The 57671-nt window shown below is 70.2% G+C and carries 47 protein-coding genes (2 of these 47 cut by a window edge); 28 read left to right on the top strand and 19 right to left on the bottom strand.

Features of this window, described 5'->3' with window-relative positions; genetic code table 11:
* On the top strand, positions 1-361 hold the 3' portion of the coding sequence (locus IPK71_30000) for a hypothetical protein (protein MBK8217981.1). The gene continues 269 nt to the left of window position 1, outside the view; the window shows 361 of its 630 coding nt (coding positions 270-630); its start codon lies beyond the left edge, outside the window; the stop codon is at positions 359-361.
* 244 nt (positions 362-605) lie between these two features.
* Here IPK71_30000 and IPK71_30005 read toward each other — a convergent pair whose 3' ends face one another.
* On the bottom strand, positions 606-2348 hold the full coding sequence (locus IPK71_30005) for a PE-PGRS family protein (GenBank protein MBK8217982.1): 1743 nt from the start codon (positions 2346-2348) through the stop codon (positions 606-608).
* A gap of 197 nt (positions 2349-2545) precedes the next feature.
* Entirely contained in the window at positions 2546-2731 is a 186-nt protein-coding gene (locus IPK71_30010) for a hypothetical protein (protein MBK8217983.1), read from the bottom strand.
* 282 nt (positions 2732-3013) lie between these two features.
* On the opposite strand from IPK71_30010, the gene IPK71_30015 reads away from it, so the two are divergent.
* From IPK71_30015 to metC, 6 genes are all read left to right on the top strand, one after another.
* The gene (locus IPK71_30015) at positions 3014-4915 is read left to right on the top strand and encodes a sigma 54-interacting transcriptional regulator (GenBank protein MBK8217984.1); all 1902 of its coding nucleotides are present in this window, start codon (positions 3014-3016) and stop codon (positions 4913-4915) included.
* A gap of 11 nt (positions 4916-4926) precedes the next feature.
* Positions 4927-5550 carry a hypothetical protein gene (locus IPK71_30020; GenBank protein ID MBK8217985.1) on the top strand — a complete coding sequence of 208 codons (624 nt, stop codon included), beginning with the start codon at positions 4927-4929 and terminating at the stop codon, positions 5548-5550.
* 91 nt (positions 5551-5641) lie between these two features.
* Entirely contained in the window at positions 5642-6376 is a 735-nt protein-coding gene (locus tag IPK71_30025; GenBank protein ID MBK8217986.1) for a hypothetical protein, read from the top strand.
* 45 nt (positions 6377-6421) lie between these two features.
* Positions 6422-8539, top strand: coding sequence for a glycine--tRNA ligase subunit beta (locus IPK71_30030; GenBank protein ID MBK8217987.1), 2118 nt, complete (start codon positions 6422-6424; stop codon positions 8537-8539).
* A 118-nt stretch (positions 8540-8657) separates the two neighbouring features.
* On the top strand, positions 8658-11396 hold the full coding sequence (locus tag IPK71_30035) for a pyruvate, phosphate dikinase (GenBank protein MBK8217988.1): 2739 nt from the start codon (positions 8658-8660) through the stop codon (positions 11394-11396).
* Between the two features lie 13 nt (positions 11397-11409).
* Complete coding sequence (gene metC, locus IPK71_30040; GenBank protein MBK8217989.1) at positions 11410-12588, top strand: cystathionine beta-lyase; 1179 nt, start codon at positions 11410-11412, stop codon at positions 12586-12588.
* Between the two features lie 46 nt (positions 12589-12634).
* Here metC and hemL read toward each other — a convergent pair whose 3' ends face one another.
* The 5 genes from hemL to IPK71_30065 all read right to left on the bottom strand — a co-directional run bounded on the left by hemL (position 12635) and on the right by IPK71_30065 (position 20282).
* Entirely contained in the window at positions 12635-13918 is a 1284-nt protein-coding gene (gene hemL / locus IPK71_30045; GenBank protein MBK8217990.1) for a glutamate-1-semialdehyde 2,1-aminomutase, read from the bottom strand.
* 61 nt (positions 13919-13979) lie between these two features.
* Positions 13980-16367, bottom strand: coding sequence for a protein kinase (locus IPK71_30050; GenBank protein ID MBK8217991.1), 2388 nt, complete (start codon positions 16365-16367; stop codon positions 13980-13982).
* A 59-nt stretch (positions 16368-16426) separates the two neighbouring features.
* Positions 16427-18841 (bottom strand): hypothetical protein, encoded by a 2415-nt coding sequence (locus IPK71_30055; GenBank protein ID MBK8217992.1) that lies wholly within the window; start codon positions 18839-18841, stop codon positions 16427-16429.
* A 93-nt stretch (positions 18842-18934) separates the two neighbouring features.
* Positions 18935-19228 carry a hypothetical protein gene (locus IPK71_30060; protein MBK8217993.1) on the bottom strand — a complete coding sequence of 98 codons (294 nt, stop codon included), beginning with the start codon at positions 19226-19228 and terminating at the stop codon, positions 18935-18937.
* Positions 19229-19475: 247 nt separating this feature from the next.
* Positions 19476-20282, bottom strand: coding sequence for a hypothetical protein (locus tag IPK71_30065; protein ID MBK8217994.1), 807 nt, complete (start codon positions 20280-20282; stop codon positions 19476-19478).
* A 340-nt stretch (positions 20283-20622) separates the two neighbouring features.
* On the opposite strand from IPK71_30065, the gene IPK71_30070 reads away from it, so the two are divergent.
* The gene (locus tag IPK71_30070; GenBank protein MBK8217995.1) at positions 20623-21015 is read left to right on the top strand and encodes a hypothetical protein; all 393 of its coding nucleotides are present in this window, start codon (positions 20623-20625) and stop codon (positions 21013-21015) included.
* Positions 21016-21055: 40 nt separating this feature from the next.
* Here the strand turns inward: IPK71_30070 and IPK71_30075 are convergent, their stop codons facing one another.
* Positions 21056-21976, bottom strand: coding sequence for a hypothetical protein (locus IPK71_30075; protein ID MBK8217996.1), 921 nt, complete (start codon positions 21974-21976; stop codon positions 21056-21058).
* A 291-nt stretch (positions 21977-22267) separates the two neighbouring features.
* On the opposite strand from IPK71_30075, the gene IPK71_30080 reads away from it, so the two are divergent.
* The 4 genes from IPK71_30080 (at position 22268) to IPK71_30095 (ending at position 26960) form a co-directional block, all read left to right on the top strand.
* The gene (locus tag IPK71_30080; GenBank protein ID MBK8217997.1) at positions 22268-23551 is read left to right on the top strand and encodes a serine hydroxymethyltransferase; all 1284 of its coding nucleotides are present in this window, start codon (positions 22268-22270) and stop codon (positions 23549-23551) included.
* The gene (locus tag IPK71_30085; GenBank protein MBK8217998.1) at positions 23548-24582 is read left to right on the top strand and encodes a hypothetical protein; all 1035 of its coding nucleotides are present in this window, start codon (positions 23548-23550) and stop codon (positions 24580-24582) included. Before IPK71_30080 ends, IPK71_30085 begins: the two co-directional genes overlap by 4 nt.
* Positions 24537-25181: a hypothetical protein gene (locus IPK71_30090; GenBank protein MBK8217999.1), complete on the top strand. Its 645-nt coding sequence runs from the start codon at positions 24537-24539 to the stop codon at positions 25179-25181. The genes IPK71_30085 and IPK71_30090 overlap by 46 nt, the downstream gene beginning before the upstream one ends.
* Before the next feature lie 177 nt (positions 25182-25358).
* The gene (locus IPK71_30095) at positions 25359-26960 is read left to right on the top strand and encodes a PPC domain-containing protein (protein MBK8218000.1); all 1602 of its coding nucleotides are present in this window, start codon (positions 25359-25361) and stop codon (positions 26958-26960) included.
* Positions 26961-27092: 132 nt separating this feature from the next.
* On the opposite strand, the gene IPK71_30100 is transcribed toward IPK71_30095, so the two are convergent.
* From IPK71_30100 to IPK71_30110, 3 genes are read right to left on the bottom strand one after another with little or no spacing between them, the layout of a single operon-like run.
* Positions 27093-27470, bottom strand: coding sequence for a hypothetical protein (locus IPK71_30100; GenBank protein ID MBK8218001.1), 378 nt, complete (start codon positions 27468-27470; stop codon positions 27093-27095).
* Positions 27467-28414 carry an alpha/beta hydrolase gene (locus IPK71_30105; GenBank protein ID MBK8218002.1) on the bottom strand — a complete coding sequence of 316 codons (948 nt, stop codon included), beginning with the start codon at positions 28412-28414 and terminating at the stop codon, positions 27467-27469. The genes IPK71_30100 and IPK71_30105 overlap by 4 nt, the downstream gene beginning before the upstream one ends.
* A gap of 6 nt (positions 28415-28420) precedes the next feature.
* Positions 28421-29893 carry a DEAD/DEAH box helicase gene (locus tag IPK71_30110; protein MBK8218003.1) on the bottom strand — a complete coding sequence of 491 codons (1473 nt, stop codon included), beginning with the start codon at positions 29891-29893 and terminating at the stop codon, positions 28421-28423.
* A gap of 272 nt (positions 29894-30165) precedes the next feature.
* Between IPK71_30110 and IPK71_30115 the strand changes: the two genes are divergently transcribed.
* Positions 30166-31782 carry a hypothetical protein gene (locus IPK71_30115; GenBank protein ID MBK8218004.1) on the top strand — a complete coding sequence of 539 codons (1617 nt, stop codon included), beginning with the start codon at positions 30166-30168 and terminating at the stop codon, positions 31780-31782.
* A gap of 12 nt (positions 31783-31794) precedes the next feature.
* On the opposite strand, the gene IPK71_30120 is transcribed toward IPK71_30115, so the two are convergent.
* From IPK71_30120 to IPK71_30130, 3 genes are all read right to left on the bottom strand, one after another.
* Positions 31795-33444 carry a glycoside hydrolase family 44 protein gene (locus tag IPK71_30120; protein ID MBK8218005.1) on the bottom strand — a complete coding sequence of 550 codons (1650 nt, stop codon included), beginning with the start codon at positions 33442-33444 and terminating at the stop codon, positions 31795-31797.
* Between the two features lie 160 nt (positions 33445-33604).
* Positions 33605-34432: an alpha/beta hydrolase gene (locus IPK71_30125; protein ID MBK8218006.1), complete on the bottom strand. Its 828-nt coding sequence runs from the start codon at positions 34430-34432 to the stop codon at positions 33605-33607.
* Between the two features lie 110 nt (positions 34433-34542).
* Positions 34543-36096, bottom strand: a complete 1554-nt coding sequence (locus tag IPK71_30130; GenBank protein MBK8218007.1) for a TolC family protein — start codon at positions 36094-36096, stop codon at positions 34543-34545.
* A 396-nt stretch (positions 36097-36492) separates the two neighbouring features.
* Between IPK71_30130 and IPK71_30135 the strand changes: the two genes are divergently transcribed.
* Together IPK71_30135 and IPK71_30140 are read left to right on the top strand one after the other, a co-directional pair.
* Positions 36493-36876 (top strand): hypothetical protein, encoded by a 384-nt coding sequence (locus tag IPK71_30135; GenBank protein ID MBK8218008.1) that lies wholly within the window; start codon positions 36493-36495, stop codon positions 36874-36876.
* 42 nt (positions 36877-36918) lie between these two features.
* On the top strand, positions 36919-37698 hold the full coding sequence (locus IPK71_30140; GenBank protein ID MBK8218009.1) for a haloacid dehalogenase-like hydrolase: 780 nt from the start codon (positions 36919-36921) through the stop codon (positions 37696-37698).
* 6 nt (positions 37699-37704) lie between these two features.
* Here the strand turns inward: IPK71_30140 and IPK71_30145 are convergent, their stop codons facing one another.
* On the bottom strand, positions 37705-37869 hold the full coding sequence (locus IPK71_30145; protein ID MBK8218010.1) for a hypothetical protein: 165 nt from the start codon (positions 37867-37869) through the stop codon (positions 37705-37707).
* Positions 37870-37984: 115 nt separating this feature from the next.
* Between IPK71_30145 and IPK71_30150 the strand changes: the two genes are divergently transcribed.
* The 5 genes from IPK71_30150 (at position 37985) to cyaY (ending at position 41921) form a co-directional block, all read left to right on the top strand.
* Complete coding sequence (locus IPK71_30150; GenBank protein MBK8218011.1) at positions 37985-39127, top strand: acyl-CoA dehydrogenase family protein; 1143 nt, start codon at positions 37985-37987, stop codon at positions 39125-39127.
* A 2-nt stretch (positions 39128-39129) separates the two neighbouring features.
* Entirely contained in the window at positions 39130-39846 is a 717-nt protein-coding gene (locus IPK71_30155; GenBank protein ID MBK8218012.1) for a hypothetical protein, read from the top strand.
* A gap of 98 nt (positions 39847-39944) precedes the next feature.
* Positions 39945-41096, top strand: coding sequence for an acyl-CoA dehydrogenase family protein (locus IPK71_30160; protein ID MBK8218013.1), 1152 nt, complete (start codon positions 39945-39947; stop codon positions 41094-41096).
* Between the two features lie 94 nt (positions 41097-41190).
* The gene (apaG, locus tag IPK71_30165) at positions 41191-41574 is read left to right on the top strand and encodes a Co2+/Mg2+ efflux protein ApaG (protein ID MBK8218014.1); all 384 of its coding nucleotides are present in this window, start codon (positions 41191-41193) and stop codon (positions 41572-41574) included.
* A 23-nt stretch (positions 41575-41597) separates the two neighbouring features.
* On the top strand, positions 41598-41921 hold the full coding sequence (cyaY, locus tag IPK71_30170) for an iron donor protein CyaY (protein ID MBK8218015.1): 324 nt from the start codon (positions 41598-41600) through the stop codon (positions 41919-41921).
* Between the two features lie 22 nt (positions 41922-41943).
* Here cyaY and IPK71_30175 read toward each other — a convergent pair whose 3' ends face one another.
* Complete coding sequence (locus IPK71_30175) at positions 41944-42924, bottom strand: serine/threonine protein kinase (GenBank protein MBK8218016.1); 981 nt, start codon at positions 42922-42924, stop codon at positions 41944-41946.
* A gap of 135 nt (positions 42925-43059) precedes the next feature.
* A complete protein-coding gene (locus tag IPK71_30180) occupies positions 43060-48192 on the bottom strand; it encodes a hypothetical protein (protein MBK8218017.1) in 5133 nt (1710 codons plus the stop codon).
* Between the two features lie 198 nt (positions 48193-48390).
* Here IPK71_30180 and IPK71_30185 point away from each other — a divergent pair, with 198 nt between their 5' ends.
* Genes IPK71_30185 through IPK71_30215 form a run of 7 tightly spaced genes read left to right on the top strand, consistent with a single transcriptional unit; the run spans position 48391 to position 54003 of the window.
* Positions 48391-49047, top strand: coding sequence for a MerR family transcriptional regulator (locus IPK71_30185; GenBank protein ID MBK8218018.1), 657 nt, complete (start codon positions 48391-48393; stop codon positions 49045-49047).
* 8 nt (positions 49048-49055) lie between these two features.
* Positions 49056-50279: an IscS subfamily cysteine desulfurase gene (locus IPK71_30190; GenBank protein ID MBK8218019.1), complete on the top strand. Its 1224-nt coding sequence runs from the start codon at positions 49056-49058 to the stop codon at positions 50277-50279.
* Positions 50280-50317: 38 nt separating this feature from the next.
* Positions 50318-50710 (top strand): Fe-S cluster assembly scaffold IscU, encoded by a 393-nt coding sequence (gene iscU / locus IPK71_30195; GenBank protein ID MBK8218020.1) that lies wholly within the window; start codon positions 50318-50320, stop codon positions 50708-50710.
* 11 nt (positions 50711-50721) lie between these two features.
* Entirely contained in the window at positions 50722-51138 is a 417-nt protein-coding gene (locus IPK71_30200; protein ID MBK8218021.1) for an iron-sulfur cluster assembly accessory protein, read from the top strand.
* A gap of 45 nt (positions 51139-51183) precedes the next feature.
* Entirely contained in the window at positions 51184-51702 is a 519-nt protein-coding gene (hscB, locus tag IPK71_30205; GenBank protein MBK8218022.1) for a Fe-S protein assembly co-chaperone HscB, read from the top strand.
* Complete coding sequence (gene hscA / locus IPK71_30210; GenBank protein ID MBK8218023.1) at positions 51692-53599, top strand: Fe-S protein assembly chaperone HscA; 1908 nt, start codon at positions 51692-51694, stop codon at positions 53597-53599. The genes hscB and hscA overlap by 11 nt, the downstream gene beginning before the upstream one ends.
* Before the next feature lie 53 nt (positions 53600-53652).
* The gene (locus IPK71_30215) at positions 53653-54003 is read left to right on the top strand and encodes a 2Fe-2S iron-sulfur cluster binding domain-containing protein (GenBank protein MBK8218024.1); all 351 of its coding nucleotides are present in this window, start codon (positions 53653-53655) and stop codon (positions 54001-54003) included.
* A 65-nt stretch (positions 54004-54068) separates the two neighbouring features.
* Here IPK71_30215 and IPK71_30220 read toward each other — a convergent pair whose 3' ends face one another.
* Both IPK71_30220 and IPK71_30225 read right to left on the bottom strand, forming a co-directional pair.
* The gene (locus IPK71_30220; GenBank protein ID MBK8218025.1) at positions 54069-56060 is read right to left on the bottom strand and encodes a YgiQ family radical SAM protein; all 1992 of its coding nucleotides are present in this window, start codon (positions 56058-56060) and stop codon (positions 54069-54071) included.
* A gap of 94 nt (positions 56061-56154) precedes the next feature.
* The gene (locus tag IPK71_30225) at positions 56155-57132 is read right to left on the bottom strand and encodes a TerC/Alx family metal homeostasis membrane protein (GenBank protein MBK8218026.1); all 978 of its coding nucleotides are present in this window, start codon (positions 57130-57132) and stop codon (positions 56155-56157) included.
* Between the two features lie 91 nt (positions 57133-57223).
* Between IPK71_30225 and IPK71_30230 the strand changes: the two genes are divergently transcribed.
* A protein-coding gene (locus tag IPK71_30230; protein ID MBK8218027.1) for a LysR family transcriptional regulator crosses the window boundary here: on the top strand, positions 57224-57671 show its 5' portion. It continues 527 nt past the right edge of the window; 448 of the gene's 975 nt are visible here — the first part of the coding sequence; the start codon lies at positions 57224-57226; its stop codon lies off the right edge, out of view.

Raw genomic sequence — 57671 nt, forward strand, 5'->3', positions numbered from 1 at the left:
ACATACGGAGTCTCGGTGCCTCGAGGGAAGAATGTCGAGCAAAGGACTCGATCGGCTCGCGAGCCGTGGTTTCGCTCGCATTCGCGCGATCGACCTCGAGCTCTCCCCCGACGAACAGGACGGGCGCCCCTCCGTCCAAGATCAAACTCTCATGTGTTTTGGCGTCCGGACCGAAGGCGGCCGCTGGGAGTGGCGACCGAAATACGTGGAGCTCGTCTACGACACTGCGGAAAAGCGCCTCCGCGGTCACTTCGAGCTCGATCCGCCCATTCGCGCCGACGCCGTCAAATTGCTCACGGACTCCGCTCCTCGCCTCTTCGAGCACCCCGTCGACCGCGTGACCTACGAGGTCGTCGAGTAGTTGCGCTTCGACGCGTGTGTCGGGGGAGCTCCCCCTGGCCGCTCGGAGGCTTCGCGCGCGCGGGCTCCGTGACGGGCGCGGGGGCGCGAGGCCGAGAACGGCCTTTGGGGGAGCTCGCGGGCGCGCAGCCCGGAGGGCGAGCACCCGCGTGTGGGGGCATCCCTCTCGGCTTCTTTCGTCGTGTCGCCTCGGCTTGTCTCGTGTCGCTTGCGTCCGAGAGACGACCTCGCGTCTCTCGTGCCGATCAGTTGCCGACGACGAGGAGCTCTTTGGCGAGCCCGGCCGTGCCCTTGGTGCCCGCGGGGGCGCCCGTGCCGCCCGAGCCGCCGTCGCCGCCCGTGCCCGCCGTGCCGAGCGTGCCCGTGTTGGTGGCCTCGGTCACGACGGCCGTCGGAGCGCGCGCGATGCGCACCGAGTGCCCACCCGCGCCACCACCGCCGCCCGCGCCGGAGCCACCGCCGCCGCCGTTGCCACCGCGCCCACCGGTGCCAGCCACGGGGCCAGGAGAGCCCCCGCCCATGCCCGTGCCTCCGGGCTGGCCCGTCGCGCCGGTGCCACCCTTGCCGCCCGCGCCGCCGTTGCCGAGCGTGAACACGTTCGCCTCGACGACCGCCGTCGCGCCGCCGAGCAAGAGCCCGATGACCGAGCCGCCGCCGTCGCCGCCGCCGCCGCCAGGTCCACCCGCGCCGCCGCAGCCGCCCGAGCCACCGCCACCGGCGCCGTCGTCGTAGCAGATGGGCCACGAGCGCGCGGAGCTCCCGCCGCCACCGCCGCCGCCACCACCACCACCGTTGCCACCGGCCGGGCCCGCGGCGCCCTTGGCGGCCACGTAGAGCCCGGTGACGACCGTACCGAGCGAGGCCGCGCCGACGCCACCTTGCGCAGGCACAGAGCCGGCCGCGCCCGGGTTTCCGGGGCCGCCGGGCCCGCCGCTACCGGACGAGATGCACGACGTGCCACCGCCGCCGCCGCCGCCGCTCGCGCCGCCCGCCCCGGGAGAGCCTGGCGCCCCGTCGTTGCCGGAGCCGTTCGAGCCGTTTCCGCCACGCCCGCCGGGAGAGGAACAGGTCGGGGCCGCGCCGCCCTGGCCGAAGCTCGAGCAGTTCGAGCAGCCGTTGCCGCCGACGTTGCCGTTGGGCGCCGGGGTCGCGCTCGGAGGCACACCGTTCGTGCCACCCGCGCCGGGGTTCGCGTTGCCGAGCAAGAGCACGTTCTTGCGCAAAAAGAGCTGGCCCGTGCCCCCGCCGACACGCACGCCGTACACGCTCTGGCCGTTCTGCGCCTCGCCGATCTTCACGTCGATCGTGAGGTTCTCGACGTGCATCTCTTCTTTGATCTCTTGGATCAGGATGCCCGTGCCGGCGGTCGGGCCGGTCGTCGGCGCGACGATGGTGGTCGCGATGTCTTGGGTGCCGTTCTTGAGAGACCTACGGAACGGGAACGTGGGGTCGGCCTGGTTGAAGCCACCGTAGAGGCTCACACCCGAGGGGAGCTCGACGGGCTCGGTGTATTTCTCGGCCGAGAGGCACACGGGGCGCTTCTTCGTGCCGGCTCCGGCGACCACCACCGCGCGGGCGATCGTCTTGAAGGGCTTCTGGCGGGTGCCGTCTCCCGTGTCGTTGCCGATCGACGTGGACACGTAGACGCACTCGTTCACCATGCCGTCGGAGCCGTCGCAGTTCGCGTCGATGAAGGCGATGTCGAAGGCGTCCTCTTCGCTCTTCTTCGTGCAGGCGTACTCGCAGCCGCAGTTCGCGCCGTCGCCCTTGCCGTCGAGGTTGTAGAAGCCCGCGGGGCACTTGCCCGGCTCGCACGTCGTGGGCGGGCGGGGCGCGCCGTCGGGCGTCGTGCCGCCGTCGGCGTCGACGATGTCATCGGGGAGCGTGTCGTCCTCGGCGACGACCGAACCGGTCGCGCAGCCCACCACGGCGACCGCGAGGGCGACGAAGCCCACGAGGGGGAGAAGCGAAAGCGACGACGACTTCATACGAGCGGCTCCTCGAGGAACACGGCGACCTCGCAGGATCGATTCGTTCCCCTACCGAATGGACGTGACACACTCGGCGCTCCCCTGCCAAGGGGGCACGAACGCCGAGGCGCCGAAGAGACCCCACGAGCCCGCCCCCGCTGGTGGGAGGCGCGTGGTCGTAGGTACCCTCTTCGGCGACAAGGTAGGATGCCCGATCAGCCGGGCGGGACGGGCGCGGCGCTTCCCGAGCCGGGCGGGGCCGGCATGTCCGGAACGGCGCCGGCGTCACCGTCGATCGAGTCGGGGGTGAGCGGCGGCTTGTCGGGGCCGCACGCGACGACGATACCTGCTGCCAATCCGACGAGCGCCACGAGCGCCCAGGGCACGAGCTTCGTATTCATTCGAGCATTCTCCCGTGGCCGCGCGGCCTGCCGAACCGAGCCGGATCGCGCGCGAGCCGAAACCCCTTTTTACCTCTGCGGAATCCGTCGGTCAAAAACCGTGGCCTGCCTCGACGACACGACCACGTGCGTCGTCCGGGCGCGTCGTGAGGAGCGCGGCCCGTAGGTGCGCTCCCCGGAGCCCAGGCCGTCATTCCGGGGGCCGGGGCCGATTTCCGAGAAAGGTCGCGCCGGATGCGGCAACATGCGTGCGTCTCCCCATCGGCCCTTCTCGAAAGCCCCATGCCCATCCTCAAGTGGTTCCCCACCCAAGGCTCGCCCCGCACGTTCGTGATCTACAAGCCGATGACGACCATCGGCCGCGCGATGGGCAACGACATCGCGGTCCCGGTGGCCGGCCTCGCCGACGCGCACGCCCAGATCGTCTTCGACGGGCGGGACTTCAACCTCGACGAGATCGACAAGGTCGGTGAGATCCAGATCAACACCAAGAAGAAGCGCCGCGCGCGCCTCGTGCACGGCGACCGCCTCACGCTCGGCGCGGGCGAGTTCCTCTTCAGCATGTTCGACGAGCCGGTGAACGTGCGCATCCAGCAGCAGCCCGAGACGTCGCTCACCCAGCTCGAGCAGCCCCTCTCGATGCCCACCTCGGTGAACCACCTCGCCGGCGTGCGAAAGCTCCACGAGTTCAGCGAGAAGCTCATGACCATGAAGGACCTCGAGGAGCTGCTCGAGGCCATGCTCGACGCGGTCATCGAGGTCACGGGCGCCGAAAAGGGCCTCATTTTGCTCCTCGACGACGCCTACACCGGCGCCACCCCCGCGGGCGAGAGCAAGGCCCACGTGCGCGCCTCGCGCCACGTCAACAAGGAGACCATCACCGACCCGAGCGGCCAGGTCTCCGACAGCATCGTCCGCCGCGTCATCGAGACGGGCCGCCCGCTCATCGTCTCGGACGCCCTCACCGACGACCAGTTCGGCTCGAGCAAGAGCGTCGTGGCGCTCCGCCTCTCGAGCGTCATGTGTGCCCCGCTCGTGGCGCAAGGGCACGTCGTGGGCGCCCTCTACGTCGGCAACGACCGCGTGAAGGGCCTCTTCCAGAAGTCCCAGATCGATCTCCTCAGCATCTTCGCGGGCCAGGCGTCGCTCATCTTGCAGAACGCGATGCTCCTCTCGACGCTCCGCGCCGACAAGGAGAAGCTCGCCGCCGAGCTCAAGGACAAGCGCTTCGGCGAGATCATCGGCGTGTGCCCGTCGATGATGGAGGTCTTCCGCAAGCTCCAGAAGGTCGCGACGACCGACATCAGCGTCCTCATCACCGGCGAGACCGGCACGGGCAAGGAGCTCATCGCGCGCGAGGTGCACCGGCGCTCGAACCGCGCGAACGGCCCCTTCGTCGTCATCAACTGCGGCGCCATCCCCGAGAACCTCATCGAGAGCGAGCTCTTCGGCCACGTGAAGGGCGCGTTCACCGGCGCCATCGCGTCGAGGCCCGGGAAATTCCAGGCCGCCGATCGCGGCACCCTCTTCTTGGACGAGATCGGCGAGCTCCCGCTGAACCTCCAGGTGAAGCTCCTCCGCGCGCTCCAGGAGCGCGTCGTCTTCCGCGTCGGCGACTCGAAGCCCGAGAAGGTCGACATCCGCATCGTCGCGGCGACGAACCGCGTGCTCGAAGAAGAGATCCGCGCCGGCCGGTTCCGCGAGGACCTCTACTACCGCCTCAACGTCGTGAACCTCTTCCTCCCGGCGCTCCGCCAGCGCGGCGACGACGTGGTCATCATCGCCAAGGCCCTCCTCTCGAAGTACGCCGACGAGCTCAAGAGCTCGGTGCAGGGGTTTACGCCCCAGGCGCTCGCCGCCATCAAGAAAAACCCCTGGCCCGGCAACATCCGCCAGCTCGAAAACCGCATCAAGAAGGCCCTCGTCTTGTGCGACAAGGCCCTCCTCGGCGTCGAGGATCTCGAGCTCGATCAGGCGGGCGAGAGCCCCATCTTGCCGCTCGAGAAGGCCAAAGAAGAGTTCCAGCGCAAGTACGTGCTCGAGGTGCTCGAGCGCAACAACGGCAACCGCACCCAGACCGCGCGCGACCTCGGCGTCGATCCGCGGACGATCTTCCGGTACCTCGAGCGTGAGCACAACCCGATGCCGAGCGGCGCCGGAGGCTCCCCGGGCTCCGACAAGTAAGAGGGGCCGCGGTGATCTCGCTCGGCGCGCTCGTCTCGCAGCTCTTCTCGCGCGAGAAGAAACAGAAGGCCGAAGAGGCGCGTCGGGCGCTCGTCGAGCGCTTCGCGGGGCAGGCCCACAAGGCCCTCACCGAGGCGGCGGAGCGCACCGGGCTCACCGCCGGACCCGACTACGAGCCGAGCCTCACGGGGCTCCTCGGCGGCGCGACGGTGGAGGTCGGACTCGCCGAGACGGGCGACGAGGGCCTCATGATGCGTTTTTCGGCCAGCGCCGCGCAGAAGCGCCCCCTCGTGCTCACCCTCGCCCCTCGTCCACGTGGGCTCCTCGCGCTCGTCAAGAAGCCCAAGGCGCTCGGGATCCCCGAGCTCGACGAGACCTTCTCGTCCGACGCGAGCTCCGTCGACGAGGCGCGCGCCGTGCTCGGGGAGCGCTCGGTCACGATGCTGCTCTCGCTCCCGGACCGCATGCCCCTCTACTTCGACCTCCGCGACGGCAAGGCCACGCTCGACGTGAGCGGCGTCGAGCTCGACCCCGAGCGCATCGTCGCGATCCTCGCGTGGCTCGCGGAGGTCGTGACCGGCAAGGCCTCGGGCCCACCGTACCGCGCGCCCGCCAACGAGCAAGAAACGCCCTAACATCCAGCACTTGCGGCATGGCGACCGCGCCTCGCCCATCGACCCGAGCAAAGAGCTGTCGTGTGCGCCAGGGTCGTCTACGATCGACCGGGTGAAGGTCGATCCCAAACGGTTCTTCTCTCTCGTCACCGCCATCGCCGGGATCACCGCGTGCGCCAAGGAGCCGGCGCCCGAGACCCCGCCCCTCGCCCCGCTCGAGGTGCGCGTACCGCCACAGCCCGAGGCGCCCTCGGCGACGGTCGCCATCACCCAGCCTCCTCCCCAGCCCGCGCAAGAGGCGGCTTCGCCCCTGCCCGCCCCGGTGGCCGAGGTCGCTCAGGCCTCGGCGATCGACACCTTCGACCCGAACGCCAAGCACACGTGCTCGGAGCTGCGCTGCCCGGGAGGCCCCGCGGCCGAGGCGATGCGCGTGCTCATGCACGACTGCCGCAAGCTCGAGAAGGGCCTCCGCCCGGAGCATTTCCAGCGCTTCGTGCAGTGCATGCTGCGCCAGAACAACACGCGGAGCACCTGCGACCTAAGGCTCGTCAGCACCGACCCGGGCGACTGCCTCGAGCGCTGGTCCGACCCGAAGGTGCTCGACCCCAAGGCCACGGCGGCCTGCGCACCCGTCGTCCAAAAGTGCGCGGGGAGGCCCGCCCCCGTGCCACGGCAGAAGCCCATGGGAGGACCTGCGCCGGCGCCGAAGGTGCTCACCTCGGCCGAGTGCGCGGGCATCCTGTCGGTCACGAAGGACGGCGAGCGACCCCGGATGGTCGCGTGCATGACCGAGTACTGCGAAGAGGCCCCGCGCCTTTGCTACATGGATGTCGGCGGGCGGCTCTGAATTCCCGCACAGATCCCGCGAGGGGCGAAGTATAAGGGGCGCGTCATGCCCGAGACGGACACGCTTCTCCTCGAAATCGGCTGCGAAGAGCTCCCCTCCTCGTTCGTGGACGCCGCCCTCGCGGCCCTCCCCACGCTCGTGCGCGAGAGGCTCGCGGCGCTTCGTTTGCCCCACGGCGAGCTCCGCGCGCTCGGCACACCGCGGCGCCTCGCGGTGGTCGTGCCCGAGCTCGCCCTCGCCCAGGCCGATCTCGACGAAGAGGTCGTAGGCCCGCCCGAGGCCGCGGCCTTCAAGGACGGCGCCCCCACCAAGGCCGCCGAGGCGTTCGCCACGAAGCTCGGCGTCGAGGTCGCGTCGCTCGTCGTCAAAGACTTCACCGCCAGCGGCAAACAGAAGGCGGGCCGCTTCGTCACGGGTCGCCGCGTCGAGAAGGGGCGCCCCGCGAAGGACCTCCTCGGGCCCGTGCTCACCGAGATCTGCGAGAAGATCCCGTTCCGCAAGTCGATGCGCTGGGGCACCTCGGGGGACGCCGCCTTCGGCCGCCCCGTGCAGTGGCTCGTCGCGCTGCTCGGCGCCGACACGATCACGTTCTCGTTCGCCAACGTGGTCTCCGATCGCGTGTCGCGCGGGCACCGCTTCCTCTCCGAGGGCACCTTCTCGCTCGCCCACGCCTCGGACTACGAGGCCGCCCTCTCCGAGCGCCACGTGCTCGTCGACCGCAAGGCCCGCGAGGCCTTGATGATGGAACGTGTCGCCAAGGCCGCCGAGCTCGCCGGGGGCAAACACGACGCCGATCCGAGCCTCGTCCCCGAGAACGCGTCCCTCGTCGAGGAGCCGTTCGTCGTCACGGGCTCGTTCGACGAGCGCTTCCTCGCCCTCCCGGCCGACGTGATCCGCGCGGTCGCCCGCGGCCACCAGAAGTACTTCTGCGTCGAGACGGGCCCCGACACGCTCGTGCCTCGGTACGTCGCCGTCGTCAACACGGCGCTCGCCCCCGACGTCATCGCCAAAGGCATCGGCCGCGTCATGCGCGCGCGCCTCGCCGACGCGGAGTTTTTCTTCGGCGAGGACAAGAAGGCCAAGCTCGAGGACCGCATCGAGAAGCTCTCGGGCATCGTGTTCCACAACCGCCTCGGCACCGTGCGCGAGAAGGTCGCGCGCGTCGAGCGCCTCGCCGGTATCCTCGCGGATCATCTCGGGTTTTCGCCACCCGAGCGCGCCCGGGTGGCCCGCGCGGCGCACCTCTGCAAGTTCGACCTCGTGTCGCTCATGGTGGGCGAGTTCCCCGAGCTCCAAGGCTCGATGGGCCGCACGTACGCCCTCGCCGCGGGCGAAGAAGCGACCGTCGCCGACGCCATCCGCGATCACTACATGCCCCTCGGCGGCACGAGCCCCGTCCCGACCGACGGCGTCGCTGTCGTGGTCGCCCTCGCCGACAGGCTCGACTCGCTCACGGGCTGCTTCGCGGTCGGCCTCTCGCCCACGGGGGCGGCCGATCCCTTCGCGCTCCGCCGCGCCTGCATCGCCATCTTGCGCACCATCGTCGAGAACGCAGAGGCCCTCCCGGCCCTCGGCGCGCTCGATCTCGGCGCCGTGCTCCAAGACGCGTACCTCGGCCTCGAGGGCAAGAAGCTCGATCTCTCCTGCGACGAGACCACGAAGAAGGTCCTCGATTTCGCCATGGAGCGCCTCCGCGGGCTCATCGCCGGAGAGACGTCGACCCCCGTCGCCGACGCCGTCCTCGGAGACGACGCCGTGCTCTTCCCGGCCCGCGCGTTCGTCCGCGCGCGTGTGCTCTCGCGGGCCGTGGTCGGCGGCGAGCCCTGGCTCGAGAAGGCCCGCACCGTGGCGAAGCGCCTCTCCGGCATCGCGAAGGACGCAACCCCCGTGCTCCACGGCAAAGACGTGTTCACGAAAGAAGACGACGCCACCATCGTCGACGTCGTCGGCCGCATCGCCTCGGCCACGGGCGATCTCACCACCGAAGCGCGTGTCCGCGAGGGCATGTCCCACGCCGAGGACGTGGCCGAGCGCCTCGACGCGATCTTCGTGCGCACCCTCGTGAACGACCCGGCCGACGCCCTCACCCCGAAGCGCCTCGAGGTGCTCGCTTACGGGGCGCAGGCCATGCGGAAAATCGCAGACTTTTCGCGCCTTTCCTGAGCGCCTGCGGCCGCCGGGCCTCGATGTAGGCCCGTGTAGGCTCTTGCCGAATCGGAAACGCCGCCCGAGGGCGTTTCTTTCGGAGGCTCACGGCCGGCCGGCGCTAAAGTGACGCGCCATGGCACAGCACGTCTACTCGTTCGGGGATGGTCAGGCTGAAGGGGATCCGTCGCGCAAGGATCTGCTCGGTGGAAAGGGGGCGGGCCTCGCCGAGATGACTCGGATCGGGCTCCCGGTGCCGCCCGGCTTCACGCTCTCGACCGAGGTGTGCGCGAAGTACATCGCCGAGGGGAAGCTGCCCGCGGAGGTCACGAGCGAGCTCGACCTTGCGCTCACGAAGCTCGAGGCGAGCCTCGGCATGCGGTTCGGCGATCCGGCGAAGCCCCTGCTCGTGTCGGTGCGCTCCGGGGCCCGCGCGTCGATGCCCGGCATGATGGACACCATCCTGAACCTCGGCTTGAACGACGCGACCGCCGAGGGCCTCGCGAAGCTCACGGGCAACGCGCGCTTCGCGTTCGACGCCTACCGGCGCTTCGTAGCCATGTTCGCCGACGTGGCCCTCGGCATCAAACGCGAGGCCTTCGAGCACGCGCTCGACGAGGCGCGCGGCCGCGTCGCCAAGGCGCAAGGCATCGACACGACGCGCCTCAACGCCGAGGAGCTCAAACGCAAGGTGCCCGACTCGCAGCTCCCCGAGGAGGAGCTCCGCGCCCTCGTGGCGACGTTCAAGGGAATCGTTCGCGAGCGCTCCGGCAAGGAATTTCCCACCGATCCGAAGGAGCAGCTCCTCCTCGCGATCGGGAGCGTGTTCGGCTCGTGGCAGAACCACAGGGCCATCGTCTACCGCAAGATGCACGACATCCCCGATCACTGGGGCACGGCGTGCAACATCCAGGCGATGGTCTTCGGCAACCTCGGTGACTCGTCGGCCACGGGTGTCGCCTTCACGCGCGATCCCTCCACCGGAGAGAAGAAGCTCTACGGAGAGTGGCTCCCGAACGCCCAGGGCGAGGACGTGGTCGCCGGCATCCGCACGCCGCTCCCGCTCGACGGCTCGCCCGACTCGCTCGAGAGCGTCATGCCGAAGGCCCACGCCGAGCTCGTCGCGATCGCCGCGCGCCTCGAGACGCACTTCCGCGACATGCAGGACCTCGAGTTCACCATCCAGGACACGAAGCTCTACATGCTCCAGTGCCGCAACGGAAAGCGCACGAGCCGCGCCGCCGTGCGCACCGCGGTCGAGATGCACAAAGAGGGGCTCATCTCGAAGGACGAGGCCGTGCTCCGCGTCGCGCCTTCGTCGCTCGATCAGCTCCTCCACCCGACGCTCGATCCCAAGGCCGAAAAGAAGCTCATCGCCCAGGGTCTCCCCGCGAGCCCCGGAGCTGCGCAGGGCCACATCGTGTTCCACGCCGACGAGGCCGAGAAGCTCGCCGCGCAGGGCAAAGCCGTGATCCTCGTGCGCGTCGAGACGTCCCCCGAGGACATCCACGGCATGAAGGCGGCGCGCGGCATCCTGACGGCCCGCGGCGGCATGACGAGCCACGCGGCCGTCGTCGCCCGCGGCATGGGCAAGGCCTGCGTCGCGGGGTGCTCGGCCATCCAGGTGAGCTACGCGAACGCCACGATGAGCGTCTCGCAGTACGACGAGTCGGGTCGCATCACCGGCACGGTCAAGCTGAAGCGAGGCGACCTCATCACGCTCGACGGCGGCACGGGGCAAATCTTCGAGGGCGCGGTGCCCACGGTCCCCGCCGCGCTCGCGGGCGAGTTCGGCGAGCTCATGACGTGGGCCGACGCCTCGCGCACCACGAAGGTCCGAGCCAACGCCGACACCCCGCTCGACGCGAAGACCGCCCGGGCCTTCGGCGCCGAGGGCATCGGCCTCTGCCGCACCGAGCACATGTTCTTCGACGAGTCCCGCATCCGCGCGATGCGCGAGATGATCCTCGCCGACGACGTGCCCGCCCGCGAGAAGGCCCTCGAGAAGCTCCTCCCCGTCCAGAAGGAGGATTTCTTGGGTATTTTCAAGGAGATGGACGGTCTCCCCGTGACCATCCGCCTGCTCGATCCGCCGCTCCACGAGTTCCTCCCGCAGGACGAGCGCCAGATCGCCGAGCTCGCGTCGATCATGAACGTCCCGGCCCTCCGGCTCGAGCAGCGCATCAAGGACCTCCACGAGTATAACCCCATGCTCGGGCACCGCGGCTGCCGCCTCGCCATCACGTACCCCGAGATCTACGCGATGCAGGTGCGCGCGATCCTCACCGCGGCGAAGGAGGCCACGAAGGCCGGCGTCGTCTGCCACCCGGAGATCATGATCCCGCTCGCGATGACCCGCGAGGAGCTCACGCGGATGAAGGAGCTCGTCGAGAGGGTGGCCGGCGAGGTCTTCGCGGGCGAGGCCCCGATCCCGTACGCCTTCGGCACGATGATCGAGCTGCCGCGCGCGGCGCTCCGGGCGGCCGACCTGGCGAAGGAGGCCGAGTTCTTCTCGTTCGGAACGAACGACCTCACCCAGTGCACGATGGGCCTCTCGCGCGACGACGCGGGCAAGTTCCTGCCGGCGTACGTCGACACCGGCGTGCTCCCGAAGGACCCGTTCGTCTCGCTCGACCAGAGCGGCGTCGGTGAGCTCGTGAAGATCGCGTGCGAGCGCGGAAAGACGACGCGCCCCAAGATCAAGCTCGGCGTCTGCGGCGAGCACGGCGGCGATCCCGCGAGCGTCATGTTCTTCCACGGCGTGGGCCTCGACTACGTGAGCTGCTCGCCGTTCCGCGTGCCCATCGCCCGCCTCGCCGCCGCGCAGGCCGCGATCGAGTCCCGCTCGAACGTGGCGAAGAGCAGCACCACCTGAGCCATCGTCCTCGATGAAACGCGACACGCTCCTCACGCACGGCGGGCGCCACCCGGAGGCCTACCACGGCGCGGTCAACACCCCCGTCGTGCGGGCCTCCACGATCCTGTCGCCTTCGCTCGCCGCGTGGGACGCGAAGATCCGCGACATGGTCGCCGACGCCCCGGGGACGTACTACGGGCGCTTCGGCACGCCCACGCACCGCGACCTCGAGGAGGCGCTCACGGCCCTCGAGGGGGCGCACCGCACGTGGCTCTTCCCCTCGGGCTACGCGGCGTGCGCGGCGTCGATCTTGGCCACGGTGAGCGCCGGGGCCCACGTGCTCCTCCCGGACAGCGTGTACTTCCCCGTGCGAAAGCTCGCCTCGGGGCTGCTCGCCAAGATGGGTGTAGCGTGCACGTTCTACGATCCGCGGATCGCGGGCGGCATCGAGGAGCTCCTCCGGCCCGAGACGCGCTGCGTGTACCTCGAGTCTCCCGGCTCTCTCACGTTCGAGGTGCAAGACGTGCCGGCCATCACCGAGGTGTGCCGCGCGCGCGGGGTGCTCACGGCGATCGACAACACCTGGGCGACCCCGCTCCTCTTTCGTCCGATCGAGCACGGCGTCGACCTCTCGATCCAAGCGGCGACGAAGTACGTCGTGGGCCACTCCGACGCCATGCTCGGCTATGTCGCGTGCGCGTCGCGTGAGGCCTTCCAGGCGCTCCGAAGAGCGAGCGACGACCTCGGCTACTCGGTGTCGGCCGACGACGCCTTCCTCGCCGCGCGGGGCCTCCGCACCATGGCCGTGCGCCTCGAGCGGCAAGGTGCCACGGGGCTCGCCCTGGCGCGGGCGTTCGAGGCCGCCCCCGAGGTCGCCGCGGTCCTCCACCCGGCGCTCCCGAGGTTCCCCGATCATGCGCTCTGGAAGCGCGATTTTTCGGGCACGTCGGGCCTCTTCGGCGTCGTCTTCGAGCCCATGGCGCGCGAACGGTTCGCGGCCTTCGTCGACGCGCTCACCCACTTCGGCATCGGGGCCTCGTGGGGCGGGTACGAGAGCCTCGTGATGCCGATGAGCCCGAAGGGGCTACGGACCGCCACACCTTTCCCTTACGAGGGCCCGTGCCTCCGCGTGCACGCCGGCCTCGAGGATCCGGAAGACCTGCTCGCCGACGTCACCCGAGCGTTCACCGCGATGCGCGCCGCCGGCTGAGTCACGGCTCCGCGAGCGACGAGGCGCGCGCGGAGCCCTCGACATCTCAGCGGCTCGCGAGGAGCGCCGCTTGGGCCGCCGCGATCGTGGCGTCGATGTCGGCTTCTGTGTGCGCACCCGAGATGAACGCCGCCTCGTATTGCGCCGGGGGCCAGTAGACGCCGCGCGACAAAAGCTCGCCGTGGAAGCGGCCGAAGCGCTTCGTGTCGCTAGCCTTGGCGTCGTCCCACGAGCGGACAGGGCCCTTCGTGAAGAAGAGCGTGATCATCGAGCCGATGCGCTGCACACACGCGGGCGCCTCGGCCTTCGCGATCGCCGCGACGAGCCCCTTCTCGAGCCGCGCGCCCAAGGCCTCGAGCTTGTCGTAGAGCGCCGCGTCGAGCAGCTCGAGGGTCGCGAGGCCCGCGCTCACGGCCACCGGGTTCCCACTCAGGGTCCCGGCTTGGTAGACCGGGCCCACGGGGGCGACTTTTTCCATGATCTCGCGCCGCCCGCCGTACGCCGCGAGCGGCATGCCGCCGCCCACGATCTTTCCGAGGCAGGTCATGTCGGGGCGGAGACCCACGCGGCCTTGGTAGCCCCCGCGCGAGAGGCGCGAGCCCGTCATGACCTCGTCGAAGATCGACACGGCTCCGTGTTTCTTGCAGAGTGCAAGGATCGCCTCGAGGAAGCCGGGCTCCGGCGTGACGAGGCCCATGTTCCCGACGACCGGCTCCACGATGACCGCGGCGATCTCCTTGCCGCGCGCCGCGAAGAGCGCCTCGAGCCCCGCCGTGTCGTTGTAGGCACAGGTGAGCGTGTTCTTGGCCGTGCCCTCGGGCACGCCGGCCGAGTCGGGCACGCCGAACGTGGCCGCGCCCGAGCCCGCCTTGACGAGCAAGAAGTCGGCGTGGCCGTGGTAGCAGCCCTCGAACTTCACCACGAGCTCGCGGCCCGTGAAGCCTCGAGCGACGCGCAGCGCCGCCATGGTGGCCTCGGTCCCGCTCGACACGCAGCGCACCATCTCCATGCTCGGGTAGGTCGCGCAGAGGGCCTCGGCGAAGCGCACCTCGAGCTCGGTGGGCGCGCCGTAGCTCGTGCCCTTCGAGACCGCCTCGGTGATCGCCGCGAGCACCGCGGGGTGCGCGTGGCCCACGATCATCGGCCCCCAAGAGCCGATGTAATCCGTGTACTTTGCACCATCGGCCCCGTAGAGGTACGCCCCCTCGGCGCGCGAGACGAACACGGGGCTCCCGCCCACCGCGCGGAACGCACGCACCGGGCTGTTCACGCCTCCCGGGATCACCTTCACCGCACGATCGAAAAGCTCCACGCTCTTGGGGTCGGCCATCACGTCCTCCGTTTTCGGGTCCAGCGTGTACCACGCCCCGCGAGGGCCGAGAACCTCGCGCCTACTTCGGCACGGTGAACACGTAGGCCATGGTCTCGGGGCCGCCCACGTACGGCGTCGTCTTGACGCGCAGGAGCTGCCCACGCACGCACGCGCCGACCTTGGTGCCCTCGAAGGGCACGGTCAGCCCGACGGCGGTGACCGCCCCCGACGGCGCGAACGTGACGCTCGCGCTCCCCTTTCCGTTCGGCCCGTCCGGCGCCTTGCACGCGACGAGAACGCCGTTCGCCTGATCGAGCTTCTTCTGCGCGAGCGCGCGGTCGAACGCGCCAGGCGTGGCCGGCGTCGAGGGCTGAGGCGTGGGCTGGGGCGTGGGCGCCGTGCTCGGCGGCTTCGTGGGCACCGCCGCAGACGGCGAGGCAGGAGTGGGGGCGGCCGGAGACGGCTCGGGCGTCGCGGAGGGCGGAGCCTCGGCGGCGGCGCTCGAGGAGACGGACGGGGCCGGCGCAGACGTTGGCGACGACGAGGGCGATGGCGGGGGAGCGTCGGCCGAGGACGTCGAGGGGGCCGGCGGGGGGGCCACGGACGCCGAGGGCGGCGCGGGCGTAGGCGCTCCTCGCCCGAAGACGGCATAGAGACCGAGACCTCCGACGACGAGCACGACGACCGCCGCGGCGACCCCGAGCCCCACGTAGCTTCCCCGCGTGGTCGGCGCCGAGACGGGCGAGTCGTCCGGCGCGAAGACGGGGCGAGCAGGCGGCGCTCCGGGGACGGCCGACACACGCTCCCCGGGGATCGCCGACACACGCTCTCCCGGGATCGCCGACACACGCTCGTGCCCCATGCCCCCAGGATCGGGCGGCGACGGAGCGCCGTGCGGCACACTCGAGACGCGCCCGTCCGGGACGAACGACGGCCGCTCCCGCGGTGGGAGCGGCAGCTCGGCCATCACCACCGTCGACGAGAGCCCGGGGCCGGGTTTGGCGGGGACGGGAGGCGAAGGCGGGAGGGCCGAGATGCGCTCGTCGCCCGGGAGGCTCGGGCGTGTCGTCATCGCGAGCGTCACGAGCTGAGAGCGATCGCCCTTCGGCGGCGCGGGGGCGGGCGACGGGGGGGCCTTCTCCACGGCGATGGGCGCGGCGAGGGCCACCGTCGCGGCGAGCGGGTTCGGAGCCTTCCCGAGCGGGGACGCCGTGGACGCGAGCGGGTCCGCCAAGGACACGACCGGCCCCGCCGAGGCGCCGAGCGGAGACGCCGTGGACGCGAGCGGATCCGCCAACGACGCGACCGGAGCGACCGTCGACGCGAGCGGGTCGGCCGAAGGCACGACCGGAGGCGCAACGGCGACGCCCTGCCCCGAGGGGACAGGGACCGCGCTCGCCAGGTTCGCCGCGCCGAGGCGCTGGGTCGCCGGAGAGGGCTCTTCGGGGAGCACGTCGACCGTGGTGGGATCGTCCTGTGCGCCGCCATCGAGGGGCATGGTGGCGAGCAGCATCGTCTCCGGGCCGCGCCCCGCCTCGGCCGCGCCGCCGAGCCGCGAGGCCAACCGGAGCGCGGTCCAGAAATCTCGGACCGTGGGCCAGCGATCCCGCGGGCTCACCGCGAGCGCCCGCGCGAAGACGGACTCGACGTCGGGCGAGACGACCACCCCGACGCCCTTGGGGGACGGGCGCTTCACCGGATCGAGCGCGGCCATCGCGAAATCGCCGAGGTGCTCGCCGGTCATGACCGTCTTTCCCGAGAGCGCCTCGAGCACGACGAGCGCGAGGGCGTACACGTCGGTCGCGGGGCCGATCGGGCCGAGCGTGTCGTCGAACTGCTCGGGCGCGCCGTACGCCGGGGCGAAGATGCGGATCTTCCCCATGGTCTGCACACGAGGGCCGATCTCGAGGCGCGACTCGTCGAGCACCTTGGCGACGCCGAAATCGAGCACCTTGAGCTTCGTCCCCGAGGCCGTCTTCGTGAGGAAGAAATTCCCGGGGTTGAGATCGCGGTGGACGACCCCCTGCGACTGCGCGAACGACAGCGCGTCGACCGCCGTGTCGAAGAGCGGGACGACCTCCGAGAGCGGGCGCTGCCTCGGATCCCGCTCGAGCTCGGACGCGAGCGAGTGCCCGTCGAGCCACTCGAGGACCATGTACGGCACGAGGGCGCGCGTGACCGGAGACACCGTGGTGCCCGCCGCCATGGTGCGTGCAATGTACAAGTTCCCTTGCGAGAGCTTGTAGTGGAGCCGGCTCTCGTCGCGGAACCTCTGGACGAACGTCTCGATGAGCTGCGAGCTGAGCTGCGGGGGCAGCTTCATGCACTTGATGGCGATGGGCTCCGAGAGCCCGAGGTGGTGGCCCGCGTACACCACGCTGAACCCGCCCTCGCCGATGAAACGATCGACGCGGAACTGGCCATCGAGGACCTGACCTACGAGGCCGAACGGATCGGGCGGAGCCACGGACGGAGCTTACCCGAACCGCGGAGCGGCCGGGCAGCGCAAATCCGAGACCTTCGACGCTACTTTCCCGACACGGCGATCGTCACGAGGGTGGTCACCTTCTGAGCGCTCCCGCCGAACGCCGGGACCGTGGCACCCTTCAGGTGATCACGGACGCATTTGCCCGCCGGGGTCCGCGAGAACGGCTTCTCGAGCTCGACCTCCGACACGGCCCCCGAGGGCTCGAACGTCACGGTCGCCTTCCACTTTCCTCGCGGCCCGTTGAGCTTCCGGCACTCCGACTGCGTTCCAGGAACGGCGTCGAGCGCGGCCTTGGCCGAAGCCGCGTCGAACGCCGCGACGCCGGCAGGACCGGGAGGCGGGGCCGCGGACGGGACCTCGGACGGCGCCGCGGCGCTTTCACCCGAGGGCGACGCGGACGGCTGCGACGAAGGGACGACCGACGCCGAAGGGGGGGCCGACGCGACGGTCGTGGACGCCGATGGCACGGGCTCCGCGGCCGTGGGCTCGGGTTTCGACCGGCCTCCGACGACGACCACGATCCCGACGACCACCGCGAGCACGGCCACCCCTGCGGCTCCCAGGAGGAGCCCACGCGAGCTCTCCATCGGCGGCATGGGCGGCTCTTCGAGCATCGACGCGGTGGGAGGGCGCGCCGGAGAAGGCCCGAGGTCGACCGGAGGCGCCACGGCGACGACCGGAGGCGCCACGGCGGCGACCGGAGACATCTCCACCCCGACCGGAGGCGCCATGGCCGCGACCGGAGGCATCTCCATCCCGACCGGAGGCGCCACGGCGGCGACCGGAGGCATCTCCACCCCGACCGCGGGCGCCCCACCCTGCCCGGGCGCGGGCTCCGGAGAGGTGGGAGCGGGCTCCGCGGCCATTCCGAACGCACTCGGGGACAGGCCGGCGGCGCTCAGGGACACCTCGGGAGCACCCGGGGACATCTCGGGAGCGCTCAGGGACACCTCGGGAGCGCTCGGGGACATCTCGGGAGCACCCGGGGACATCTCGGGAGCCGGAGCGGCGGTCTCTGGGCCCGAAGGCGCGTTCCCTGGGCTCGGAGGCGCCAGGACGGCGGGGGTCGTGGAGGTCGTGCTCGCGAGGTGTGCGGCCGGCTCGTGCGGCGCGACCTCCGGAGCGGCCCGGCCGTCGGCGACCGCGGCCGACGCCGCGAAGAGCCCGCTCTGCGACGCCAACCCCATGGGAGCGCGGCGCTTTCCCGTCCCCGAGGAGACGGGCGGCGACGGCTCGGACGGCACGGCCTCCGAGGGCGGCACGAGATCACGGGGCACCGCAGGCGCCGCGAGCGGGCTCGGAGCCACGAGCGCGGGCGGAGGCTCCGACGGCCCCTTCAGGAACGTGAGCGGGGCCTCGATGCCGCGCCCAGGAGGCACGCTGCGGCGTACGGGCGGAGGCGGGTCGGAGGCACCTCGTGTGCGAAACGCCTCGGGCCCCGCCGATGCGCCGGGAGGTGGCGCCACGGCCACGCTCGCCTCGATCTTCGGCGGAGGCGCGCCGATGGGCCCGGAGCCTCCCGGGGACGAGGGCGGGGCCTTCGGTGATGCGGGCTGCGAGGCGGGCGGCTTCGTGTGCTCGACACCGCGGCGCCCCACGTGCACGTGAAACTGCGCGTCGACCGCCGCGAGGGCGTCGAAGAACGCCACCACGTCGGGGAAACGCTCCGAAGGGCGTGAGGCGACGGCGCGCTCGAGCACCTCGGCGAGCTTCGGCGGGAGATCGAGGCCGAGCTTCTTCGGGGTCGGCCGATCCGCGGCCTCGAGGCTCTTCTTCTTGCGGTGCGCGAGCGGCCCGGTCTTGCGTTTGAGGCGCGGGAGGAGCGCCTCCATGAACGTGAGCGCGAGCGCGAAGACGTCGGCCTCGGGCCCGATGGCGCCGAGGGACGAATCGACGACCTCCGGGGCCGCGTGACGAGGCTCGTACGGAGACGCCGCGGGCACCCGAGCGAGCGCGCGGGCGACCCCGAAGTCGACGATGCGGAGCACCGGGGACTTCTCGCGTTTGTCGAGGTGGAGCGCCGAGGGCCCCACGTCCCCGTGGACGATGCCGAGCTCGTGCGCCACGGTGAACGGGCGCCGGAGCGCCGACGCGAGCGACGCGACCTCGGCGAGCGGATAGGCGGCGGTGCGGAGGTCGAGCTCGGCGGCGAGCGTGGGCCCATCGACCCACTCGGTGACGACGTAAGGAACTTCCCCACGTGCGGTGTTCGCGACGCCATGAGCCACGAGGCTCGGGGTGCCGGCGCCGTTCGACGCGAGCCGCTCGACGTCACGCGCGCACGCGGCGGACGCTTCGGGGTCGAGCCCCGGGAACGCGCGAAGAACGCAGGGTTTCCCGCCATGCACGGCGCGGTACACCGAAGACCACGACGACTCCGAGAGGGCACGCTCGGCCCGGGCCCCGCCTTCGAGCGGGAGCCCGACGAGCCCGAGCGGATCCAGGCCTGCCATTGCCGCGAGCATACGCGAGTCGCACGTGCCGCGGGAGCTCGTCGCGCACGCCCCGTGAAATTTCGGACGGCCGCGATCCGAGCGAGCGGGCTGTTAGGGGCCGAGGCCCGGGTGCACCGGCTTCAGCGTCTGCCCTACCGTGCCGCACACGGTCGTGCGCGTCTGACCGTAGATGGCGGGGCCGCAAGCCTCGCGCGGGAGGTAGGTGGCCGAACAGCCGACGTGCCCCGTGAGCGTCCAGCCTTCCCGCTTGCAGCAGTACGCCGCGTAGCCCCGATCGAGCTTGGGATCGTCGTCGCACTGGACCGGCGGCGTCGCCATTTTTCCGGTCGTGGTGAGCGCCTTTCGGATCCGGATGTCGTCCCCGCGGGCGCGGAGCTCGGGCACCCCGACGGCCCACGTGATGCCGAAGACGATCCCGCCCGTGGCGAGGGACTTCCAGCCCGCGCTGGCAGATGGCCCAGCGCCGCAGCACGTACACGAGGATCCCCCCCGGGACGAGCAGCACGGCGAGCCCCCAGAGGAGCCCGTCGTGGAACGCCTCGGCGACGATGCGGAAGAGCCCGACGAGGAGGTACCCCGCGCCGATGGCGAGCATGAGCAAGACGACGAACGTCACCATCGGTCACGCGGCTCAGCGAAAGAGCCACACCTCTTCGCGTTCGCCCCCTGCGCCCGACCGCGTTCGCGACACGTACCGCGCGGGCCAGACCGACGTCCCGTGGGTGACACCGTTCACGGTGCGGGAGTAGCTCGCGACGCTGCCCGTGAAGGGGACCTCGTCGCCGCGCGCGTCGCACACGCGGGTGCCGTCGAAGACGACGGGGCCGAGCGTGCCGAGGCGCGTCCCGCGGTAGTCCATCACGCGCGTCGCCTGCCCGACGACACGGCGAACGTGCGTACGCGAGGCCTCGAGCCCCGGCACGCGGAGGAACGTGATGCTCTCTCCGGCCGAGGATTTCAGGGTGATCGGCCGATCGTCCTTGCGCAGATAGACCTTGTCGCCCACGAGCCTCGCGACGAGCTCGGTCGTCTCGGTGGGGAGGACACGCTCGGTCTCGGGGGCGAAATAGAACGTCTGCGCGAGGCGCATGTACGGGAGGTAGCGCCGCGGCTTTTCGTCCGTGCCGTTGCCCTTCTGGAACGCGAGGCCGACCTCCATGTCGAGGCGGGCCTCGTCGCCGAACCCGAAGTAGATCCACGGCGTGCCCTGCGTGGCCTCGTCGCCCGTGTAGTCGGGCACGGTGAGCCTCGTACGAATGCACGAGTAGCCCGCCGGGGTCATCTCGCGGAGGAACGCGCCCGTGTTGCCGCCGTTGTACCGCAGGGCCTCTTCGGCGCTCGAGGGCTCGTCCGCGGGGGCGTCGGCGCCCGCGTCGGCCGAGCAATGGCAGAGGACCAAGACGCCCAGAGCGACGGGGAGGAGCGAAAGCACGCGCACGCCCCGAGAGTACCGAAGCGCGAGGGCTCTGTCGTCAGGAGTGTGTTGTATCCAAACCTACGACATCGCTCTTTCACGCGGCCGGGCCCCTCACGCTTGCGCTTTTTCGCGGCCTGCACATGTTGCCCGCCAACCGAGGGAGGATCGTTGACCTACCGAGAGCCGCTCGACTCTGCCTACCGAACCATCGCGCGGCTCGAGGCCGCGCTCGCCGAGCGTGACGCCCGGATCTCGACGCTCGAGGCGCAGCGCGCGCGCCTCGCGGCGCCCACGACGCCCGAGGCGCTCGTGCCACGCGACCCCGTCACCGAGGCCTCCTCCACGAGCGCGCGGACGAACGGTGGAGGAGCGCACCCCACGCCACCCCGCGCACGCCCTCGTGTGGCTGGTCGCGGCAGGAGCCGTGGGCGCGTACGTGGCGCGGTTCGGAGCCGCGATGCCGACCTCCGTCGACGATTTCGTCCCGCTCGCCTCGGGGTGGCACGCGAGCCTCGCGGGCGCCGCCACGCTCCTCGGCCTCCGAGACGCCTCCCTCCGGCGCTCGGGTCGAAGCACGGCGCTGGACCGCGCGCTCCTCGTCGCGGCCGTGGTCGTCGGGGTCCCGTTCGCGCTCCCGGTCGCCCTCGTCGTCATCACGATCGGGAGCCCCGTGTTCGGCCTCTTGTGCGCCTTGGCCTCGGTGCTCGCCGCGCTCGGAGCGATCGTCCGATGGGTCGCGAAGGACGCGACGTGAAGGCCCCGGGCGCGGCCTCGCGCATCCACGCGGCGCGCGGCTACGGTCCGCCGTAGAACACGAGGCGGGCCGCGGCCGACAGGTAATTGACCTGGGACGAGGTGTGGTACGCCGCGTGGTACGCGAGCTCGGGCGAGAGCGACACGTGCCCGCCGAGCAGCGAAAAGAGGCGAAACTCGTAGAACGCGCTCACGCCGAGGATCGACTGGAAGCCCTCGACCGTGGGGTAGTTGCCGAGCGCCTGGACCTTGATCATGCCCGCGCCAAGGTCGGCCCCGAGGCCGAGGTTCGCGAGGGCCTTCACCTTGGGGAGCGCGAGCACGGCCGGGTACACGTCGATCCGGAAGCCGAAGCCGCTCGCGCGCGCCTCCCATTCACTGTTCTTGAACGAAGCTCCCCCGAAGAGGACACCGAAGCTCAAGTAGTCGGTCAGGGCGCCACCGACGACGAGCTGGAACGTGGAGCCGAGGAGCGCGGGGGTCTGCGAGTAAAAATCGGGGTTCCCGATCTTCTGCACGTCGTTCGGGTAGCCGCTCCCTGCGCCGACGCCCGCGCCGAGCGAGAGCCCGAGCATGAACCCCTTGCGGTACTGGTGAAAAACCTTACGCCGCTCGGGCGCCGACTCGTCGTTCGGGTCGAGCGTGGGAGGGGCCGGTGCGGGTGGGCTCGAGGGCTCGGCGGCGCGTGGAGCGGAGACGGCGACGTCGGCGCGGGTCACGGGCGGCAAGGCCGGCGCGGCGGGTGCCGTCGGTGCCGAAGGGGCCGTGGGCGCAGCGACGGGCTCGGGGGCGGACGGAGCGACCGGAGCCGAAGGGGCCTGCGCAGGGGCCGTGGACGGGGGAACGGACGGGGCCGTCGGCGCCGACGAAGCTGCCGGGGCCTGCGCGGTCGAGCCTGGGGGGGCCTCGTCGGCGCGAGCGACGCGAGACGCTGCGACGAGGCCGACCGCGAGCGTGAGCACGACCGACCCTCGAACGCGAAGCGCCCGACGACCCGAAGCTACGCTCGAAAACTCCCACCTTTTCATAGATATGCGCGAGGGGTGCACGTGCGCCCTGCATGCTGCCCCTTTCGTGGCCGGGTGTAAAGATGCCGAAGGCGGCGTCGGGATCTCGCCTCGACCAGACACATGCATTCTGCAAGTGTTGCCAACCCCCTCCTTTTTTGCAGTCGGAGGCCCGTTCCCGGGCCGAAAACTTGGCCTTTTTTGGGGTGACGGGGGGTGGGGACCTCGGGTAAAACGGCACGCCTCATGAGCGACCGCGACCCCTCCCTCTCCGCCCGCGACCCGGAAATGGCTCGGCTCATCGCCGACGAGAACCGCCGCGAGCACGAGAGCCTGCGGCTCATCGCGAGCGAGAACTACGCCTCGCGCGCCGTCATCGAGGCGACCGGCTCGGTGCTCACGAACAAGTACTCCGAGGGGTACGCGAAGAAGCGCTACTACGAAGGCCAAGAGGTCATCGACCAGGTCGAGGAGCTCGCGATCTCCCGCCTGAAAGAGCTCTTCGGGCGCACCGCCCACGGCGACGTGTCCGACATCCACGTGAACGTGCAGCCCTACTCGGGGAGCCCGGCGAACCTCGCCGTGTACCTCGCGTTCGCCAAGCCCGGCGACACCATCATGGGCCTCGCCCTCCCCGCCGGCGGGCACCTCACCCACGGCCACACGGTCAGCATCACCGGCAAGTTCTTCAAGAGCGTGCCCTACGGCGTCAAAAAAGACGACCACCGCATCGACATGGACGAGGTCCGCGCCCTCGCCAAAGAGCACCGCCCGAAGATCCTCTGGGCGGGCACCACGGCGTACCCACGCACCCTCGACTGGCAGGCGTTCCGCGCCATCGCCGACGAGGTCGGGGCCATCTTGGCGTGCGACATCGCGCACATCTCCGGGCTCGTGGCCGCGGGCGTGCACCCCTCGCCCATCGGCATCGCCGACGTGGTCACCTCCACCACCCACAAGACGTTCCGCGGCCCGCGCGGCGGCATGATCTTCTGCAAAAAAGCCCACGCCGACGCGATCGACAAGGCCGTGTTCCCCGGGCTCCAGGGCGGCCCGCACAACTCCGCCACGGCCGGCATCGCCGTCGCCGCCAAAGAGGCCCTCGACCCGTCCTTCGTCGACTACGCGAAGGCCGTCGTCGCCAACGCGAAGCACCTCGCCGGGCGCCTCGTCGAGCGCGGCTTCGGCGTCACCACCGGCGGCACCGACAACCACCTCATGCTCGTCGACATGACGTCGAAGGGCACCACCGGCAAGGTCGCGTCGAAGGCGCTCGACAAGGCCGGCATCGTCCTCAACTACAACGCGGTCCCGTTCGACCCTCGGAAGCCCTTCGATCCGTCGGGCATTCGCCTCGGCACGCCCGCGGTCACCTCGCGCGGCATGGGCACCTCCGAGATGGACAAGCTCGCCGCCTGGATGGACGAGGTCGCCAAGGCCCCGGGCGACGAGGCCCTGCTCGCGCGGGTCGCGGGCGAGGTCCGTGAGCTCTGCGGCGGCTTCCCCGCCCCCGGGATCCGCCTCTCATGACGGGGCACGCGCGCTCGGGGGGCCTCCGTCGCCGCCTCGCCGCCGGTCTCTTCACGCTCTTCGCGGTGACCCACGTGGGTCGCGAGGTGCACGGCGAGCCCTCCCTCGCGCCGCCCGCGTTCGTCCCCGTGCGCGCCGAGATGCCGCGCGAGCGTTCGGTCGCGCCCGAGCTCACCCCGGCCGACATGCTCGCCCCCGCGCCGACCGCGCCTGTCGACTACGAGAGCTGGCACGGCGTGTCGTTCGGCGCGTACTTGGCTCCCAAGGGGGAGTTCTGGGGCGACGACGGCGGCGTCGACGTGATCGTGCACTTCAACGCCGCCATGCTCGCGGGCCGCTCGTGGCAGCAGAGCCACGCGAACGCCGTCGTGGTAAGCGCGGCGTTCGGCGCCTTCGGCTCGGGCCCCTACCAAGAGGCGATGGCCGATCCGGGCCGCTTCGGCCGCATGCTCGCCGAGGTCGTCTCGACGCTCGCGTCGCAGCGCAAGCACCCGGGGCTCCACGTGCGCAAAGTGGGCATCGTCGCGTGGAGCGCGGGCTTCGGCGCCGTCGGCCGCGTGCTCTCCGTGCCGAAGTACTTCGCCCAAGTCGACAGCGTGATCCTGCTCGACGCGCTCCAGGCGGGCTACAAAGACCCGTCCAAAGGCACGTCGCAAGGTCCCGAGAACGTTTCACTTTCCGGCATCGATCCGTACGTCCGGTTCGCGCGCGAGGCCCTCACGGGCAAAAAGCAGCTCGTCGTCACGCACACGAGCATCGTGCCGCCCGAGTACGCGAGCACCACCGAGGCGGCCCTCGCGATCGTGGGTGCCGTGGGCGCGCACAAACGCGACGACTCCCACACCACCCAGGACGGCCTCGTGCGCACCTACCGCGTCGACGACGGCGATCTGCACGTGCACGGCTTCAAAGGCGCGGGACCGAACGATCACATGCGCCACCTCCACCGCGTGGGCGACGTGGTCCGCGAGTACCTCGTCCCGCGATGGCAGCGCCCCGGCTCGTCCCTCGTGGCGACGGCGCCACGGTGAGCTACGGCGCACAGCCCCCGCCCCACGTCCCGTACGCGCAGCCTCCGCGGCCGAGCGGCGGCTCGAGCACCTTGGTCATCGTGCTCGCCGTGGTGGGCGGGCTCCTCCTCGTGCTCGTCGTGCTCGGGGTGCTCGCGGTCTCGGGCGTCCGAAGGTACATCGCGCAGTCGAAGGCCGTCGAGGCGCACGCGAGCCTCGCGCGCATCGGCATGGAAGCGAAGCGCGTCGCCGAGACGGAGGAGCTCGGCGAGACGCCCCCCGCGCTCGAAGGCCCGGCCCTCGTGAAGCGGCGCCTCTGCGCCTCGGCCTCTCGCCCCGTGCCGCGTAGCCTCGCCGAGGTCACGGGCAAGAAGTACATGTCCTCCGGCGACGAGTGGCTGACCGACGCGCCGAAGAACGCGGGGTTCGCGTGCCTCGGGTTCTCCATGACCTCCCCGCAGTACTACCAGTACGCGTACACCCGCGCGGGCGAGGGCTTCCGCGCCGAGGCTCGCGGCGACCTCGACGGCGACGGCGTGACCTCGCTCTTCGTCGTCGACGGCCGCTTCCAAGGCAGCGAGCTCTCCGTGTCGCCGGTGCGGGCCGAACAGCAAGAGTGACGGGCGCGATGGACCTCCGGGGGCCCGGGATGAGGCCTCGAGGATCCAGCTCTTCCACAAAATCCTCAGCGTATTTCTGAGGTTTCGCCCGTGTAGGACAAGGGCCCACCTTGGCCCCGAGCTTGCACATGGGGTGGCGCGGCCGAGCGTGGCCGCGCTCGAACCGAGGTCCTTCCCATGCGCTTCCGTAAGCTCGCCGCTCTCCTCCCCGCTCTCGTCCTCTTCGCCTGTGGTGGCGCGTCCGACGAAGGCGACGAGCCCTCGAAGTCGGAGGACGACTTCACGAGCAACCAGGCCACCCTGCTCGACTTCGACTTCGACGGCGAGGTCGTGGCGACCGACGTGTTCTCGCCCGAGTCGCTCATCAACGACCAGATGCTCTACACGATCGGGCACCTGAACGGCTCGAACGCCGTGGGCCGCCTCGACCGCCTCGTGCTCTCGAACGTCCAGAAGACACCCGTCGACGGCGGCAAGACCAAGATCACCTACCACGCGAAGCTGCCGGTCGCGTGGGGCCAAAAAGAGACCTTCCCCCCGACCTACGAGCTGTCGCTCCCGCGCGACGCGAGCTTCGAGGGCCAAGAGGCGTTCACGAAGGCGTACATGCGCGCGTGCGTCGACTTCGGCGCGCACGACGTCGACGCCGGGAGCATGTGGTACTACTACCGCCCCGCGCGGAGCGGCTGCCAGCTCAAGGCCGAGGACATCGTCAAGACCACCGCCAAGGTGACCCCCTCGCTCGAGAACTCCACCGGCAAGTACCCCGAGTACACCAAGGTCTGGGAGGACGGCGAGCTCAACGTCGTCTCGATCTTCGGCAAATACGAGGACGGGAAGACCTCCGGCGACGCGGGCATCGACGCGTACAACACCTTCCTCCGCACGATGCGCGCGGCGCTCGGCGCGAACGTCGTCTCGACGCCCGCCGAGGTCCCCCAGAACCCGGGCGTCTCGCTCCCCGACGTGACCTTCTCGGCCACCCTCCCCGACGGCAAGAAGGTGAACGTCACCGCGCTCCTCGTGGACAACGTGCGGACCGCCGATCAGAAGTTCAACGAGCGCTACAACCAGCTCTCCACGAACGCCGACGTCATCGCTTACAACGGCCACGCGGGCCTCGGACAGAACGTGCGCGCCCTCGCCCAGAAGGGCACGTGGAAGGCGGGCAAGTACGTCATCGTGTTCATGAACGGCTGCGACACGTTCGCCTACGTCGACGGCTCGCTCGCCCAGACGCGCGCCCGCGTGAACCCGGACGACCCGACCGGCACGAAGTACATGGAGTTCGTGACGAACGCGCTCCCGGCGTTCTTCCACTCGATGTCGAACGCCACGTCGACGCTGGTGAAGGGCCTCATGCGGCACGACTCGCCCATGACGTACGAGCAGATCTTCGAGGGCATCGACGACTCGCAGGTCGTCGTGGTGACCGGCGAAGAGGACAACGTGTTCACGCCGAACGCCGCTCCCCCGCCCGCCACGTGGCAAGGCGTGAAGGCGCGCGTCGACGAGCTGAAGCGCGGCGTGACCCGCAGCTTCGACACGGGCGTCGTCCAACCCGGGCGCTACGAGTTCACGATCGCCGGCACCGGCGACGCGGACCTGTACGTCAAGGTGGGCAAGGAAGCGACGACCCGCATCTACGACTGCCGCCCCTTCAAGAGCGGCTCGAACGAGACGTGCACGGTCGAGGTGAAGGCCCCGGCGAACGTCAGCGTGCTCGTGCGTGGCTACGCGGCGACCTCGGCGTTCGACTACGAGGCGAAGAAGCTCTGAATCCGAGCCGAACGCGAGGCTGACCGCGCGGTCACGTCTCGCACGGAAACGCAGACGAGCCCTTCCCCGCGGCGTCCGTGGGGTGGGGCTCCGTCGTTTCGAGGGCGGCGCACGTCGCGCGCGCGAGCTTCGTCAGCTCTGGGAGCCCACGTCGCGCGGAGGCTCGCCGGTCTCGGGCGCGGCCTCGGGGATGCGCGTCGCGCCCTCCGCGGCGTTTGCGTCGGGGCTCGGCGGGGCCATGGCGTCGACGAGATCGAACGCGACGTCGGCCGTGGCGCGCACCGCCTCGTTGACGATGCGAATGGATCCGTACGTCGCCGTGAGGGAGACGTCGTGCACGAGGTGGACCGAGCGCGCGGGCACGGCGATGACGTCGGGGAGCGCCTCGAGGATGCCGAACGGGCGCGCGGCGGTCTCGCGGTGGACCTTCTCGACGGCGCGTGAGCCGTGGTGGACGACGTCGGTGACGAGGGTGAGGAGCCCACGGAGGCGGGTGCGAGCCAAGGTCATCGCGATTCTCTTTCCGGCGCATCGAACGCCTCGAGGAGGGCGGCATAGACGTCGCCGTGGTGCGGCAGGTCGGTGTGGGAGAGCCCATGGCACACGCGCACCGACGCGATGGGGCCGTGCGCGCCGGTGAACGACGCGCTCGACACGGGCACGATGGCGTCGCCGAAGAGCTCGGGGAAGCTGCCATCGCGCGTGAGGGTGCCCACGATCAGGTGGTGCCGCATGCCGTCGAGGAGCGGCACGGGGTGCTCGGCCGACGTGAGGCGGAGGGATGTCTTCGCGCGGTCCTCGGCGCGTAGATCGGCGTCGCCGAGATCCTTCACGCCGGCGCTGCGCAGCTCGGCGAGCTCGCCCACGAGGCGCGTGACGGGATCCGGGATGGCCTCGAGGAGCTTCGTCACGGCGCGCCCCACACGCTCGAGCGGCGCGCCACGATGCGGCGTGCCCACGTAGATGGCGCGCACGATCCGAGGGAGCCAAGGGCTCTCTCCGGCGCTCGCGGCGGTATGAAATGCCGCGCGCGCGACGAGGCCCCCCATGCTGTAGCCCACGATCGTGATCGTCGTGATGGGCACGGGGTAGGCCTCGACGAGGCCACGGAGGAGGCCGTCGAAGAGCGCGCCGTTCTCGGGGATCGAGAGGCCCGTGTTGTACCGCACGGTGAGCGAGGTGACCGCCCGGTCACGTTCGAGCAGCTCGGGATAACCGCTGGATGTTCCAGGGTAATTCCAGATCGTCTCGGTGCACATGAGGCCGTGCAGGAACACGACCACGTGCGCGCTCGGGGCCTCGACGGCCGCGGCGAGCGACGCCCGATCGACGGGCACGATCGCGCCCCCGCGCACGAGGGACATCTCGGTGCGGAGACCGTTTTCGGTCTTCGCGAGATAGTCCCCCACCGCGCCGTTCAGGATCGCGATCGCGAGCTCGAGCTTCTCCCCCACCCGAGCCTACCTTCCGCGAGGAGGTCCGACGCGCGGCCCCGACGGGCCACCGCCACCCTGGCGAGGCCGACCGCCGCCGCCACCTTGACCGCCGCCCGGCCCGCGGCCACCGAAGCCGCCACCGCCGCCGCCACGGCCACCCGAGCCGCCGCCCCGCGACTCTTGGCGCGGAGGACGAGGGGGCTCGGCCGAGGCCGTGCGCGCCGGGAGCTCGACGCGGAGCTCCGAGATGCGGCGCTTGATGAGCTTCTCGATGTCGGCGAGCAGCGGGCGCTCTTCGCCGTCGCAGAACGAGATGGCGCGGCCCGTGGCGCCCGCGCGGCCGGTCCGGCCGATGCGGTGCACGTAGCTCTCGGGCACGTTGGGGAGGTCGAAGTTGATGACGTGCGAGACGCCGTCGACGTCGATGCCGCGGGCGGCGAGGTCGGTCGCGACGAGCACGCGGGTCGTGCCGGCACGGAAGCCCTCGAGGGCGCGCTCGCGAGCGCCCTGGGACTTGTTTCCGTGGATCGCCATGGCGCCGATGCCGGCCTTGTCGAGCTGCTCGGAGAGCCTGTTGGCGCCGTGCTTCGTGCGCGTGAACACGATCGCGCGGGACACGTCGGACGCGCCGAGGAGGCGCTCGAGGAGCACACGTTTGTCGTCCCGGTGCACGAAGACGACCTGCTGATCGACGCCCTCGGCCGTGGTGACCTTCGGGGCGATCGAGACACGGAACGGATCCCGCAACATGGTGCGCGCGAGGTCCTCGATGGCGCCCGGGAACGTCGCCGAGAAGAAGAGCGTGCGGCGCTCCTTCGGGAGGAGGGAGTTCACGCGGCGGACGTCGTGCACGAAGCCCATGTCGAGCATGCGATCGGCCTCGTCGAGCACGTAGTCGTTCACGCCGGAGAGCGTGAGCTTGCCCTGCGCGACGAGGTCGAGGAGCCGCCCGGGGGTGGCGACGAGGATGTCGGGCTGCTCCGCGAGCGCGACCTCTTGCCGGAGCTGGCTCACGCCGCCGTAGATGACCACGTGGCGGAGGCCGAGGTTCCGACCGTAGGCCTCGATGCGCTCGCCGATCTGCGCCGCGAGCTCGCGCGTGGGCGTCAGGACGAGCACGCGGACCTTGCCGGTCTTGGGGAGCGCGGCATGTTTCTGGAGGAGCGGGAGGACGAACGCGGCCGTCTTCCCGGTGCCGGTCTGCGCGCACGCGAGGAGGTCGCGTCCCTCGAGCGCGGGCCGCACGACGGCCTCTTGGATGGGCGTGGGCTGCGTGTAGCCCTCGGCGAGCAAGGCCCGCACGAGGTCGACGGAGAGCCCGAGGGCGCTGAAGGGCGAGGCCGCGACGACGGCGAGCTCGTCGGCCGTGGCCGGCGCGAGCCTCGGGAGCACGGGGCGCTCGGGCAGCTTGGGGAGGTTCGGCAGGTGGGCGCGTTGCGCGGGGGCCGAGGTTCGCGGCGAGCCACCTTGGGGGCGCCGGCGAGGACGAAACGTCATGTCGTAGTGCTTTTTCACGCGGCGGGGCCGTGAGGCAAAAGTGCCAGGTCGCTCTCTCCGCGCCGCGTCGAAGCCGGAAACGACGTGACGCAAAGACCCGGAATTCATGAGAAAACCTCATGCCGAGCTGCGTCAACGAGGGAAGAGTTAGCTCGGTTTCGCCGAAAGAGCAAGGCGGCGCCCGAAAGTCCCCTGGATGAGCTGTCTGAACATTCGTTCGCCATGACGGATTCCGTTGATCGGCCGGGCGGTCTCGGGCACCCGATGAAGTCATGCCCCATCGCTCGGCGAAGGTCCTCGGGTTCGCGGCCTTTGCTCTGACCGCGTCGTGCTCGACCTGGGACGACCCCGGTCCCACCTCGCCCGAGGGCCCGGCCGAAGCGCCGCGGACCACGGCGAAACCGTCCGCCGAAGCCGCCGCTTCACCTTCGGCATCGGCGAGCGGCGGGCCCATCGTCCCCGTGCCTCCGGTGCCGTGGGCGAGGGAGAGCATCCATCCGGTGAGGTGGACCGTCCCTACCGACACGACCGGCCTGAACGAGTCGGTGCGCATCGACGAGAGCCGCGACGGTGGCGCCACGTGGACGACCGTCGGGTACGCGCCCATGGAGGAGCGGTACTTCCGTTACAAGGTGCCGTCCGAGGGCCCTCCCGTGACACGCGTGTCGATCGTGTTTCGCACCTTCGACGGTCGCGGCAACGAGATCGTCGTGCGACGAGACCAGGGCCCCGACGTGACGCTCACTCCGTCGAAGCGAAAGAGCTACACCTGGACCCGCGTCGCCGAGAACGCTCCCTTCGGCCCTCGGGACGGCGCGGGCGGCGTCGTGCACGCCGGGAAGATGTGGCTCATCGGCGGGTGGAACTCGAACCGCTTCCCGCTCTCGACGGGAAACGACGTGTGGAGCAGCGCCGACGGCGCGAGCTGGACGCTCGAGAAGCCCAACACGTTCGTCTCGCCATCCACCTTCGACCACGCGAACGACTGGGAGGGGCGCCACTTTGCCGGGTACCACACGTTCGGCGGCCGCATGTGGATCGTGGGCGGTGACCCGATCCAAGGTTACTACCAGACCGACGTGTGGAGCAGCGCGGATGGCAAAGCCTGGACGCGCACCGACGCCTACCAACCGAAGCTTCCCTACACGTCGGTCGACACGGATCCCTTGAGCGCGACCTTCGGTCAGACCCTCTACGACGACACGGTGCGCCCTCGCGAGGAGACGAGCTTCGGGAAGCGCACGCTGGCCCTCACGGGCGTCTTCCAAGGTGCGCTCTTCGTCATGGGCGGGCAGCGCATCGAGCAGTTCGTGAACGCGAGCGTCGGAGGCGCGGCGAAGGCCTTCGACGACGTCTGGCGCTCGACCGACGGCGCGAGCTTCGCGCAAGTCCCCACCGCGGGCGCGATCTTCTCACCTCGCGCGCTCGTGTCGGAGGTGGTGGAGCACGGCGGTCGGATGTGGGTCGTCGGAGGCGGCCTCTACGACGATCCGACCGCGGGGCGCCCCTCGCGCAGCTACTTCAACGACGTGTGGACGTCCCCGGACGGCGCGGCGTGGGAGAAGAGCCCCAGCGAGGCTCCGTTCGCGCCTCGCATTTGGCACAACGTGAAGGAGCTCGACGACCGGGTGTGGGTGCTCTGCGGGTACGACGGCGGGGAGCTCGGCCAAGGGCGCATCGCCGACAACCTCGGCGACGCCTGGTACACGAGCAACGGCACCGACTGGTACGACGCCTCTCCCCCACCCGACTTCGTCCCACGCCACGCGGCCACCACGTGGGTGCACGGAGGCTCGCTCTACGTGGGCGCGGGGAACGCGATGCGGGCCGAGCCCGATGGCTCGTCGACCTGGATCGCGGACGTGTGGAAGGTCACCCCAACCCCTTGATCCAAAAGGGGTTTACGACCCCCCGAGCTCGAGCACCGTGATCGAATAGGGCGGGAGCTTGAGCGCGGTCGCGTCGCCCGTCGCTTTCTCTTCGGTGAAGCCGCCCTTGCCCGCGTAGACGAACTTGCGCTTGATCGCCGCGCCGCCGCAGCCGCTCCACTCGAGGGTCGCGTCGATCTCTTTGTCGGCCTCGAAGTTGAGCACGATGGCGACCATGGCCTTCGTCTTCGGATCGCGCGAGACGAAGAGGCTCGTCCCGTGGAACGACTCGCTCTTCACGAGCTCGTCCAAGAAGCGCGCGCCCTTGCCGTCGTAGTTTCGGTACGCCAAAAAACCCTGGAACGCGGGCTGCTCTTTCTTGGGCGCTTGCCAGTAGAACGCCGAGTCGACGCCGAACTCGGCGAAGCGCCCGAACGTCTCGGCGATCGCCAGCGCCGACGAGACGTGGCCCTCGGCGCCGAAGTTCCACTCCCCCACCTGGAGCTTCGTGCCGGGGTAGGCCTCGGCGATGATCTCCTTCATGCGAGGGATGAGGTAGATGCGATCCTTGATGTACGACTCGTCGACGTAGCTCTTGTCCCAGAGGGCGCGCGTCGCGCGGAAGCGCTTCTGCACGGTGAACGGGTCCTCGCCGCCGGACATGTCGCGGTTCTGGATGTTCTCGCCTTGCGGGTAGAAGTGAACGTCGAGCACGTCGAGGTAGCGCTTTTTGTCCTTCTCGCCGGCCTCGCGCATCTTGCGGAGGTACCACGCGAGCAGCGGCTCGCCGCCGTGGGCCTTGCGATCGGGGGCCCAGAAGAAGCCCTCTTTTGCGTCCTTCGCGGAGTAGAAATACTCGGGCCAGCCCCACGCCGAGGGGCCCGCGATCTCGCCCTCCGGGTCGGCCTCGCGAACGGCCTTCGCGTAGGCGAGGCTCTTCTCGAGGAGCTCGTCGTAGGTGACGGGCCAGGGGTGCACGTCCCTGTGGGTGCTGTTCCAGAGGGCCGGCTCGTTGTCGAGGAGCCACTGCTTCACGCGGCGCTTTCCGGCCTTTTTGTCAGCCTCGAGCAGCCGCTTCACCCACGCACCCACCATCTCGGGGGTGCTCTTCACGTTCGCGCGGGCCGGGTCGGCCGAGAGCTCGACGCCGCTCGAGGTCTGGCCGTTGCCCTTGTCCTTCTTTTCGTCCTCGGGGTCGACCTTGGCTTGGTTCCCGTACTCGGCCACGGGGAACGAGTACGAGGTCGTGTCCTTCGCGACCCAGCCGAGCATGGGCACCGTGACGGCCGCGCTCCCGCCCGACTTCTCCGCCTTGTCGAGGAAGGTCTCGGTGCTGTCGATCTTCACGTTCTGGAAGAACCAGTCCGAGGCCGTGTTCCACGCGTTCCCGAGCTCCGGGTTGTAGCGCGTCGTCGTGTTGCCGCCCCACCTGTGCTGCGTGGCGCCGAGCTCCTTGGGGGCGTCGGCGAAGGCGATGCCGTAGATGCGCGGGCTGATGGGCGTCCCGGGCTCGGTGCACAGTACACGCATTTTCCCGGACGTCGTCGGCGAGACGCCGGGCGGGCGCGGGCCACCCTCGGCCACGGGGACGGGTGGGATCTTGGGACGGGTGGCGAAGTACGCGGCCCCGGATGCGACCACGACGAGCACGAACGCGATGCCGACGACCTTGGCTTTTTTCATTCCCGTGACGAACGAGCGTACCAAACGGCGCGTACGCTCGGGGAAGCTTCTTCGGCGCCGCGTAGAGCACACGAACGGGCCACGTTGACCCGTCGGTCACCCGAACATTCCGCGGGCGCGCGCCGCTTCGGCCGTTCGAGAGCTCGACCGCGCTCTCGCCTCAGCGGCCCGCGAGGAAGGGCCTCGCGACCTCGAGGAAGGTCTCGGGCGCGTCGACGTGGGCGAAGTGGGATCCCTGTTCGAGCCAGTGGAGCGTCGAGCCCTTGGCCATGGCGTGGAGGCGCGGGCCGACGGCGGGGGGCACCATCGGGTCCCTCCGTGCATAGACGAGCGCGAGCGGCACGGGGAACGTGCGCCGCGAGAGCTCGGCCGCGAACGCGCGCATGCCCCGCACCGAGAGGGTGTCGCCGAGGTACCGGGCGAAGGCGCGACGCCCCTCCTTCGTGCCGAGCGGCCGCGCGTACTCCTCGATCTCTTCGCGCGATTTCAAGGTCTCGTCGTAGTAGTGGACGTTCCGGAAGACCCACTCGCGCGGGTTCCGCGACACGAGCACGTCGAGCGCGGCCGGCGAAAAAGGCAGCCGAAACGCCCCATCCAACGCCACCATGCGCGGGGTGACGACCCCCGGAGAGTGCAGGTCGAGCACCCGGCCCGCGACCTCGGGGTGACGGAGCGCCATCCACATCGCGAGATAGCCGCCCATGGAGTTGCCGAGCACGGGCGCCCCCTCGGCGCCGAGCGCGCGCATGGCGGCGGCGAGCACGTCGGCGAGGTGCTCGGGCGCGAGGGGCACGTCGGGGTCGAGCGGCTCGCTCCGGCCGGCCCCCGGGAGGTCGGGGACCAAGAGCTCGTACGCGCCGCCGAGCCGCTCGAAGAGGTACCGGAACGAGTAGCTCGACGTCATGAGCCCGTGCACCAAGAAGAGCTTCGGGCCTGCGCCGTAGCGCTTCACGGAGAGCGTGGCACGGCCCATCGCGGGCGTGTGCACATGGACCTCCTCCGTGCGCGTCTCCGGGGAGAAAAAGGCGTGAGGGAGCCTCGGGAGGGAGGGCACCTCCGCGAACGGGAGCGGCTCGAAGGGCCTCCGCGACCGCACGGTCAGCGATCGGCGGGGCGGGTGTCGCGGCCGAGCGCGTGCTCGAGGCGCACACGCGCGGTGCGGGTGTCGATCTTCGCGTTCACGAGCTCGAGGCGGGCGCGCGTGAGCTCGGTCTCGGCGTCGGTCAGGGTGGTCGACGTGGCGCGGCCGTTCACGAAGAGCTCGCGTGCCACGCGGTACGCCTCTTCGGCGCTCGCGACCTGCTGTTTGCTCGAAGCGAGGGCGAAATCGGCCTCCTTCACGGCCTGGAACGACTGCGTGACCTCGAGCTCGACGCCGTCTCGGACGACGCTCTTCTGCTGCTCGGCGCTCGCGATCTTCGCCTCGATCTCGCGCGCGCCAGCGAGCGACGTGACCGTGTCGTTCGGCGTCCACGTGAGCTGCGCGCCGAGCGCCCAGGTGCCGAACCACTCGGTCTTCCCGTTGGCGTCGACCTGCGGGAACCTGCGCTGGTTCGGGTCGGCGTACACGGCCTGCGCGAACGCCCCGAGGCTCGGGTAGGCGCCGCCGCGGACCACCGCGATCTGCTTCTTCGCGGCCTCGGCGTTGGCGTCGATGCTCTTCACCTCGTACCGGTTCGTCTTGGCCTCGGACACGAGCTGCGGGAGCGCGCCCACGAACGGCGGCGGCTCGGCGTCGACCCCTTCGCCCGGAGTGAGCACCTCGCCCTCCTTCGCGTGGATGGCCACGGCGACCTGCTTCTCGGTGAGCTCGGCGAGGTTCTTCGTGCGCTCGACCGCGAGCTCGGCGCCGGCCACGGCCGTCTCGGCGCGGAGCACGTCGGCCTTGGAGGCCGAGCCGACCGTGAAGAGGTTCTTCGCGTCTTGGAGGTGGGTGCGCGCCGCCTCGAGGGCCTGCTTCGCGACGACCGACGCGCCCCGCGCGCGCATCCAGTTGTAGTACGCGACCTTCCCGTCGCTCGACGACTTGGCCCGCGCCGAGACGACGTCGAGCCGCGCGGCCTCTTGGCTCTTCGTGGCGGCCGAGTACGCCTGGTTGATGCGCAAAAAATAGTCCGAAATGGGGACGACGAGCTGCGCCTCGAGCGACCACTGGTTCAAGACGAGCGGGATCGTGAAGCCGCCGAAGTTGGGGGGCGTGAAGTCCGAGAGGCGCGTGTACGAGAACTTGCCGGTCAGCCTCGGCAAAAATGCGGCCCACGCTTGGTCGACCTTGGCGCCGGCGGCGCGCACGGTCTCTTCGGCGGCCTTCGCTGTGTAGCTCGTCTCGGCGGCGCGCCGACCCACGAGCTCGGCGGTGAGGGTGCCTTCGCGTGCGGCGAGGGCGTCCTGCCCCGAGGCGCTCGCGGGGGGCACCGGCGGCACGGACGAAGGGGCCTTGTCGGCAGGCGTGGGCGCGGGGGCCTTGTCGGCGGCCGCGGCCGGCGGATTTTGCGGCGCGGAGGGGGCGCTCGCGGACGCGGCGGGCGGGGCGGGAGGAGGCGCCGACGGGCCGGGCTGCGCGTTCGCCACCGAGGTGAGGCCCACCCCCGCGAGCGTGAGGGCGACGGAGAGGGCCGCGCGGCGGCGCGGGAGAAGACCAATTCGGCTCATGGGATCTCGGGCGGCAAGAGGGAGGATGCGAGCGGCAACTTAGGACGGTGGCCCTCCATTTCAACCCCTTCCGTCGGCATAATTGACCGGCGGGTCACTTTTCCGGCGCGAACGTCGGTCGAAGGCGGCTCGTGACCGACCATTCACACGCCTTGGGCCCGAGCACCGGGCGGGGCGCGTGGGAGGGCCTATCGACGGGCGCGGACGGGCCACGACGACGCTCGCGACGTTGGCACGGAATCTTCATAGGGCGCCGCCGTGCCCCGCTCCCCTTGTCCGTCGTACGAACGCGGAGCCCCCGCGCGCGCACCCGGCCGAGTATCGTCGGGCTCGTCGCGCTCCCGTCGACGTGTCTCCGAGAGCGCGGCCCGCGTCTCCCATCGAAAGGTCATCGTCATGCACCGTCTCGCCCTCGCCTTTGCTTCGGTCTCCCTGCTCGCGCTCGTCGGCTGTGGCAACGCCGCCCCCACGGTCTCGGCGTTCACGCTCGCCGTCGGCGCCAAAGACGCCGCGGGCAACACGTCCCTCGACGGCAAGGTCACGGCGACCGACCCGGACGACGGCGACCGCATCACGCGGTTCCAGATTTCGGCGACCGGCCCGGTCCCCATCCAGGCACAGCCGCTGGCCGTCCCCACGGGCATCACCGCGACCGACCTCCCCATCAAGCTCGTGCTCCCGGCCGCCGCGCCCAAGGGAGAGTACACGTTCTCGATCGTCGCCTACGACGAGGCCGAGGAGCCGAGCGCCCCCCTGACGGCCAAAGTGACGCTCCCCTGACGCTCCCTTAGCGCCGCGCGAAAGCCCGTGTAGTCTCCCTCCGTGCAAGAGATCCCGTACACGGAGGCGCTCGCGACCCTGCGCGAGCTTCGCGAGCGACGTCACCCGGGCCCCGCCCTCGCCGCCTTCGACGGCGACGGGACGCTCTGGTCGGGCGACGTGGGAGAAGATTTCCTCGAGCATCTCCTCGACGAGGACGCCTTCACCGACGTCGCCGCCGCCCTCTTTCACGACGAGGCCACGACCTACGGCGTCGCGCGGGAGGTGCGGCCCAAGGCGCAGCTCGCCACCCTCTTTCGGGCCTACGTCGACGGGACCTACCCCGAGGACCGCGTGTGCGCCATCATCGCGCTCGCCGTCGCGGGCCGGCCCTCGAGCGACGTGACCCGCGTGGCCGCCGACGTGGTGCGGGCCAAGGGCGTCGCAGGCCGCCTCCACGACGAGACCGTGGGCGTGCTCGAAGCGGCCCGCGCCTCGGGCGTCGAGGTCGTGCTCGTCAGCGCCTCCCCGCGCCCCGTGGTGGTCGCCGCCGCGGAGCTCCTGGGCCTCGGAGAGCCCGACGTCATCGCGGTCACGTGCGTCGAGGAGAGAGGCGTCTTGGGGGGGAGCCTGCTCGAGCCCATGCCCTACGGGGAGGGCAAGGCGGCGTGCCTCCGCTCGCGCCTCGCCGGGCGCCCGCTGCTCGTCTCGTGCGGCGACAACGCGTTCGACATGGCCATGCTCGCGCTCGCCGAGCTCCCGCTCGCCATCCGGCCGAAGGACCGCCTCCGCGCGATCGCCCACGAGCTGCCCGCCCTCGCCGTGCTGGGCCGCGTCGGCTGAGATGCGTCAGTGGCGACGGGCCATGTAGAAACAAAAGAGCGCGAAGAGCAGGAACGGGAGCCCCGCCAAAAGGGCGATGCGGTTTCGCTCGCCGTCGGTCAGAGGGCGACCGAGCTCTTCTTCTTTGCGCGCCAAGAGGAACCGCCCGAGGAGCACTCCGAGAAAACGCATGGCCCAAGCCTACCTCAGCTCGAGGCGGGCGTAGCACCTCACACATGAGTCACGATCCCGCGAGACGGCGCGTCGGGCGTTTACACGGCCCGCGCACGAAAGTATGACGACGCTCATGAATTTCGAGCTCACCGAAGAGCAGCGCCTGATCCGTGACACCGCCCGTGATTTCGCCGCGCGCGAGATCGCCCCCAAGGCCGCCGAGATCGACAAGAATTCGCGCTGGCCCGAGGAGATCGTGAAGCGCCTCGCCGAGCTCGGGTTCTTGGGCATGGCCATCCCGGAGGAGTACGGCGGCGGCGGGCTCGACACCCTCTCCTACGCGATCGCGATGGAAGAGATCAGCTGCGCGTGCGCGAGCTCGGGCGTCATCATGAGCGTGAACAACTCGCTCTTCTGCGATCCGCTCTACAAGTTCGGCACCGACGCGCAGAAAAAAGAGATCCTCACGCCCGTCGCCCGCGGCGAAAAGCTCGGGTGCTTCGGCCTCACCGAGCCGATGAGCGGCTCCGACGCGCAGACCATGATCACCGTCGGCGAGAAGGTCGACGGGGGCTGGAAGATCGACGGCGCCAAGAACTGGATCACGAACGGCCCCAAGGCCGACTACATCTTGCTCTTCGCGGTGACCGACAAGTCCGGCGGCAAGGTGAAGCACACGGCGTTCGTCATCCCCGAGGGCACGAAGGGCTTCACGAAGAACGCCCGTGACCACAAGCTCGGCATCCACGGCGCGCACTCGTGCACCGTGTTCTTCGAGAGCTGCTTCGTGCCCGACTCGGCCGTCGTCGGCAACGTCGGCGAGGGGTTCAAGGTCGCCATGGCCACGCTCGATGGCGGGCGCATCGGCATCGCGTCGCAGGCGCTCGGCATCGCGCGCGCCGCCCTCGCGGCCGCCACGGCCTACTCCAAGGAGCGCAAGAGCTTCGGAGTGACCATCTCGCAGCACCAGGCCATCCAGTTCATGCTCGCCGACATGGCGACCGAGCTCGACGCGGCCCGCCTGCTCACCTGGCGCGCCGCCAGCATGAAGGACAAGGGCGTGCGCCACAGCTCGGAGAGCGCCCAGGCGAAGCTCTACGCGAGCGAAGCGGCCACCCGCATCGCGCACAAGGCGCTCCAGATCTTCGGCGGCTACGGGTACTCGACCGAGTTCCCCGCCGAGCGGCACTACCGCGACGCGCGCATCACCGAGATCTACGAGGGCACGAGCGAGATCCAGCGCATCGTCATCGCCGCGAACCTGCTCAAGGCCTGACCATGAACCGCGCCCTCCTCGCCTCGATGATCCCCGTCGCTTTCGCCGTCGCGTGCGGCGGAAACGAGCCCCCCCCGAAGGGGCCCGAGCCCGTGGCGATGCCCACGCCGAACCGGGTCGAGAAGCCCAAGCTCTCGCTCTCGCAGGAGCTCGGCAGCCTCGACCCGAAGAAGGTCGACGAGGCCTTCGATCGCGCGAAGCCGAAGATCTTGGCGTGCCAGGCGAAGGGGCTGAAGCGCCTCGATTTCCTCGCCGGCGACGCGAAGTTCTACGCGCGCCTCGACACGTCGGGGAAGGTGAAGTGGATCTTCTTCGAAGAGTCCCAAATCGGGGACCGCGAGACCGAGAAGTGCGTGCTCGACGCGCTCACGAGCGTCGCGTGGCCGGCGCCCGATGGCGGCGAGGGCGAGCTTCACAAGGGGTTCGGCTACGACCTCCAAGACGCCCGCGAGCCCACCGTGTGGGGCCCCGACAAGGCCGCGCCCCACCTCGGAGAGATCGCCGACCAGGTGAAGCACTGCCGGGGCGGGAAGAACCTCTCGTTCAAGGTGACCGCGTACATCGAGCCCGAGGCGAAGCACGGCAAGGTGGCCGCCGTGGGCGTGGCCGCGGGCTCGAAGGAGGCCGCCGAGAAGGCCGACTGCATCGCCGAGGCCGTGAAGCAGATGAAGTTCCCGAGCCCCGGCGGGTACGCCGCCAAGGTCAGCTTCTCGCTCTGACACGCGCGACGAGGGCGAGAGGCCGCCGCGCCCACCGCCCCCTTCCGGCATCCGACCCGGAAGCCCCAAGAACATTCGAACGCCGAAACGAGCCTCCCATGGACCTCGAGCTCTCCGATATCCAGAATGAAATCCGAAAGATGGCGCGCGACTACGCGACGCGTGTCATCGCCCCCAAGGCCCGCGAGATCGACGAAAAAGAGATCTTCCCGAAGGAGATCCTGAAGGGGCTCGGCGAGCTCGGCCTCCTGGCCGTCAACGTTCCCGAGGAGCTCGGCGGCTCGGGCGCGGGTGTCGTCGCGTACGGGCTCGCCATGCAAGAGATCGCGGCGGCGTGCGCGTCGACGGCGGTCACGATGGCCGTCACGAACATGGTCGGCGAGGTCATCGCGACCTTCGGGACCGACGAGCAGAAGAGCGCCTACTGCCCGAAGCTCGCGAGCGGCGAGTACCTCGCGGGCTCGTTCGCGCTCTCCGAGGCGGGCGCCGGGAGCGATCCGGGAGGCATGCGCACGGTCGCCCACGACGACGGTGACTCGTGGGTCATCGACGGCGACAAACAGTGGATCACGAGCGGCGCGCACGCGGGCGTCTTCGTCGTGTGGGCGCGCACCGGCGGGAAAGACACGCACCCCGGCACGCGCGGGATCTCGTGTTTTCTCGTCGAGGGGGGCGCAAACGGCCTCAAGATCGGCAAAGCCGAGGAGAAGATGGGCATCCGTGGCTCGAACACGGTGCCACTCGTCTTCGACGGGTGCCGGGTCAAAAAATCGGCGCTCTTGGGGCAGCTCCACGGCGGGTTCAAGGTCGCCATGATGGCGCTCGACGGCGGGCGCATCGGCATCTCGTGCCAGGCGATCGGCATCGCGCGGGCGGCCCTCGACGAGGCCGTGCGCTACGCGAAGGACCGCAAAGCCTTCGACAAGCCCATCGCCGAGTTCCAAGCGATGCAGTGGAAGCTCGCCGACATGAAGACCGAGCTCGACGCGGCCCACCTGCTCGCGATGCGCGCCGCGAGCCTGAAAGAGGCGAAGAAGCCCTTCTCGCGCGAGGCGAGCATGGCCAAGCTCTTCGCGACCGAGGCCGCGAACCGCATCGTCAACCACGCGGTGCAGATCCACGGCGGCTACGGCTACATCCGCGAGTTCCCGGCCGAGCGCCACCTCCGAGACGCGCGCGTCACGACGATCTACGAGGGCACGAGCGAGGTGCAGCGCCTCGTCATCGCGCGCTCCGTGCTCGGCGGCTGACCCGCGAGCCTTGCGTGTTTCGCGCACGCGTTTCGAGCTCGACCGCTGCGAGCCCTTTACGGAATCGCGCCGAAGTGGCACGGTTCGAAGCGTCGTGTCCGTAGCCATCACACAAGGGATTCGCGTCTCGGTCTCCACCCAGTACGTCCCGGAGCAGTCGTCGCCCAAGGCGCACCGCTACGTGTTCGCGTACACCATCCGCATCGCGAACGAGGGTCCCCTCGCCGCCCAGCTGAAGAGCCGTCATTGGATCATCACCGACGGCAACGGCAAGGTCGAAGAGGTGCGGGGGCCCGGGGTCGTCGGTCAGCAACCCACGCTGCGGCCCGGCGAGCAGTTCGAGTACACGAGCGGCTGTGTCCTCACCACGCCGCGCGGTGAAATGCAGGGCAGCTACCAAATGCACAGGCCCGACGGGTCTCGCTTCGAGGCGAGCATCGCGCCCTTCCGGCTCGCCTTGCCACACACCCTCAACTGAAGGCATCGGAGGGCCGCGCCACCATGGACGAGACGACCTACTACCAGCACGCCAAGGCCGCCTTCCGCAAAGTCGAAGAGGCCCTCGACGCTCTCGGGAACGACGCCGTCGATTTCGAGCGCGCGGGCGACGTGCTCACCATCACCTTCCCGGGCGGGAAAAAATGCGTGCTCAACACGCAGCGACCGACACGCCAGCTCTGGCTCGCGGCCGACGCGAAGGGCTGGCATTTCGTGCTCGATGCGAGCACGGGCCTCTGGGTCGACGAGAAGGGCACCGGCGTCGAGCTCTACGCGCAGATGTCCGAGATCGTGCGCGCGCACGTGGGCTCGCCCCTCTCCTACTGACGGTCACGCGCCGCGCGGGCGCTCACCCCTTCTTCGAGGCAGGTGGCGGCGGCGGCGTCATCGAGATGCGCTTCACGGCGAACGTGGCGGGCTTGAGCCAGCCCGCTTGGCGCTTCTTCTCGTCGGGGAAGAGCGTCTCGATGAGGGTCGCGAGCCGCTCGGGCATCCCGGTCACGCCCCGCGCTCCGAGGAACCCGTCGAGGTCGCGACCGAGCTCCCGGGCCGATGCGTACCTGTGCTCGCGGTTGCGCTCGAGCGCGCGACGAACGATGGGCGAGAGCGCGTCGGGCACGTCGGGCGCGTGTTTGCGGACGTCGGGGATGTCTCCGCGCTGCACGGCGCGGAGGGTGTCGGCGTCGTCGTCGCGGCGGAAAAGACGGCGCGCCGTGAGCATCTCCCACAAGGTGGTACCCAGCCCGAACACGTCGCTCCGGCGGTCGAGCGGGAACTGCATGACCTGCTCGGGCGAGAGGTACGGGAGCTTGCCCTTGACGATGCCGGGCGCGCTCTTCGTGCTGCGACCGAGCACCTTCGCGAGGCCGAAGTCGAAGAGCTTCACCTCGCCGGTCCACGTGAGGAACACGTTCGTGGGGTTCACGTCGCGGTGGACGATGTGGAGCGGCGCGCCGCTCGGATCTTGGAGGTCGTGGGCATAGTGGAGCGCGTCGGTGATGCGCGCGGCGATGAACGCGGCGATCTCGGGGTGGAGGCGGAGCTTCCGCGCGACGCAGGTATCCCACACCGCGGCGAGCGTGGTGCCGAGCATGAGCTCCATCGCGATGTACGCGTGCTCGTCGGTGGCTGCGACCTCGTACGTGCGCACGATCCCAGGGTGGACGAGGCGCGTGAGGAGCTCGCCCTCGTCGACGAACATGCGAAGAATCTCGGGATCACGGCGCAGATCTTGGCGGATGATCTTGAGCGCGACCGCCTGAGGCACGGTGGGGTCCGTCGTGCGACCGAGGTACACCGTGGCCATGCCGCCGCCGGCGATCTTGGACACGATCTCGTACCTTCCAAGGCTCGTGGGGCGGAAGGGGGCCGACCTCGAAGGTGGGCTATCCATCTTGCCAAGCGTAGCGAAAACGGGCGTGCACGTCGATGGGACCCGTCGAACGATGCCCGCGCCAGGTCCTCGTCATCGCATGGCGCTGTCGGCGGGGCCGCCGTCGGCGAGGTTCACGCCGATCGCCTGGCGTAGGTCGGCGTAGAGCTCCGACGTCGCGAAGAGGTAGAGGCGGCCGACCTTCTCGCGCGGCGTGAGGTCGCTCGGAGACTGCGGCTCGCGGAGGATGGCCTTCTTGGCGATGCGCACGTCTTGGGCCAAGAGGAGCCCGACCCGCATGCTCGACAGGTCCGCGGCCTGCGTCCACGCGCGGACGTCGAGCTTCTTCCCCGAAGCCTCGGCGACCCCCACCGCCTGCGTGATCGCGGCGCGCTCCTCGGGGCCGAGCACGTCCGAGAGGGCGCGATCGAGCTTCTGGGTGGCCGCGTCGTCGGCGCGGTCGCCCCGCGCGATGCGCACGGCCGTCGCGAGCAGGCTCGTGAGCTCCGACTGCGACGGGAAGAACGCGCGCGCCGAGATCTCGGAGCGCTGCTCGGCCATGTGTTTGCCCACCAAGTAGGAGAGCGTCCCCTCGACGCCGGACAGCGCCTCCGGGCTCGCGAAGAGCGCGCCGTAGGGGAACTTCGCCGCCGTGAAGGGCACGCTCCCCGACGTGCGCCCGACGAGCAAGGTGGGGGCCGAGAGCACCAGGATCTCCCCGGCGTCGTGGAAGGCTTGGGTGACCGCATCGGCGAGGCGCGTGTGTTTGCGCGTGAGCGGCATGCCGATGGCGGCGACACGATCCTCGGGGCGCAAGAGCGACTCTTGCATTCTGCACACGGCGGGCGTTATCCAGGCGAAAATGCTGGTCGCCATCTCGTCGAGGTCGCGGTGGTAGAGGTGCGAGGCCCACGCCTCCTCGACGAGGCTGCCGGGCACCTGCCCGAGCGGGATCGGGGGATAGTCCGAGAGAAACTGAGACTCCTCCGGGGTCGCCGTGCGCAGGTCGGCGAGCACCTGGGCGGTGACGAGGGCGCGATCGAAGCGGCTCTGCCGTAGCAGCACGCCGTAGAGGAGCTCGTAGCTCTTGCGGTCGTAGGGATCCCGCTCGAGGTCGCGGCGCAGCACCTCGACCGCCCGATCGAGCTCGTCACGCGCGACGAGCAGCTCCACCGCCGCGCCCTTGACGCTCGTGTCCTCGGGGCGCATCCGCTTCGCGCCTTCGAGGGCCTTCTGGGCGAGGTCCGGATCGTCGAGCTTGTCGGAGTAGACCTTCGCCAGGTTTCGGAAGAGGGTGAAGACGAGCTCGTCGTCGCCGTCGTCTCGGACGCGCGCGATCATCTTGCGGTAGGCCTTCTCGAGGCCCGCGTAGTCGCCGAGCTCGTCGAGCATGCGGGTCAGCGCCTCGAACGCGTCGAGGCGGGTCTTGTCCGCGTCCAAGGTCTCGTCGTAGAGGGCCGCCGCGCGCGCGCGATCCCCGATTTTGTCGCCCACGACCTGCGCCAACGAGAAGAGGCCCTTCGCGCGGCGCTCCGGGGTCTCTTGCACGCCCACGATCCGTTCGAGCACGTCGGCGAGGCGCTCCCACTCGTCGAGCTCGCCGTAGAGCCACATGGCCGTGTGGAGCAGCCAGTGATCGTCGGGGCGCGCCTCGAGGGCCTCTTCGACGACGGGCCTCGCCGCGACGAGATCGGCCATTTTGTGGGCGATGAGCTCGATCGCCGAGACCAAGACGGCGTAGCGCGTATCCGCGTCGGGGGTGACCCGCGCGAGGCGGATCTTCATGTCGGCCGCTTCACGGTAGTCTCCGCGCGCGGCGTAGGCGTCGCCGAGCACCTCGTAGAGGGCGCGGCCGTCGGTCGGGACCGGCCTCTGCCCGGTGACGTCGGCCTCGCTCGGATCGCCGCCCTCGAGCACACGCGTGAGCACCACGATCGCGCGATCGATCTCCCCACGCGCGAAGAGCAGCTTGCCGAGCTTGGCGAGCTCGTCGGCCTCGAGCTCGTGCGATCTGTCGAGCACACGGCCGATGGCGGCGTCGGCGCGGGGCCCGAGCGCGATCTCCGGCTCGGAACGCTCGAGGATCTCGACGACGTCGACGAGAGGCTGGGCCTCGCCGGGGGCCGCATCCATCGCGGCCACACACGCCCCGAGCGCCTTCTGCAAGTCTCCGATACCTATGGCAATTTTGGCGGAGTTACGCAGCCTTTGGTAGAGCACGGCGCCGTCGCGGTCGCGCGCGGCGGCGGTCACCAAGAGCTCGCACGCCGGAAGCGCCTCGGCGTAGCGCCCCTCGGCGACGAGCACGTCGAGGATAGCGGCGGCGGCGCGCTCGTTCGAGGGGTCGGCGCGGAACGCCACGTCGAAGGCCTCGATCGCGCCTTCGTGGTCTCCGAGGCGCTCGAGCTCGCGCCCGAGCTCCACGCCGAGCTGCGCCTTCTGCCGCTGGGACTCGGTCGCCTCGATGCGATGACGCAGCGCCGACACGAGGCTTCGTGCGTCCCCGAGCTCGCGCGCGAGCTTCTCCAAGGCCTCCCACGCCTGCGCGCACGACGGATCGGCGCTCGCGGCGCGCTCGTAGAACCTGCGGCGCTCGAGCGGGTCGTCGACCTGGGCGGCGATCGCGAGGTACTGCTGCGCCTGTTTGTGAGGCTCGGTGAGCAGCTCCGCGAGGCGGCTCCGGTACTCGACGAGCGCCGGACCGTCTTGCATACGCTCGGCGAGCTTGGCCGCGCGCGCGAGCAGCCCTTCGTTCGTCGGGTCGGAGAGCACCGCCCGCCTTAGGTGCTCCGCCGCGGTCACTTGATCCCCGAGCTTCGTCTCGGCGATCTCGGCGGCGACCGCGAACGCCTCCCCTCGCTCCTTGGCGCCGAAGGAGCGCTCCGCCCGCGCGATCGCGGCTTCGACGAGCCTCGGATAGTCGCGGAGCGCGAGGTAGCAGCGCTCGAGCGAGGCGTAGGCCCCGGCGTGGTCGGGCACGATCGCGAGGAGCTCGCGCAGCACGGCGGCGGCGTCCTCCCGCTTCAAAAAGCGCTTCTCGAGGAGGTCGGCCAGGCGAAGGTAGGCGTCGACGCGCGCTTGCCCCTCGGCGTGCTCCACGAGTTGGCGAAGCGCCCACTCGACCTCGGGGTAGCGGTCGAAGCGGAGCGCCGCGCGCTCGAAGGCCGACAGTGCGTCGAGGCTCCTCGGGTCGATCTCGATGGCGGCCTCGAAATGCCGGAACGCCTCGGTCGGGATCCTGTGCGCCTCGCCCACCGCGAGGTGGAGATGGAGGCGCTCCTTCGGGGTCGCGGTCCGCTCGAGGGCCCGCAGGAGGAGCTCGAGGTACCCCGCGTGGTCGCCGCGAGCCTTCGATTCCCTCGCCTTGCGCACGAGCAAGAGCGGGTGGGACGGATCGGCGCGCTCGAGCTCCGAGACGTAGAACGACGCGGCCTCGCGCTTCCCGATGGGCCCCTCGTACCAGCGGATCGCGTTCGCGAGGAGGGCGATGCGCTCCGAGGGGCGGGCCGCGCCGAGCCTGTCCATCGTCACCTCGATGAGCGCCGGAAACCGCTGGAGCTTCCGCGCGAGGCCCTCGAGGCGCTCGACGATCTGCGTATCCTCGGGGCACGTCCCGTAGGCCTCGAGCAGCCCGTCGAAGGCCTGCTGGGGATCGTCGAGGCGGTCCTCGAGGACGCCCGCGAGCCGGAGGAGCATACGCGCCCTCGGAACGGGGCTCTGGGTGAGCTCGAGCCTCGACAGCAGGAGCTCGCAGAGGTCCTCCCAACGCCCCTCGTCGTGGAGAGCGCGCTCCTCGCCGTCGGCGTCGCTCTGCCAGGCGGGGGCTTGCGGCGGGAGGGACTTCGGTTTGTACGCGGGCGGACCGAGCACCGCCGTCGACTCGCGCCGCCCGGCCTCCGGTGCGTCGAGGTCGAGGGAGGGCAGCGGCTTCGCGAGGCCCGCACGCCGCTGCCCCGTGTCGGCGATGCCGCCGGCGAGCACCGCCGTGCCGTGCGAAGGCTCGGAGCGTTCGACCGAGCCTGGCAGGATGGCCGTACCTCGGGAGGGCCTGTCGTCTTCGGCGGCGGGCCCACGGAGCACGACGGTGCGCTGAGACGGGACCAGGTCCTCCGAGGGAACGAGCGAGGGGACGTCGGCCGCGGGCCACGCCGACGCCGGGCTCTCTCCCGTCGAATCCGGAGACGGTCCCTGCCTCCGCGAGCTCTCCGCGAAGTGCGCCGTCGCCGACTCGTCGACGAACGCCCGCGAGGCGCCGAGGCTCGCGAGGGACCGCTGCGGATCGGTCAGTAAGTCCTCGGGACCACCCGGGAATCCGAGGTCTGCATACGACCGGTTCGGATCGGTGAGGAGGTCCTCGGCGCCGCCGATGTCGGAGCCCACGACCGAAATCGTAGGCTCCCTCAGCGAGGGCGCGCGCGCCATCGTGGTGACCTCGGACGGCTCACCGACCGGGGGCTCGTCGTACGACTCGAAGTCGCCCGTGTGGAGGACGAGATCGTCGGGCTCGTCGACCGACGGGATCTCTCCCGAGCCATCGACGAGGAGGTCCGACGAGAGGTGCTCCACGGCCACCGTCGGCTCGAACGCGAGGCGCCCTCCGCGGTCACGTGGCATGAGCCGCGGCACGATCGTGTTCGGCTCGGCGTCCGCGCCCTCGTCGTCGCTCGCGGCATCGAGGTACGAGCCACGCGGCACGATGGTCGCGTCGTCGAGGCTCGCCGGGATCTCCTCGGACACGGTCGAAGCTCCCGCGCCCTCCAGCCACGGGTCGTCGACGACCGTCGCCATCGGCCGCCGACCGGGCATCGTCACGGCCACACGAGGGACATACGCCCCCTCGGGGCTCGGCGGCGCGCTCGACACGACGCCATCGAGCAGCTCGCTCGGATCCCACGTGCCGGCGCCACCGTCGTGGATGACCACCGCGGCGTCACGGTAACCCTCGGGCTCCGGGAAGGTCGGTCCCACCGACCGCGCGAGGGGGCTCGGCTCGTCCACGAACCCCGGGGAAGAGCCTCGCGGCCGCACCGGGCCGAGGTCGTTCGACGTGCGCTCCTCGTCGGGAAACGAAGGGCGCCTCGGCGGCGGCACGTCGGTTCGCGTGAACGAGTCGGGCGAAGAATCGGCGCCGGCCTCGGGCGCACGATCGCCCTTCGACTGGCGCGCACGCTCCCGAAGCGCCTCGATGTCGTGCTGGGCGGTGGCTTCGTCGTCGTTGTGGGCCAAGCGTGCTCGGGGCGGGGGTCGGGTCGACCGCGCAGGCTTCGGCGCCACCGGAGCTCTGCGCGTTGCCCTCCGGAGCGTACCACGGGCCCCATGCGCGAGGCCCAATGGACAACACTTCCCCTTACGTAAGGGTCTTGACGCACGCCCAGCCCACCGCTACACCTTCGGAAGCCTCACCCTTACGTGTGAGTTCAGCCCATGCAGGTCCGCCTCCCCCTCCTCAAGCCTCCCGCCGAGCTCGTCCCCCAAGGGAGCGAGGCCGGCCCGCTTCTGCAAGTTGGCGATTTGGCTAGGGAATGTGGCAAGACGGTCCGCGCGATCCACCTCTACGAAGAGCTCGGGTTGCTCGTCCCGCAGGCCAGGTCCAAGGGGCGGTACCGCCTCTACGCGAGCTCGGCGGTCGTTCGGATCCGGTGGATCGGCAAGCTCCAAGACATGGGCTTCAGCCTGACCGACATTCAGAGCCTCGTCCGCGACTGGGACGACCAGCGGTCGGCCGCGCGCACCATGGCGAAGATGCGCGAGCTCTACGCGAAGAAGCTCGCCGAGACGCAGGCCCACATCGCGCGGCTCAGGGAGCTGGAACGCGAGATCGTGAGCAGCATCGATTACCTCGACACGTGCGACGTGTGCGATCCCGAGCGGCTCGTCGCGTCGTGCACCTCGTGCGAGCACCACGCCCACGGCACGGCCGTCCCCGAGCTCGTCTCGGGCTACTCCGTCGCCGCGGTCCCCCAAGCCTTCGCCTCCACGCCCGACCTGTCGGCCCGTGACCTTTCCGTCCGCGACCTCGACGCGACTCAAGAAGCGTCCCCCACCCCGCGTGCGCCGAAGGGCGCGCGGCTCGACCCCTGAGAGAAGCCATGTCGCTCACCTTCCCCATCTTCATGGACTACCACTCGACGACGCCGGTCGACCCGCGCGTCCTCGAGGAGATGATGCCGTACTTCACCGAGAAGTTCGGCAACGCCGCGAGCCGCAACCACGCGTTCGGTTGGGTCGCCGAAGAGGCCGTCGACGTGGCGCGCGAGCGTGTCGCGGCCCTCGTGAACGCCCAGAGCGAGAAAGAGATCGTCTTCACGTCGGGCGCGACCGAGAGCAACAACCTCGCCATCAAGGGCGTCGCCGAGTTCTACAAGGACAAGGGCAACCACATCGTCACCACGGTGATCGAGCACAAGGCCGTGCTCGACACGTGCAAGCGCCTCGAGGGCGAGGGCTTCACGGTCACCTACCTCCCCGTGGGCCGTGACGGGCGCGTGTCGGTGGAAGAGCTCGAGAAGGCCCTCACCGAGAAGACGATCCTCGTGTCGGTCATGCTCGCCAACAACGAGATCGGCACCGTGCAGCCGCTCGCCGAGATCGGGAAGCTGACGCGAGCGCGCGGCATCTTGCTCCACACGGACGCCGTGCAGGGCGTCGGCAAGACCCCGTTCGACGTGCAGGCCATGAACGTCGACCTCGCGTCGATGACGGCCCACAAAATGTACGGCCCGAAGGGCGTCGGGGCGCTCTACGTTCGCCGCCAGAAGCCGCGTGTGCGCATCGCCGCGCAGATGGACGGCGGCGGCCACGAGCGCGGGATGCGTTCGGGGACCTTGAACGTCCCCGGGATCGTGGGCTTCGGCAAGGCGGCCGAGATCATGCGGACCGAGGGTGTCGCCGAGCAGGCGCGGCTCTTCGCGCTCCGGGAGCGCCTCCGGAAGCGCCTCGAGTCCGAGCTCGACGAGGTCCACGTGAACGGCTCGCTCGAGCACAGGCTCCCCGGCAACCTCAACATCTCGTTCGCCTTCGTCGAGGGCGAGGCCATGATGATGGCCATCAAGGACGTGGCCGTGAGCTCCGGCTCGGCGTGCACGTCGGCGAGCCTCGAGCCGAGCTACGTGCTCCGCGCGCTCGGCGTGGGCGACGAGCTCGCGCACTCGAGCATCCGCTTCGGGCTCGGTCGCTACACGACGGAGGCCGAGGTCGACTACGTGGCGGAGCTCGTCGTGCGCAAGGTGCGCCACCTCCGCGACATGTCGCCGCTCTACGAGATGCACAAAGAAGGCATCGACCTCTCGAAGGTCGAGTGGGCTCACCACTGAGCCGAAAACCGCTCCACGATCTCCCCAAAGGTAAGACCATGGCCTACAGCGACAAAGTCATCGACCACACCGAGAACCCGCGAAACGCCGGCACGCTCGACAAGAACGACCCGAACGTGGGAACGGGCCTCGTGGGCGCTCCCGCCTGCGGCGACGTGATGCGCCTCCAGATCAAGGTCGGCGAGGGCGGCGTCATCGAAGACGCCAAATTCAAGACGTTCGGCTGCGGCTCCGCGATCGCGTCGTCGTCCCTCGCGACCGAGTGGCTGCGCGGAAAGACGCTCGACCAAGCCGAGTCGATCAAGAACTCCGACATCGTCGAAGAGCTCGATCTCCCGCCGGTCAAGATCCACTGCTCGGTGCTCGCGGAGGACGCCATCAAGAGCGCGATTGCCGACTACCGAAAGAAGCAGGCCGAGAAGAAGGCCTGAAGGACACCGCCATGAACGCCGCCCCCACGAGCGCCGAGACCCCGAAAAAAGAGCCGCAGACCGAAGAGCCCAAGACCAAGGCCCTCGGCATGACGGTGAGCCCCCGCGCGGTCGAGGCCATCAAGAAGCAGATCCAGAAGCGCAACGTCCCCGATACGTCGTTGCGCGTCGGCATCCGCGGGGGCGGCTGCTCGGGCTTCTCGTACGTCATCGAGTTCCACGACGGGCCGCCTCGCGCCCGCGACCTCGTGCTCGACTACGTCGCCGAGGACGGCACCCCCGTGCGCGTGCTCGTCGACCCGAAGAGCCTCGTCTACTTGAACGGCACCGTGCTCGAGTGGGAGCAGAAGCTCCTCCAGCAGGGCTTCAAGTTCGAGAACCCCCAAGAAAAGGCGAGCTGCGGCTGCGGCCACAGCTTCCAAGTCTGAACGAGGGGCGCCGCCCCGACGAGCGCGCGCGCCCCGGAGCATCCCGTGAACCCGTTCTCCGTGCTCGGCCTCCCCGACGCCTTCGACGTCGACGAGAAGGCCCTCGAAAAGACCCACCGCGAGCTGTCCCGCGCGCTCCACCCCGACCGCTACACGAACGCGTCCGCGACGGAGCGCCGCGCCGCCCTCGAGCGCGCCGTCCAAGTGAACGAGGCCTTCCGCGTCGTGCGTGATCCGCTCACGCGCGCCGAGGCCCTCTTCGCGCGTCTCGGCGTGGCGACGGGCGAGGATCGAGAGCCCAAGGCGAGCCCCGCGCTGCTCATGGACGTGCTCGAAAAACGAGAGGCCCTCTCCGACGCCAAGGACGCGAAGGACCTCTCCGCCGTCGCGGGGCTCCGCGCCGAGGCCGAACGAGAAGAGGCGCGCGCCATCGCGGCGCTCGCGTCGGCGTTCCACGAGCCCGAGACCGTGGCCGAAAAGCTCCACTTGCTCGGTGAGCTGCGTTTTTTCCGCCGGTTCCTCGACGAGGTTTCCGCCGTAGAGGAGTCTTTCGATGCTTCTTGAGATCTTCGACCCCAAGGCCCCGCCGAGGGCCGTCGGCATCGACCTCGGCACCACGAACTCGCTCGTCGCCTACGTGCGGGACGGCGTGCCGACCCCCATCGCCGATTGCCACTCCGAGACGCTCGTGCCGAGCGTCGTCCACTACGATCCCCGTGGCCACGTCATCGTGGGCAAAGCGGCGCAGAGCCTCGCCTACGAGCACCCGCGCGAGACCATCGTGAGCGTGAAGCGCTTCATGGGCCGCGGCGGCGACGACCCCGAGACGAGGAAGCTCGGGCCGTACGAGTTCTTGCCGCCCGCGCCTTCGGGGCCGAACACCGTGCGCTTCGGCGTGCACGGGAGGGCGGTCACGCCCGTCGAGGTGTCGGCCGAGATCTTGAAGTCGCTCCGCGAGCTCGCCGAGGACGAGCTCCGCACGGTGGGCGGGTGCGTGATCACCGTGCCGGCCTACTTCGACGACGCCCAGCGCCAGGCCACCAAGGACGCCGCGAAGCTCGCCGGGCTCGAGGTGCTGCGCCTCTTGAACGAGCCCACGGCCGCGGCCCTCGCGTACGGGCTCGACGCCAAACGGAACGGCACGTTCGCGGTGTACGACCTCGGAGGTGGCACGTTCGACGTCACGATCCTCCTCCTCGAGGACGGCGTCTTCCAGGTGAAATCCACGGGCGGCGACAGCGCGCTCGGCGGCGACGACATGGACCACGCCATCGCGCACGCCATCTACGAGAAGCTCGGAGAGGCCGAGGCCACGCGTTCCCCCGAGGACGTGCGCGCGGTGCTCGACCTCGCCCGCGCGATGAAGCACACGCTGACCGACAGCACGACGGCGACCGCCGAGGTGCCGGGGCGAGACGGAAAGACGGTCACCCTCACCCGAGACGAGCTCGACACGCTGGTCGCGCCGCTGCTCGAGCGCACCGGCGTAGCCTGCCGCAGGGCCCTCCGCGACGCGGGCATCAAGGCCGAGGAGCTCGACGGCGTGCTGCTCGTCGGGGGCTCCACACGGGTGCCGGCCGTGAGGCGTTACGTCTCGAATTTGTTCAAGAAAGAGCCGCTCTCCGGCATCGATCCCGACAACGTGGTCGCCCTCGGTGCGGCCATCCAGGCCGACATTCTGACGAACGCCTCGCGGGACGGCGAGGTGCTCTTGCTCGACGTGCTCCCGCTCTCGCTGGGCATCGAGGTCGGCGGCGGCGTGGTCGACAAGATCCTCGGCCGCAACACCACGATCCCGACGGGAGCGCGCGGGACCTACACGACCCAAGAGGACAACCAGACGGGCTTCGTGCTGCACGTCGTGCAGGGCGAGCGGGAGCTCGCGGCGGACTGCCGGAGCCTCGCGCGTTTCACGCTGAAGGGGATCCCTCCCATGCCGGCGGGCATCCCGCGGCTCGAGGTCACCTTCAAGGTCGACGCCGACGGACTCTTGTCGGTGCACGCGCGCGAGACGCTGACCGGGATCGAGCAGCGGGTGGAGGTCGTGCCTTCGTACGGCCTCGACGACGAGACCGTGGAGCGCATGCTGCTGGACGCGCTCGATCACGGAGAGGACGACCTCGAGAAGCGGCGCCTCCTCGAGGCCCGCGTCGAGTCCGAGCGCGTCGCGCACGCGACCGAAAAAGCCATCACCCGTGACGCGCACCTGCTCGTCCCGGGGGAGCGCGAGGCCATCACGGCGGCGCTCGCGGCCTTGCGCGCGGCACAGACGGGCTCGGACGCTCACGCGATCCGCGCTCGGCTCGACGACCTCGACAGGGCCACCCGTGACCTCGCCGGTCGCCGCATGAACGAGGCCATCGCGAAGGCCATCGGCGGCAAAGATCTCGGGAGCCTCGAGCGCGACGTGGCCCACGCGAAGGGCATCGAGAACGCCCACACCGCGCGCCCCGTCGACTGACGACCGAAGCCTCGCCCTCGACGGCGAAGGCAGAAAAACCAGGGTAGAACACCGTGCCGACCGTCGTTTTCAAAGGCTACGCCGAAGTCGAAGTGCCCGTGGGCACCAGCATCTTGAAGGCCGCGCAGTCCGTCGAGGCCCCCGAGGGGTACGCCTGCGGTGGTGTGTGCGCGTGCTCGACGTGCCACGTGTACGTGCTCTCGGGGGCGAGCCTCTTGTCTCCCGCCGAGGACGAAGAAGAGGACATCCTCGACAAGGCCTTCGACGTTCGCGCGACCTCGCGCCTCGGCTGCCAAGCCACGCTGCGAGGCGAGGGCCGCGTCGAGGTCGAGATCACCCGAGAGAGCCTCCAAGCCTTCGAGAACGAGCACCCCGAGCACCGGGGCAAGTTCACGAAGAGGTAGGTCAGGGTACGTCGACGTGGGAGCGCGTCGAGGCCTCGCGCGCGGGCCTCGGACGACGCGCGCGCTCAGCGCCCCTTCGGCCCGGGTCGTCCTCCCGCACGTGGCGGAGGCCCCTTGGGGCGCGTTCCGTGCGGTCGCGGCCCGGGGCGTGCGCTCGCACCGACGGGCGTCTTGCCGTGCCCGCCGGGGGCCCTCGGCGCGGTGACGCCGTACTCGGGGGGAACGAGGCAGTGCGGCGCGCGACCGATGAGGTCGCTCCGACCGGCGAGCCGGAGCGCCTCGCGTGCGAGCGGCCAATGCTGCTCGTCCCAGTAGAAGACGAGGGCCTTCATCATCTTCTTTTCGCGCAGGCTCGTGGCCGTGTACACGGGCTCCCCCGAGAGCGGGTCGATGCCTGTATAGTACATGGTCGTCGCCACGGCCATGGGCGTCGGGATGAAGTCTTGGACCTGACGCGGCCGCATGCCGTGTCTCTTCAGGTAGAGCGCGAGATCGACGGCGTCCTTCAGGGTGGAGCCCGGGTGGCCCGTGATGAAATAGGGCACGAGGTACTGCTCTTTGCCGGCCTCCTGGCTCGCGCAGGAGAACGTCTCGGCGAAGCGCTCGTAGCTCGCGATGCCGGGCTTCTTCATCTTGTCGAGCACCGAGTCGTTCGAGTGCTCGGGCGCGACCGAGAGCTGGCCGCCCGTGTGGTGGCGCGCGAGCTCCTTCACGAACTCGGGGCTCCGCTCGGCCAAGTCGTACCGCACGCCGCTCGCGACGAAGACCTTCTTGATGCCGTCCGCTTCGCGCACCTTCTTGAGCAGCGAGATGAGCGGCGCGTGATCGGTGACGAGGTTCTCGCAGATGCCCGGGTGGACACACGACAGCCTGCGGCAGGCCGACTCGGTCTTTTCGTCCTTGCAGGTCATCTTGTACATGTTGGCGGTGGGGCCGCCCACGTCCGAGAGCACGCCTCGAAAGCCGTCCATCCGAGAGAGCTCGCGCACCTCGCGGAGGACGCTCGCCTCGCTGCGGCTCTGGATGATGCGCCCCTCGTGCTCGGTGATGCTGCAGAACGTGCACCCGCCGAAGCACCCGCGCATGGTGACCACGGAGTGCTTCACGGTCTCGTACGCAGGGATGCGCTCGTCGTACGAGGGGTGCGGGAGGCGCGCGAACGGGAGATCGTAGAGGCCGTCCATCTCGGCCTCGTTCAAGGGGAGCGCCGGAGAGTTGTAATATACAGCCTCTTCGCCGTGCACCTGGAGCATGGGCCGGCCGTTGTGCGGGTTCGTCTCGTACTGGAAGAGGCGCGACATCCGCGCGAACGCGGCCTTGTCGGCGACGACCTCGTCGTACGAGGGCAAGACGAGCAGCTTCCCGTCGGTCGTGTAGCGGCTCTGGTCGGCGAGGAGGGGCTCCCAGGCCTTTCGGTTCTTCTTGACGTGGGCCGTGCCGCGCACGTCCGTCAGCGCCGAGACGGGCTCGCCGGCGGAAAGGCGGCGCGCGATCTCCCACGCGGGCCGTTCGCCCATGCCGAAGACGAGCAGATCGGCCTTCGCGTCGAGCAGGAGGCTACGTCGTACCTTGTCCGACCAGTAGTCGTAGTGGGCGATGCGCCGGAGAGAGGCCTCGATCCCACCGAGCACGATAGGGAGCCCGGGGAACGCCTGGCGGCAGAGGTTCGAGTAGACGATCGTCGCTCGGTTGGGGCGCGCCTCGGTGCGGCCGCCGGGCGTGTACTGGTCCTCGCCGCGCGTCTTCTTCTGGGCGGTGAGCTTGTTGAGCATCGAGTCGAGGTTGCCCGCCGCGACCCCGACGAAGAGCTTCGGGCGCCCCATGCGCGCGATGTCGGAGGCGTCGTCCCACCGGGGCTGCGCGATGAGACCGACCCGGTACCCTCGCCCCTCGAGGAACCTCGCGATGAGCACCGGCCCGAAGGCGGGATGATCGACGTACGCATCTCCCGTGACGATGAGGATGTCGAGCGCGTCCCACCCTCGGGCGTCGAGGTCCGCGCGGGTCGTCGGGAGGAAACGCGGGGGCTCGGGCGGTCGGCGCTTGCCGAAGGTGATCCGTGTCACGCAGCCGTTTTAGCACGTCTCGCGCGCCCCATCGCGCGGCGCCGCCCTCGCCCGAGCCGCGGAGGGGCGAGAGCTCGGCCGTTCGTCAGTCGTCCTCTTCGGGCACGGCGTCGGCCTCGGGCTCGTCGGCCTTGTCTTTCGCGGCGCGGAGCGAGGCGATCGTGGCGAGCGCGAGGATCCCGACGATCACGGCGAGGCTCGCGGCAGCGGGGATCTCCACCCACCGTGACACGACCATCTTGATTCCCACGAACGCGAGCACCGCCGCGAGGCCGGGCTTCAAGTACTCGAGCTTCGCGAGCGCGCCCTGCAAGAGGAAGTAGAGCGACCTTAGGCCCAAGATCGCGAAGATGTTCGAGGTGAGGGCGATGAACGCGCTCTTGGTGACGCCGAACACGGCCGGGATCGAGTCGACCGCGAAGACGATGTCGGCCGTCTCGACCGCGACGAGCGCCAGCACGAGGGGCGTCACGAGGAGCTTGCCCTCGCGGCGGACGAAGAAGGACGCGCCCTCCATCTGGTCGGAGATGGGAAGCACCTTCCGAGCGAGGCGGACGACCACCCCGTCGGGCTTCTGCTCCTCTTCCTCTTCTTCCTCGGACGAAAACGCGGTCTTCGCCGCTGCGAAGATGAGGAACCCGCCCATGAGGTAGGTGAGCACGTGAAAGCGCTCCACGAGCGTCACGCCGCCGACGATGAACGCCGTGCGGAGCACGACGGCCCCGAGCACACCGGCCGCGAGCACCTTGCGCTGGGCCGCGCGAGGCACCTTGAACTGCGCGAAGACGAGGATGAGGACGAAGAGGTTGTCGACCGAGAGCACCTTCTCGAGGAGGTAGGCCGCGAAGAACTGCGTGCCGCTCGCCGCGCCGAGCTTGGCCGTGACGATCCCGCCGAAGATCGTCGCGAGGCCGACCCAGAGGAGCGTGAAGAGGAGGGCCTCTTTCGCCGACGGATCGCGGGGATTTCGCTGGAGGACGCCCAGATCGAGCGCCACCACGAACGAAACCACCACGGCAAAGATCACCCAGAGGGTGCCTTGCCCGCTTTGACCGAGACCCATGCCCCCACGTTGTGCGACGACCCGGCCCCGGAAGCCAATAGGTAATCTGCGCCGAACCCATCGTTTTTTCCTATAGTCGTGTCTCGACCCGATGGATTTTCTGAATTTTCACCACCTCCGGTACTTCTGGGCGGTCGCCCGCGAGGGGAGCGTGTCGAAGGCCGCGGCGAAGCTCCGGGTCTCTCAGCCCACCGTGAGCGAGCAGATCCGCCTGCTCGAGGGCGCGCTCGGGCAGAAGCTCATCGAGCGCGAGGGCCGCACCGTGCGCCCGACCGAGGTGGGCAAGGTGGCGTTCCGGTTCGCCGAGGAGATCTTCGCCCTCGGCGCCGAGCTGTCGGACACGGTGCGCGGCCGCTCGCGAGGCCGCCCGTCGAGGCTCACCATCGGCATCGTCGACGCCATCCCGAAGCTCGTGGCCTACCGCGTGCTCGAGCCCGTCCTCGGCGGCGAGGAGGGGTTCCGCGTGGTCTGCTACGAGGACACGGCCGCGCGTCTGCTCGACGGCCTGCTCGCGCGCGAGCTCGACGTGGTGCTCGCCG

It is taken from the genome of Myxococcales bacterium, assembly GCA_016712525.1.
GTDB lineage: Bacteria > Myxococcota_A > Polyangia > Polyangiales > Polyangiaceae > JAAFHV01.

What these genes read in the sequence shown, in the direction of transcription:
- IPK71_30225 (MBK8218026.1), bottom strand. Translation starts at nt 57,132, where the DNA reads ATGGGTCTCGGTCAAAGCGGGCAAGGCACCCTCTGGGTGATCTTTGCC.
- IPK71_30115 (MBK8218004.1), top strand. Translation starts at nt 30,166, where the DNA reads ATGCCCCATCGCTCGGCGAAGGTCCTCGGGTTCGCGGCCTTTGCTCTG.
- IPK71_30085 (MBK8217998.1), top strand. Translation starts at nt 23,548, where the DNA reads ATGACGGGGCACGCGCGCTCGGGGGGCCTCCGTCGCCGCCTCGCCGCC.
- IPK71_30185 (MBK8218018.1), top strand. Translation starts at nt 48,391, where the DNA reads ATGCAGGTCCGCCTCCCCCTCCTCAAGCCTCCCGCCGAGCTCGTCCCC.
- IPK71_30130 (MBK8218007.1), bottom strand. Translation starts at nt 36,096, where the DNA reads ATGAGCCGAATTGGTCTTCTCCCGCGCCGCCGCGCGGCCCTCTCCGTC.
- IPK71_30055 (MBK8217992.1), bottom strand. Translation starts at nt 18,841, where the DNA reads ATGGCAGGCCTGGATCCGCTCGGGCTCGTCGGGCTCCCGCTCGAAGGC.
- IPK71_30015 (MBK8217984.1), top strand. Translation starts at nt 3,014, where the DNA reads ATGCCCATCCTCAAGTGGTTCCCCACCCAAGGCTCGCCCCGCACGTTC.
- IPK71_30155 (MBK8218012.1), top strand. Translation starts at nt 39,130, where the DNA reads ATGAACCGCGCCCTCCTCGCCTCGATGATCCCCGTCGCTTTCGCCGTC.
- IPK71_30160 (MBK8218013.1), top strand. Translation starts at nt 39,945, where the DNA reads ATGGACCTCGAGCTCTCCGATATCCAGAATGAAATCCGAAAGATGGCG.
- cyaY (MBK8218015.1), top strand. Translation starts at nt 41,598, where the DNA reads ATGGACGAGACGACCTACTACCAGCACGCCAAGGCCGCCTTCCGCAAA.
- IPK71_30010 (MBK8217983.1), bottom strand. Translation starts at nt 2,731, where the DNA reads ATGAATACGAAGCTCGTGCCCTGGGCGCTCGTGGCGCTCGTCGGATTG.
- IPK71_30200 (MBK8218021.1), top strand. Translation starts at nt 50,722, where the DNA reads ATGAACGCCGCCCCCACGAGCGCCGAGACCCCGAAAAAAGAGCCGCAG.
- IPK71_30090 (MBK8217999.1), top strand. Translation starts at nt 24,537, where the DNA reads ATGGCAGCGCCCCGGCTCGTCCCTCGTGGCGACGGCGCCACGGTGAGC.
- hscA (MBK8218023.1), top strand. Translation starts at nt 51,692, where the DNA reads ATGCTTCTTGAGATCTTCGACCCCAAGGCCCCGCCGAGGGCCGTCGGC.
- IPK71_30080 (MBK8217997.1), top strand. Translation starts at nt 22,268, where the DNA reads ATGAGCGACCGCGACCCCTCCCTCTCCGCCCGCGACCCGGAAATGGCT.
- IPK71_30035 (MBK8217988.1), top strand. Translation starts at nt 8,658, where the DNA reads ATGGCACAGCACGTCTACTCGTTCGGGGATGGTCAGGCTGAAGGGGAT.
- IPK71_30150 (MBK8218011.1), top strand. Translation starts at nt 37,985, where the DNA reads ATGAATTTCGAGCTCACCGAAGAGCAGCGCCTGATCCGTGACACCGCC.
- IPK71_30100 (MBK8218001.1), bottom strand. Translation starts at nt 27,470, where the DNA reads ATGACCTTGGCTCGCACCCGCCTCCGTGGGCTCCTCACCCTCGTCACC.
- IPK71_30145 (MBK8218010.1), bottom strand. Translation starts at nt 37,869, where the DNA reads ATGCGTTTTCTCGGAGTGCTCCTCGGGCGGTTCCTCTTGGCGCGCAAA.
- IPK71_30005 (MBK8217982.1), bottom strand. Translation starts at nt 2,348, where the DNA reads ATGAAGTCGTCGTCGCTTTCGCTTCTCCCCCTCGTGGGCTTCGTCGCC.
- IPK71_30190 (MBK8218019.1), top strand. Translation starts at nt 49,056, where the DNA reads ATGTCGCTCACCTTCCCCATCTTCATGGACTACCACTCGACGACGCCG.
- IPK71_30095 (MBK8218000.1), top strand. Translation starts at nt 25,359, where the DNA reads ATGCGCTTCCGTAAGCTCGCCGCTCTCCTCCCCGCTCTCGTCCTCTTC.
- iscU (MBK8218020.1), top strand. Translation starts at nt 50,318, where the DNA reads ATGGCCTACAGCGACAAAGTCATCGACCACACCGAGAACCCGCGAAAC.
- IPK71_30110 (MBK8218003.1), bottom strand. Translation starts at nt 29,893, where the DNA reads ATGACGTTTCGTCCTCGCCGGCGCCCCCAAGGTGGCTCGCCGCGAACC.
- IPK71_30030 (MBK8217987.1), top strand. Translation starts at nt 6,422, where the DNA reads ATGCCCGAGACGGACACGCTTCTCCTCGAAATCGGCTGCGAAGAGCTC.
- IPK71_30135 (MBK8218008.1), top strand. Translation starts at nt 36,493, where the DNA reads ATGCACCGTCTCGCCCTCGCCTTTGCTTCGGTCTCCCTGCTCGCGCTC.
- hemL (MBK8217990.1), bottom strand. Translation starts at nt 13,918, where the DNA reads ATGGCCGACCCCAAGAGCGTGGAGCTTTTCGATCGTGCGGTGAAGGTG.
- metC (MBK8217989.1), top strand. Translation starts at nt 11,410, where the DNA reads ATGAAACGCGACACGCTCCTCACGCACGGCGGGCGCCACCCGGAGGCC.
- IPK71_30120 (MBK8218005.1), bottom strand. Translation starts at nt 33,444, where the DNA reads ATGAAAAAAGCCAAGGTCGTCGGCATCGCGTTCGTGCTCGTCGTGGTC.